The following is a 46021-nucleotide window of genomic DNA, read 5'->3' on the forward strand; positions in this document are numbered from 1 at the left end:
TGATGCCGGTGGCGCTCTACCGGTCGCTCGGGGTGCGCTCGCGCGGCTTCGGCATGGAGGCCGAGGTGACCGGCAAGCTGCTGCGTCGCCGGATCCGGCCGTACGAGGTGCCGATCAGCTACCGGGCCCGCGGCCGCGAAGAGGGCAAGAAGATCACCTGGAAGGACGGCGTCGAGGCGATCTGGATCCTCGGGCGCGAGCGCGCTCGCCGCCGCCCCGCCGTCTCAGCCGCCAACTGACCCCAGGAACGCGCTGATCGACCGCCGCAGGCCGTCGGCGTCCAGCCCGTGCCACCGGGCATGGTCGGCCGGATCTCCGTACCGTCGCAGGTCGGTCTGACCCACCCCCAGGGCGAGCAGCCGGTGCGGCACATCCGCCAGGGCCCGGCTGACGAGCGCGCTCGACGTTCCCGCCAGGTACGGCTCGACCAGCACCACGTCGGTGTTCGCCAGCGCCCGCAGCCCCGGCGTGTCGAGCGGCCGGGGTGTGTGGGTGTACGCCACTGTCACGTCCATTCCCTCGGTCGCCGCCAGGGTGGGGTCGAGCATCGGTCCGACCGCCACCACCAGGGGCGCATGCGTCGAGCCCTGCCGAAGCACCCGTAGCCGGGAGGCGTCCGGGTACGCCTCGGTGTTGCGCTGCTCGCAGAGCCGCAGGTAGACCGGATCGTCGGTGGTCGCGGCGTTGCGCAGCAGCGGCCCCACCTCGTCCGGGTGGCCGGGCACCCGGACGGTCCAGCCGTCACCGAGGGAGTCGAAGAGCGCCACGTCTCCGGGCGACTGATGGGTGCGACCCTCAGCCGACCCGTCGTACGACGCGCCGATGCTGACCAGGACGGCGCCCACGCCCTGGTGGTCCAGATCCAACTTGATCTGCTCGTACGCCCGGTCCACCAGGAACGTCGCGTACGAGTGCGCGATCGGACGCAGCCCGGTCAGGGCGAGCCCGCCGGCCACACCGATCATCAGTTGCTCCCGGATCCCGACGTTGAGCACCCGGTCCGGGTGGCGGTGGCCGGCGGAGGCGAACTGGCTCGCCGAGATGTCGGCCAGCACCAGCGCGGTACGCGGGTCCTCGTCGAGGAGCGCGGTGGCGGTGTCGATGAAGGCGGTGCGCATGTCGGTCATCCCCTGCTCTCGATGCGGGCGACCACCAGGTGCGGGTGTCGTGGTCGGTGTCCGGTCAGTGCCGCGTACAGGGCTTCGTGATCGCGGCCGTCGACGGTGTCGGCGGTCCAACCGTTGACGGTGAACCGGCCGGCGATGCCACCGGCCCACCCGTGACTGGCCGACGCGTTGTCGACCACGACAGCGGTGAGGCTGTCCAGGCCGGTCGCTCCGGCGTACGCGATCGCCTCGTGGTTGGATCCCTCGTCCAGTTCGGCGTCGCCGAGCAGCACGTACACCCGGGGTTTGCCCAGCCCCTGGGCGCGCAGGCCGAGCGCGGTGCCGACGGCCAGCCCGAGGCCGTGCCCGAGGGAGCCGGAGCCGATCTCGACCCCGGGCACCAGGAGCCGGTCCGGGTGGTGGCCGAGCCGGCTCTCCGGTCCGGCCAGGTCGTCGAGCCAGGCGTCCGGGATGAAGCCGTGCGCGGCCAGGACCGCGTAGTAGGCGGCCGGTCCGTGGCCCTTGGAGAGCAGGAACCGGTCCCGCTCCGGGTCGTCGGCGCTGTCGGGGGTGACCCGCAGCACCCGGTCGTAGAGCACCTGGAGCACGTCGACGGTGGAGTGCGCGCTCGGCGCGTGTTTCTCGTCGCCGGTCAGTCGCCGGATCAGCCCCGGCAGTCGGGCGCTGCTGTCGGTGGTCAGTGTGGTGGCCATGCCACTACTGTGTTAGTTGAAGTGGACTTCAACTCAAGGACCTGGGGATGCCGGATTCATTGACGATCGGTGAGCTGTCCGCCCGCTCCGGGGTGGCACCGTCGGCGCTGCGCTACTACGAGCGACTCGGGCTGATCCGCGCCGACCGCACCGGCGGCAACCAGCGCCGGTACGCCCGCGCCGAGCTGCGGCGGGTCGCCTTCATCCGGATCTCCCAGCAGGTCGGCGTCTCGCTCGACGAGATCCGGGAGGCACTCGACTCGCTCCCGGAGGCCCGCACGCCGAGCCCGCAGGACTGGGCGCGGCTGTCCGCGAGCTGGCGCAGCCGGCTGGACGAGCGGATCCGGCTGCTCAGCAGGCTCCGCGACGACCTGGACGGCTGCATCGGCTGCGGCTGCCTGTCCCTGCAGCGTTGCACGTTGAACAACCCGGAGGACGCGCTGGCCGGCGAGGGCCCGGGCGCCCGACTGGTGCTGCCCCGACCGACCGTCGACCCGACGCCGGCCGGCTCGCTCACCTGACAGCCGGGCCGGTGGGCTCGCTCAGCTTGCGGCCGACCTGGCCGGCTCGCTCAACTGACAGCGACCCGGTCAGCTCACTCAGCTGGCGGCCGACCCTCCGCCCGCCGGTCGGGTGAGCAACACCTTGCCGAAGTGGTCGTTCGACTCGACGAGCCGGTGCGCCTGCGCCGCCTCGGTCATCGGCAGCCGCCGGTCCACGATCGGCCGGATCCGGCCCGCCTCGACCAACGGCCACACCTCGTCCCGTACGCCCTGGACGATCTCCGCCTTCTCGGCGAGCGGACGGGACCGTAGCGACGTCGCGGCGATGCTGGCCCGCCTGGCCAGCAGCGCCCCGAGATCCAACTCGGCCTTGCGCCCGCCCTGCATTCCGATCACCACGAGCCGACCGCCGGTGGCCAGCGCGGAGACGTTCCGCCCCAGGTAGGACCCACCCATGATGTCGAGGACGACGTCGACACCGCGCCCGTCGGTGATCCGCCGGACCTCCTCGACGAAGTCCTGCTCGCGGTAGTCGATGACGTGCGCCGCGCCCAGCTCACGCAGCCGGGCGTGCTTGGCCTCCCGCGCGGTGGTCAACACCGTCACGCCCAGGGCCGCCCCGAACTGGACGGCGAAGGTGCCGATCCCGCTGCCGCCTCCGTGCACCAGCAGCGTGTCACCCGCGCCGAGCCGCGCCACCTGGACCAGGTTCGACCAGACCGTGCAGGCCACCTCGGGCAGCGCCGCCGCGTCGACCGGGTCGCAGGCCGGCACCGGCAGCAACTGACCGGCGGGGACCGCGACCCGCTCCGCGTACCCGCCGCCGGCCAGCAGCGCACAGACCTGCTGCCCGACCGCCCACCCGGCGACCTCCGCGCCAACCTCCGTGATCACCCCAGAGCATTCCAACCCGGGGTACGCGGGCACGCCCGGCGGCGGCGGGTAGTGTCCCTGCCGTTGCAGCAGGTCAGCACGGTTCACCCCGCTGGCCCGCACGTCCACGATCACCTCGTCCGGGCCCGGCTCCGGATCGGGCACCTCGGCCCACACCAGCGCGTCAGGTCCACCGGGCTCCGGAATCGTGATGGCTCGCATGGGCCCAGTCTTCCCGATCTTCGGTGGTGCCGCAGGCGCACCGTCGCCCGCCGTTCCCGTGGCGTGGTGCCGCCCCACACGCCGTGGCAGTAGCCCACAGTGGACGCGGCAGACCGCCTGGCCGGCGCACCGGGGAGGGACGCCGGGCCGCCCGGAGCGAGCCGTGGCAGACTATGCGTGGCCGTACGCCCACGGGTGACGGCCAAGGAGGGTTCGCCTAGTGGCCGATGGCGCTGGTCTTGAAAACCGGTAAGGCAGCGATGTCTTCGTGGGTTCGAATCCCACACCCTCCGCCATTCTTGATCCACCCGACTTCCAGAAAGTCGGGGTGTTACGTCCGCGCGAATGCCGCGATTTCCTGAATGTCGAGTGGATCTGGCGCGGGTCAGTCGAACCCGGCGGCACTGCGCCTGGTCCACGCCTCGTAGCTGAGCAGGATCACCAGGAACGCGGTGAGCAGGCCCAGAGCGGCCAGGCCGGGCAGGTAACGGCCGACGGGCAGTAGCAGCAGCGCCACAGCGGGGGCGAGAAACTGCTCGGGTCGTACGCACCGGACGCTGAGTGCCAGGAACGTCGCCCGGCCCGCGAGGTACAGGGCGGTTCCGCCGAACAGCGCGACAGCCGGGATCCAGTGCAGGGTTTCGTGCGTCTCTCCGTGCGCCATGCCGGCGAGCACCTCTTCGACCCCGAGCGCCACGTACACGGTTCCGGCCAGCAGCGGGAGGTGGGCGACGCTGTAGGCGTTGCCGGCCACGAAGCCCCGGTGCAGTCCGGAGTCCGTCGTCAGTGCGTTCCCGGCGCTCGACGCGCTGGGGATATACAACCAGTACAGGCACCCGGTGACGGTGAGCGTGAGCAGCGCGGCCAGCAGGGTCGGCCAGTGGATCATCTGAGTTCCGACGCCGGCGCCCACCGAGATCAGGGACTCTCCTAGAGCGATGATCACCACCAGGCCGTGCCGCTCCGCGAAGTGGCCGGGGCTGCGTACCGGCCACCCGCCCACCAGCAGGGCGAGCACCCCACCGCCCATGTCGATGATGAGCGCCGCCGCCCAGAGCAGGATCTGCGCGGTGCCGCCGAACACCGCGCCGAGGACGAGCGGGATCCAGGACAACGCTGTGGTGAGGGCGTAGAGCCGGACGGTTCTGAGCCGCCGGGGGTCGTCCACCGACACCCAGTAGAAGAGAGCGAACTGGGTCGACCGCACGACGAGGTACGCCAGCACCAGGATCAGCCGGGGTGTCCTCGTACCCCTGCCGGTGTCCCAGGCTTCGGGGAGGACCAACGCGATGAGGAAGACCGCTGCCATCGCCACGGCGATGCCGGCCCGGATCAACCCGACGTCGAGCCGGACGTAGTTGCCCAGCCAGGCGTAGACGAGCCAGGAGTTCCACAGCAGCATGAGGACGAGCAGGCCCTGCACCAGGGTCACCGACGAGGGTCGCTCGCTCATGAACGTGGTGACCCGGATGAGCCCGAAGACGAGCACCAGGTCGAAGAAGACCTCGAACAGCGTCGGTCGGTGAGTCTCCGCGGTGATCACCGGCCGGGACCGGAAGATCCGCCACATCAGATCATCTTGTCGGTTCGTTCCGGAGGGTTCCGGCGTCCGGCCTCGCGGTCACTCCGGCGGGTCGACGGTTGGCCGCTCCCGCTCCCGGCGGATCGTCTCCTCGGCCAGTCGCTCCACCGCGCCGGCGGTCGTCGGCGATGGCTCGTTCGTCCCGGCGGCGGAACGCGGTGAGGACGGCTACCGCGAAGTCCCGCCAGATGCCGGCCACGATGTCCCCCTGCGGAACGTTGCCCGAACTCAACCGTAGCTCTGCGAAACCACAGTCGGTCAGCGCGTGCTTCCGGTCGTCGGGAGGGCCGCGGCGGGGTAAGAAGGGGCTGGTATCTCCGCACATCGGAAGGACGCGTCCTCATGACCCTGGAACGACCGATCGCCCCGGACCCGTACGAGCTGCTGCCGACGCTGCCCTCGTTCACGCTGACCAGCGACGACGTGCAGAACGGCGAGCCGATGGACGCCCGGCACGCGCATGGCAGCACCGGGGGTGACAACGTCTCGCCGCAGCTGGCCTGGTCGGACTTTCCCGCCGAGACGAAGAGCTTCGCGGTGACCTGCTACGACCCGGACGCGCCGACGGGCAGCGGTTTCTGGCACTGGGTGCTGGTGAACGTGCCGGTCGACGTCACCCAGTTGCCCACCGGGGCGGGTGGCGCGGCGGGCACCGACCTCGGTGGGGCGTTCTCGGTCCGCAACGACTACGGCGAGCAGGGGTACGGCGGGGCGGCTCCGCCGGCCGGCGACCGCCCGCACCGGTACGTCTTCGCGGTGCACGCCCTCGACGTCGACCGCCTGGACCTCACCCCCGACGCCACCCCCGCCTACGTCGGCTTCAACCTCACGTTCCACACCCTCGCCCGAGCAGTAATCCGCCCCACATACCAAATCAAGGACTGACCCAGGCCCCTCTCAACTCCCGCGATCTTGCACTTTCTGTCCCGGCATTCCTGACACACCAGGCATAACAACGACAGAAAGTGCAAGATCGCGGGGCGGGGCGGGGCGGGGCGGGCGGGGCGGGGCGGCGTGGGGGGGTGGGGGGTGCGGTGGGGGTTCTGGGTCAGGCTGGGACGCGGGCTACGGCGAAGACGGACTGGCCGAACGGCGGGAGGACGAGCTGTTCGGCGGCCTTGGTGGCGGGCAGGACGAGGGTGTCGTACACCTTGACCATCGGGCCCTCCTTCGGCATCAGCCGGAAGACCTTGGTGGCCATGAAGTAGCCGATGAGCCCGAGCGCGTTGGCGTAGTGCATCTTCTCGATCGTCAGACCGGCCGCGGTCATCGCCGCCCCGAGCGTCTTCTTCGTGTAGCGGCGGACGTGTCCGGTGGCGATGTCGGCCGGGCCCATCGCGAACTGGAACGCGGGCACGATGATGATCACGGCGCCGCCGGGTCGGACCAGGTCGCGCATGCTCTGTAGCGCGCCCACGTGGTCCTCGATGTGCTCCAGGACGTTGTACGAGACGGCCGCGCTGTAGTCGCCCCGGTCGTTGTGCGGCAGCAGCATCTGCCGGACGTCGACGTTCGGGCGGTCGGCGAGGCGCTCCTTGAGCTGCACCAGGCGGTCCGGGTCGGCCTCGGTGGCGGTGAACCGTGGCAGCCGCTCGGACCATTCCAGCGCGTAGTCACCGAGACCGCTGCCGATCTCGATCGGGTCGTCGCCGAGGTACGGCACGGCCAGTTCGATGAACCAGCGACGGTGGTTGACAGCAGTTGCCAGGCCTTCCAGCACCTCGGACTGCACGCGCTGATCCCCAGTGATTTCTGCCATGCGTCGATTCCTCACGATATGAACTCGACCCCTGCCTGGACCGACAGAGTCAATCATCCGCTGGGACGGCGAAAGAATCGAGGCATCGGGGTGGCCGAATTGTGGTCGGGGGGTGGGTTCGTGATCGGCGGTCGGCGAACCCGGCACATAGTACGGCAGTACCCCGAAACATGTCACGGCGGTGCCATACGCTGACTACCCTATGAATTGTCATGACTACTCCTGAACCGGACGTGCCCAGCGGCAACCGCAGCCCGGCCGCCGCGCCGTCGGCGGAGGGTGCTTCCGGTGCCGATCGGCCTTCCCGGAGGGGGATGTGGGCCGATCTGACCGCCGTGCTGAGCTTCGTGGTGCTTGGCTTCTGGGTCACCTGTCGACTCTGGCTGGACCCCGGCAGTGATGTGCGGGACAACCAGTCCGATCAGTCGCAGTTCGAATGGATGATGGCCCACGGTGCGCGAGTAGTCACGCACTTTGCGTATCCGTTCCATTCCGATCAGATGAACGTGCCCGACGGCGTCAATCTGATGGCCAATACGTCCGTATTATCCATTTCATTGCCAATGACGCCGATCACCCTGCTGTTCGGGCCGCGAACGTCATTTCTGATCTTTCTCACCGCCGGCATGATTGCCACCGCCACGGCCTGGTATTTCCTGCTCTCCCGGGTTCTGATCGGCAGCCGGGGGCCGGCGTGGCTGGCCGCCGGCTTCTGCGCGTTCGCGCCGGCCATGGTGTCGCACGCCAATGGGCACCCGAACATCGTGTCGCAGTTCGTCGTCCCGTTGATCATTTGGCGCACGCTCCGACTCGGTGAACCGGGCCGCTGGCTGCGCAACGGGATCCTGCTCGCGCTGGTCATCGTCTGGCAGGCGTTCCTCAACCTGGAAATCCTGCTGATGACCGCGATCGGGCTCGGCGTGGTGGTCGGCGTGCTCGCCCTCGGCCGCGCGGATCTACGGTCGCGGGCTCGGCCCTTCCTCGCCGGGCTGGCCGTCGCCGCCGGGATCGCCGGGCTCCTGCTCGCGTACCCCCTGTACGTCCAGTTCTTCGGACCGGGTGCGTACTCCGGGCTGTCCCGCCTGATCCGCGGCTACTCCAGCGACGTGGCCTCGTTCGTCGCGTACTCCCGGGAGTCGTTGGCCGGTAGCGCGCGCACCGCCGCGGGCCTGGCCAAGAACCCGACCGAGGAGAACAGCTTCTTCGGGTGGGCCCTGGTGGTGCTGGTGATCGCCCTGGTCTGGTGGCTGCGCCGGTCGATCGTGGTGCTCGCGCTGGCCGCGCTCGGGTTGCTCTTCGCGCTGCTCTCGCTGGGGCGGGAGGTCCGCTTCGACAACCGGGGTACGGGTGTGCCGGGCCCCTGGGCAGCGCTGGAGAACCTGCCCATCCTGCACTCGGTGGTGCCGACACGCTGGGCGTTGGCGATCACCCCGATCATCGGGCTGCTGCTGGCCTACGGCGCCGAACGTGCCCGCGAGTTGGCCGCCGCGCACCCGGCCGCGAGGGGGCAGGTTCGCTTCGTCACCGCCACCGTGCTCACGATGGCCCTGTTGCCGATCGTCCCCACCCCGCTGCCCGTGGCCCGCCCCGACCCGGTCCCCAGCTTCGTGACCAGTGGGGCGTGGCGGCCGTACGTGGCCGGTGGGCGCAGCGTGGTGACCCTGCCGCTGCCGGACACCACCTACGCCGAGCCGCTGCGCTGGTCCGCGGCGACCCGGCTGGACATGCCGTTGGCCCGTGGTTACTTCCTCGGCCCGGACACGCGCCCGAACGCCGAACCGCCGAAGGTCGCGTTGTTCGGTGCGACTCCCCGACCGACCAGCAGTTTCTTCAGCACCATCCGGCGCACCGGTGCGGTGCCGCCGATCACGCCGCAGAGCCGGGTCCGAGCGGTCGACGACCTGCGCTACTGGCGGGCCGGGGTGGTCATCCTCGGGCCACACGAGCACGAGGCCGCGCTGCGCCGGGGCATGACCGAGCTGACCGGGATCCAACCGGTCTTCACCGGTGGCGTGTGGGTGTGGGATGTCCGGTCGTTGACCGACTGATACCGGCCCGGTCTGGTTCAGCGGACGCAGCAGCCCTGGCAGACCTTCGGGCGGGGCAGGGTGAAGGCGAGGCAGCAGGTGCGGCGCTGCACTGTCGGCTCACCTGTCGGCCCCGGCACCAGCTCGATCAGGTCGGCCAGGTCGAGTGCGCCGAGCAGGGTGTCGATGCTCTGCACGGTGGAGCCGGGCAGGGCGTCCGCAGCCCGCAGGATGCCGTGCGCGATGCCGGAGGCGACCGAGCCGAGCAGCGTCCGGGTGCCCACCCGGACCTCGGACTGGATCGCGGTGATGAGCGGTGCCAGGTGGGCGTCGAGCAGGGACGCGCGCAGCGCGGCCAGCAGCTCCGCCTCGTCGGCGACGACCCGCACCTCCGGCAGGCCGGTCAGTGCCAGCGGGTCGTTCGGCAGCACCGCCACCGTGGTGCCCCGGCGCAGGCCCATGGTGAGCAGCTGCCGATGGTCCTCGAAATGGATCAGCAGGTCGGCCGGGTCGAGCAGTGGCACCCGCCGGGCGGAGGCCCAGCCGAGCACGACCGGCAGGGCCGCCCAGTAGCTGTAGGACTTCCAGGCCAGCGCCGCGCAGGCGTGCGGGGTGCCGCCCCAGCGGACGGCCGCGCCGTTCAGCAGCTCGGGCAGTCGGCTGCCGTCGATCAGGGTGGTGGCGGGCGCCCAGCCGAGCTCGTCCTCGACCAGCAGGCCCCGGGCGAGACCGGGGAGGTCGTCGGTGCCGAACATGGCCCGGAGCGCAGCGGTGACGGGGGCGAGCGGCGTGGTGGCGGCCTCGCGCCGTGGCATCACCGCTGTCACCTGAGTCGTCCCCTGTCTGTGTGACCGAGGAGTACGCCCCGGCGGACGAACCAGTGCCGTCCTGAGCTAAGGCTAGCCTAACCAAGCCCGTGGCCGTAAGGGAAGCCTCACCTTGGTCACATCCCGGACGCCCAGGTCACCCCCGCATTCAGCGGGTGTAGTGCTTCGCCTACTACCCGGAGTCCGTGCTGGGAAACGCCGCCGCACAATCGATGGACATCGGTGAATTGTCAAGCGGTGTGTCGAAAACATGCCACTTGCGTGTGTGTCCAGGCACGGAACGTGAAACTTATAGCCCCGGCCACGAGGAAGCTGATGACTACCTCACCCCTCGAACGGGCTGCCGACTCCTTCGCGGCCGAACTTGCCCGGCAACGGACCGGGCGCGGGCTGTCCAAGAAGCAACTGGCCGTCCTGATGGGGTTCGACCCGTCCTACGTGAGCCACGTCGAGGGGCGTCGGCACCGCCCGACCGAGGACTTCGCCCGCCGCGCGGAGGCCGTCCTGGAGGCCAGCGGCGCGATCTGGCAGCGCTTCCGGGAGTACGACGACCTTCGGCACGCCCGGACAGGTCAACCGCACCGCGAGCCGTACCTGCCCGGCCAGTGGCTGCCACCCGGCACCGGGCTGGTCGTGGAACGGGAGCTGGCCACCCTCAGCCACGCCGACGACGGTTACCGGTGCGTCATCCACCGTGAGCTCTACAACGCCGGCACCGAGCCGGTCACCCGCTACCTGGTCCGGGTCGCCGTCGACCGCTACCCGAACGACCCGGGCCGCTCCAACCGGCACCACCGGGACCATCCCCTCACCTTCGCCGAGTTGCAGATACAGGCCCGACGAGACGACGGTGGCGGCGACCCGGAGCCGATGCACTGGCGAGCCAAGCACGATCGGGACGCGTTCAAGGAGATCTGGCTGCTCTTCGAGAACGGGGAGCGACGCTTCCCCCTCTACCCGGGAGACCGGGCCACCATCGAGTACGCGTACAGCGTCGGGCACGAGAAGTGGGGCCCCTGGTTCCAGCGGGCCGTCCGACTGCCCACCCGCCAGCTCGCCGTACGTCTGGATCTGCCCGCGGCCCTCGACCCGCAGGTCTGGGGCGTGGAGACCTCGCTCAGCGCGGAGGAGGGCCCGCTTCGGACGGCACCACACCGTCGCGACGAGGGCGATCGGGTGATCTACGACTGGCAGACCGACGACCCCCCGCTGAACGCCCGCTACCGGATGCAGTGGCGGTTCCGTGCCCGCCCGGACACCGAACCGGACATCGGCCCCGGCGGCGCCCGGGTCCGACCCAGCGACCGGATGCGCGGCCTCGGCATCGTGCAACGCGGAGACGACCTGCTCCGCCAACGGGCCCGCCCGTTCGACCTGCCCGGGGAGGACAATGTCGCCCGGGACGTGGTCGACCGGCTCGTCATGGCCCTGGCCCGGCTCGACGAGCTGCACCCGTTCAGCAAGGGCGTTGGTGTCGCCGCTCCGCAGTTCGGCATCGGCCGCGCGGCGGCCGTGGTGCGGCCCCCCGACCGGTCGGCGGAGCCGGTCGTGCTGCTCAACCCGCGGGTGGTCGACGCCGACCCGGAGACCGACGAGCAGTACGAGGGCTGTCTCTCCTTCTTCGACCACCGAGGTCTGGTGCCCCGGCCGCTACGCCTGGACGTGGAACACGCCCAGTGGGACGGCAGCCGGATCATCACGTCGTTCGAATTCGGCATGGCCCGGCTGGTCGCACACGAGATCGACCACCTGGAGGGCCGGCTCTACGTCGACCGGATGGCACCCGGCGTGCCCCTGGTGCCGGTGGAGGAGTACCGGGAGACCGGGCACCCCTGGCGCTACTGACCAGGAAGGGACCGGGGCGCGTGCCCCAGGGGGCAGGGGCACGCGCCCCGGTGTGGGGGGAGGAACGTCTAGAGGTCGCCGAAGGTGTCGTAGCGGATGTTCGGCGGCGGCACGTTGTCGGCGGCCAGCACCCGCAGGGTGGACCGGACCATCCGGGCGGCACCGGAGACGAAGCAGTCGTGCGTGGTCCACGGGCCGTACCGGGCCACCACCTCGGGGATCTCGCCCTGCTCGCCGTCGAAGTCCGGATCCTCACTGCACGCCGCGGTGACCGACAACCACGGGTGCGCGGCCACCAACTCCTGCAACCCGTCCAGCCCGTACAGGTCGGCCGCCTGCCGGGCACCGTAGAAGACGTGCACCCACCGGGTCCGGTTGAAGGTGGCCAACTCCTCCACCAGCGCCTTGATCGGCGCCAGCCCGACGCCGCCGGCCACGCAGAGGATGTCCCGCTCCGAGGCGCGGTCCAGGGTCATCGACCCCATCGGCGCCGCCACGCGGAGCAGGTCGCCCGGCCGTACCCGCCGCACCAACGCACCGGACAGCCAGCCGGCCCCCGGAGACCGCACATGGAACTCCAGCACGTTGTCGTCGTTCGGGGCGTTCGCCACCGAGTAGTTACGCCACACCCGTGGGTGGTAGCGGGGCGCCTCGAGGCTCACGTACTGCCCCGCCTGCCACCGCAGTGGGTACTGCAACGCCCGGCAGGTCAGCACGGCGGTGTCCGGGCCGTACCGCTCGTGGGTCAGCACCTCGGCGTGCCAGAACGGCGGGTCGTCGTCGGCCGCCGCGCCGGCCACCATCAGGGCGGCGATCGCCGCGTACGCCTCCCGCCACGCCTGGTCGTACTCCAGGTTCCAGCCGTCCCCCGCGGTGCTGCGCAGCGCGTCCAGCAGCGCGACACCCATCGTGGCGTAGTGCTGCTCGTCGACGTGGTACTTGCGGTGGTCGCGGCCCAACGCCCGGAGGAACTCGTCGAAGCTCTCCGGGTCGTCGACGGTGTGGATCGCCGCGATGATCGCTTCGAGTAGGCGGTCACCCTGGCCGGTCATCTGCACCGGGAAGAGCTGCCGCAGGGCGGGGTCGAGCAGGAACACTCGGGCGTAGAAGTGTTCGGTCAGCCGGACCCGGTCGTCCTCGACCAGGGTCCAACTCTCCTTCAGCAACCGCGCGAGGTTGTCCACGAACGCTCCTTCTCCAGACGGCAACGGATCGGGCGCTCATAGAATCTCCACGGAGAGTGTCTACTGGTCGCACAGAATGTGCGATCGGCTCATGGTGGCCGGTCGGCCATGTCAAGCCCACCGGACGTCGGGCAGAGTGGTGCGGTGACAGTTGAGCTGACCCGCCCGGTGTCCCGCCGACTGCTGGGCACCGAGACGCTGCTGGTCCTCGGCCTTTCCCTCGGCCAGTCCGCGATCTACGCGGTGGTCTCGATCATCGCGAAGTTGACCGCCGACGGTCCGCTCTCCAAGCAGACCGCCTCGCTCAACACCTCGGCGTCGGCCCGCCCCTGGCTGGACCTCACCTACCAGCTGCTCGGCATCGTGTTCGCGCTGCTGCCGGTGCTGCTCGCCGTACACCTGCTCAGTCGTGACCCCGGCGACCCGGCGCGGACCCTCGGCCTGGACGCCCGGCGGCCCGGTCAGGACGTGGCGCGCGGCGCCGGCCTGGCGGCGCTCATCGGCCTACCCGGGTTGGCGCTGTTCTGGGTGGCGGCCCACCTGGGTCTCAACGCCACGCTGGTGCCGGCCGCGCTGCCGGACCTCTGGTGGACGGTTCCGGTGCTGATCCTCGCCGCCGTGCAGAACGCCGTGCTGGAAGAGGTGATCGTGGTCGGCTACCTGGTCACCCGGCTGCGTCAGCTCCAGTGGCGGCTGGCCGCGATCATCGCGGCCAGCGCGCTGCTGCGCGGCTCCTACCACCTCTACCAGGGCTTCGGAGCGTTCGTCGGCAACGCGATCATGGGCGTGGTGTTCAGCCTCTTCTACCTGCGCACCCGGCGGGTGATGCCGCTGATCATCGCGCACACCCTGCTCGACGTGTTCGCCTTCGTCGGCTACGCGCTGCTGCCCCGGGAGTGGTTCGACTGGCTCTGAGCGGTCAGCGCCGCCCCGGTCGGTAGACGGCCACCGCTCGGGCCGCGAGCCGGTCGGCCGCAGCCGCGTCACCCAAGGCCGCCGCGAGCACCGCCGCGCCCGGCAGCAACCGGGCCACCAGCCGCAACGCCACCCAACCACCGGCCTGCGCCGTGAGCGGCGCGGCCAACCGCCAGGCCGCCTCCGCCGCGCGCGGCCAGGCACCCTCGACCGGGTCACCCGCGCTCTCGGCGGCGGCCAGGGCCGCCGCCGCGCTCGCCCGATCCGGGTGCACCTGGGTCAGCACCAGCAGGTCGACGGCCCGCTCCGGATGCCTCGGATCCTCGCCGTACGCCGCGGCCAGGTGCAGCACCAACTCCGAGTGCGTCCACAGCACCGCCGCCAACTCGGCCACCGGCGCGAAGAAGCCGGCCAGCGCTGCGGTCGCCCCACCCGCACCCGCCGAGCGGACGAACCGCCGGACCGCCAGCCGGGCCAGGCCGTCCGCCGAGGCGTCCGGATACCTGTCGCGCAACCCCGCGGCCCATTCGGCCGCGCCAGGCCCGAGCGCCCGTACCGCGGCCAGAGCCAACAGCTCCGGTGCGAAGCCAGGGTGGTCGAGCACGCGCGCGGCGACCGCGCGCAGCTCCGATTCCGGGGTACGCGCCAGAGCCAGCTCAGCCTGCGGCTCGGCGGGTTCCGCCGGGGTCAGCTGCTGCTCGGCGAGTGCCGTCTGCGGCCTGACCACGGGTTCGGGGGTGGGCTTCGTCGGCGGGATGCTCTTGGTCGGTGGGGTGCTCTTTCGTGGGGAGGCCGCGCGCCTGGTGGTCTTTGCGGCTCTGGCCGGGACCGTTGGCGTGCTGGCGCTCGCCTCGCCGGTGGCACTCGCGGCTGTGGCGGTCTGAGCGCCGGTAGCGGGCTGCGCTTCGGTGGTGCTCGCGGTCTTGGCGGGCTGCGCTTCGGTAGCGGGCTGCGCTTCGGTGGTGCTCGCGGCCTCGGTCGGGCTCGTAGCCTTGGTGCTCGCGGTCGTGGCGGTGCTCGCGGCCCTGGTAGGGCTCGCGGTCGTGGTGCTACTCCCCGCCTTGGCGGGTTTTGTGGCGCGTTTGCGGGACGCCGGTGTGGCCGGGGTCACCTCGGTGGCCGGCTCGGCCGCCTGCCGATGGTCAGCCCTGCGAACAGGGGCGGTCCGAGCCTTCGGCGGTGTCGGTGCGAGGCCGGTTGCTGGGCTCGGTTGGTCGCCGGTCGGCTGCTCCGAGTGCGCCGGCTGCTCCGCGCTGGTGTCGGTGGTCAGTTCGGCCGGCGCGCGCCGAGGCTGTCGAGGCAGGGGGCGATCCGGCTCGGGTGGTTGAAAGAGCACCGCCGGGGCGGCCTTGGCCCGTCGAGGACGCTGGCTCGCGGGAGCCGCAGCCGGCGACACCGCCAACTCGGGCCCCACCGTCTCGGTGGGTTCCTCGGCCACGACCGGCGGCGTGAACGTGGCCCGTGGAGAGCGCCGACGCGCTCGTTCAGCAGGCTCTCGACGGGTCGACTCGCTGGGCGGCTGCTCCTGCATATCGATGGAGCGTAGTCCGGATCACGCCGGCGCACAGCGGGGAAACACGGGGGCGGACGGGCCCCGGTGGGCGTACCCCGGAAGTCGTTTTGCTCCCGGTGGGTGGTGACCTGTATCCTCGGGCGCGGTGGTCTGAGGATCACCGGGGAGACTTCGCCTAGTCTGGTCTATGGCGCCGCACTGCTAATGCGGTTGGGGTCTTAAAGCCCCTCCCGGGTTCGAATCCCGGAGTCTCCGCGCGAAAGCCGGGTGTGTATGCTGGCTGAGCACGAGCGCCCGTAGCTCAATGGATAGAGCATCTGACTACGGATCAGAAGGTTAGGGGTTCGAGTCCCTTCGGGCGCACAGCGGTTGAACAGGGAAGATAGCCAGTTGGCTATCTTCCCTGTTGTCGTTTGCGCGTCACGTACGAGGCGAAGACATCGCCGAGTAGTCCGTTCTGCAGTCGGGCGCGCAGTCCGGTGATCTCGATGTGCCGTGAGGTTGGTGCTGCCAGGAGTGGTCGAGCCGTGTCGCAGCACGCCTGACCGATGACGCCCATCCTTCAGAAGGCTTCGCCCCCGTCGTCCGCGACCGGCAGGGTCTGCAGCTGCCCGACGACTTCGGCCGGCTCCGGAGTCACACTCCGGAGCCGGCGGAAGTCCTGCCGGGACAGGCCTTTGAGATCAGCCCAAGAATTGCCAGGTCTGATTCGCAGCGGGCGGGCTGGCGCACGCGAACTGAGCAGCCAACGCGCCGTTAGCGGTACTTGCCCCCGAGATTCCCAAGCACAGTCCGCTTCCGCGGTTCTGGAGTCGGAACCAGGTCTGCGTGCTGTCGGTCCACAGAACCTTCCAGTCCTGGTTGTAACCGGAGCCCGGGGCGGCGATGATCGCCGCCGCTCCGGAGGCAGTGCTGCCCCCGTTGATTCCCATGTTCCGGGTTGGGGCCGCGGAGTAATTCTGCAGACTGATCCAACTGCCATCGTTGACGATGTACCACCGCTGTATGCCGCTGCCAGCGTCGGACTGCTGAACGACGTTCGTCCCGACGGCAGAGCTGCCGTTCTGCGGCTGCAGCATCTTGAGGGATTTCCTGTTTTGCAGCTTGAAAGGGTTGGCAGCGGCGGTGAAGTCCGCACTCGATGGTGCCACGCCGGCCGTTGAACCAGCGCTGTCGGGTCCCGCATGGGCGGCGACCGGCATGATTACGGTTGCGATTGCGGTTGCTGCGGTCATGGTCGCAGCAATCGCAGCTTTACTGACACTTCTACGCATGGCTCTCTCCCCGTGTGTTACTACTCAGCTTGCTGTAAGTGATCCGATCGAGACCGCCAGACCGTGTAACGCCCGGCTGCCTTGGAGGACAAAGAAATCGCTCCGCGCTGGATGACGGTTCGGCAAAACAGAACCAGCCTGTTCAGCCGGACCGGACAAGCGGGCTCAACTAGAAGGTGGTGAAAGACCACGTCTGGTTGATTGCGTTTCCGCAGGCATAAATGGCGGCCCTCGCGCCGGCGGCGGTGCTGGCACCGTCGATTCCCAGACACATTGAGGTGTTCTTGCGGTTCCTGAGATAGAAGAACGTGTCGTCGATTTGCGATACGACCCAGTCTTGGTCGAGGCTCGAGGAGGGGTTGACGATGACCGCGGACGTATTGGAGGCGGTGCTGGCACCCGAGGTTCCCAAGTTCCGGACGACGCCGTAATTCTGAAGGGTGACGTAGCCGGAGTCGTTGACCAGGACCCAGCCCTGCAGAGAACTGCTGCTGGCGTTCTGCTGGCGGACGGCGGCGTTGTTGGCGGTGCTGCTGGCCTGCAGGAATTTGGAGGACTTCTTGTTTCTCACCCCAAAAGGAACTGCGGCCAGCGGCTTCGACGGGGACATGACCGATGAAATCGGTATCGCTGCCCGGTCATCGGCCTCTGCATGGGCGGCTGCCGGGCTAACGGCAACCGCCAGCGCTGCGGTCACCGCCGCCGAAACTGCCGTCCTCACTACTCTGTTACGCACAGTCACTCCTCCCCGTAGTCACTCGGTTGCCCCGAGCGATCGCTGAGGACGAGAGTGTCAGATGTCTTGCGTGGCGCGCAATAGGCATTCATGGATGCGTTGTTCTGATCATCAGAACGCTTGCTGAGTCGTCAAGATGGAAGGTCCGGCGGCGCAGCGGCTGCCGTTCGCCTGCCTCGCAGGCTTCACCGCAGGTGCGCGTCGGTCAGCATTTTCCCTGCTGATCGTCGCCGAGCACGCCTCCGATGCGCCGGTCTTGACGTGGTCGCCGCCGCACCGGCGCCCAGTTCACTTCGGCGCAAACTCTTCGCCGCGGGGCTTGATTGCAACCGCGAGGCTCGGCAAGATACGTCACTAGGTCGACACCCGGCGTACACAGAGCGTGCATCCAACCTGGAGTGTCGGGAGTGGAACGCCGCCTCCGCTGGCATTGCGGCGCACCCGAATGGTTGGGCCAGCGTGATAACGTGCCTCGATGAGTTCCACATCCAAGGACGCTGCGGCTGGGCATGTCGACCGAGTTGCCGACTACTACGACGACAACACCCGTCGCTTTCTGTTGGTTTCCGAAAGCCCAGGCAGCGACGCAATCCACCGCGGGGTGTGGATGCCCGGTGTCGCGACCGTGGCGGAGGCGGCGGACACTGTCAACCGCCTGATAATCGAGCGATTGCGTGGGCACGTGCCTGCCGAAAGCGCAAGATTGCTGGACCTTGGCTGCGGCGTCGGGGCGACTATGGTTCGTCTGGCCCGCGAGATGGACGGAACCATATCAGGTGTGACCATCAGTCGGGTGCAGGCCGAGATTGCTGCAAAACGGTTCGCTCGTGAAGGATTGACCGAACGCTGTCAAGCGATCTGTGCCGACTTTGCTGAGCTGCCCGCAGAGCCGCACTACGACGCCATGGTCGCCGTTGAGGCAGTCGTACACTCGCCATCTCTGGAGAAACTGATCCCGTCTCTGGTGGAGAGGCTACGTCCTGGAGGTCGACTTATCCTGTGCGACGACTGGATTACCGACAAAGATCGCGGTCTTGCCGCCCGTGATCGTTGTCTGGATCAGTTTCGCGCCGGCTGGCGGATCGGCAGTTTGCACACCATAGCTGAGCTGGCTGCCATGTCGGAGAGGGTTGGTCTCCGCATCGTGGAGGACTTGGATCTCACGTCGTATCTGCGCCTCGGTCGTCCTCGCGATCGCGTGATCAATCTAGTTGTGGGCGCCACGTCCGTGGTTCCACGGCTTCGCAACCGTCTTGTGGAGATGCCGTTCTGGGCCAACATGCTTGGCGGATCGGCGTTACAACATGGGTTGTCGCGACGCTGGCTGGAGTACCACCTGATCGTTCTTGAGAAGGCATAGACCCTCTCTTGCATCTCATGCGTGGAACTAGTTCCTTGAGCAGCGTGTCGTCACGCCCGGCGCGAGATGAGTACGCGTGCGGATGGCAGGCGCGACCGCGGCGACCAGAATTCCCTCCATGCGAACGCGAATCATGATCGCTCTGGCCGCAGTCGGCCTGGGTGGGCTCTTGGCCACCACCGGTTGCTCGTTCCAGGAGGACATCTGCGCTGGTGGTGAGTATCCGGCGATCGCGGTGGGCGGGCAGGGCGGCAGCGCCTGCTTCCCGGATGGGCAGGAGCCGACCCCGCCGTACGTCCGCTACCCGGAGGGCAAGATCCCGCAGCACGTCGACGACGAGTGGGACGTGTACTGGCGTACCCACGGCATCGACGAGAACAACAACATCATCGACACCTGAGCCGCCCACCCGGAGGATCGTCGTCCGGCAGGAGAGCGGCGGTTCTGGTCCCTGTGGTCGTTCCGCGGACAGCAGCCGGTCCCGCCGCAGGCCCGATCTTCTTGATCGAACCTGGGCGGGACCGGATTGCCTGTCTCGTGCTACCTCACTACCCGCCTGATCGGATGATCAGCCGAAGCAGTTGGGCACCGGCGGTGAGCTGGGGGTGCAGTTCGTGGGCCGGTTGCCGCTGATGGCGGTCTTCTGGTCCACGGTGACCTGGCCGCCGTCGTTGAAGATGCCGCCGGGTGCCAGGGTGGAGATGTTGTCGGTGACCTTGCTTTCGGTGAGGGTGAGTGTGGCGTTGTTGTAGATGCCGCCGCCCTGGGAGCTGGAGCCGATGGCCCGGTTCCGGTCGACGTGCGTGCGCCGCAGGACGACGGTGCCGCTGCCGTTGTAGATGCCACCGCCGCGTTCGATGGTGCTGTTCGTGCTGGCGACGTTCTCGCTGATGGAGCTCTCCTCGGCCACGAACTGGTTGATCTGGTTGAAGACGCCGCCGCCCCGTTGGCCGGCTTCGTTGTGGTGGACCTTGCCGTGCCTGAGGTGGAAGACGCCGTCGGAGAAGATGCCGCCGCCTTCGCTGCCGGCACGGTTGTCATTGACCTCGACGTTCTTGACTTCGGTGGTGGAGTTGATGCCGCCGCGGATGGCACCGCCCCGGAAGCCGGCGGTGTTGTTGTCCAGATGGACGTTCTCGAGCACTGCGGTGCTGCTGTTCGACAGCCCGCCACCGGCGCCACCGATGGGCAGGATGTTGACGACCCCGATCGTGTTGTTGTAGCTCAACCGGGTGTTCTGCACCGTGAGGTTGCCGTTGTTGAAGATGCCTCCGCCGTCGAACACCGCGCTGTTGTTGCTGATGGCGCTGCCGTCGTCCCTCTTGCCGTCCCGGTCCTTGCCGCCGTCCCGGTCCTTGTCGTGGCTGTTCCCGCCGAGGATTCTCGTGACGCCGAAGTTGGCGATACCACCACCCGGGCCGTTCGTGTGGTTGTAGACCACGTTGGTGTTCTCGATGGTGGCACTGCCGCCGACGTCGATCCGGATGCCGCCGCCGCCTTGGCCGAGCCCGCCGTCGGCCAGGCCGCCCTTGATGGTGGCGTCGCGTAGCGTCAGGTCGCCGCCGGTTCCGACCTCCAGGATCCGGAACGGTGTGGCGTTGGCCGCGCGGACGATCGTGGATCCGTTGCCGTCGATCACGACCTGCTGGGTGATGATCGGCAGGCCGACCGCGCCGAAGGGCACCGGTGGCTGGGGCGCGGACCTGTTGAGCGTGTAGGTGCACTTCTCGGCGAGCCGGAGCCTCGCCCCGGAGTTGGCGTTCGCGTGGACGATCGCCGCGATCAGCTCGTCGGAGTTGCAGGGTACGGACCGGAAGTCGTCGCCCCGGCCGTCCCGATGGTCGTCGTCCTTCTTGTGGTCCTTGCCGTCACGACCACCCTGGTCCTTGCCGTCGCGACCGCCCCGGTCCTGGCCGCCGTCGCCGCTGCCTCGGCTGCCGTCGGCGAGGACCTGGCTTCCGGCATTCGAGGGAGCGCCTGCGTTCTTTCCGGCCGCTCCGCTCACCCCCGCTGGGGTGAAGGCGGCCAGACCGACCACGCCGGTCAACCCGGCCACTCCGGCGACGAGCCAGCGCGCCCGCCGCCTCCTTGACAACGGGGCTTGAGCTGCCGCTACGTCGCTCATCTTCGGGTGTGGATAGTTGGACATCGAGCTACTTACCCCCTCTCCGGACACCAGGTTCCGCACGCCGCATCAGGTGCAGAGGGCGACAAATCGGTTGTCGCCGCCAAGGCGAAGGTAGTCGAATGATCTTCATGTCAAAGGTACTTATGCGAAAAAAGCCTACATTCGGCGTACGCGTCACCCGCGCCCCACGAGCACCTCCCGGCCCATCGCCCGGTCCACTCGTCTTCCGTGAGGTCGGTGCGTCCCGGACACCCCGACTTGATGGATGCGGAGTCGATCGGTCGACCAGGGGCAGCAGGCGGCCCGCGACAGCGTGGGGCGGCCGGCGACACAGGACACGCGCCGCCGCCACGTCGGCCAGGGCGCCCGGGTTGCCGGCGCTTGACGTGGGCCGGATCAGCGACAAGAATTTACAGGAATCGCTGTTAGCGTTAACAATCCGTCCCAGTGCTGCGGCGGCATCGTCATGTCGGTGCGGCGACGGTCGCGACGGCCTGACCCCTCGGTCAGCACTACCACTGCAGGGGAGAAATCTATGCGAACCAGGGCAAGATGGCTCGCGGCGACCGCCGCGCTCGGTGTCGTCCTCGCCGGGGTGCTGACCTCGACCGGCCCGGCCAGCGCCGAATCCAACGGCGGGGTGCGGGTGATGCCTCTCGGTGACTCCATCACCGAGGGCACGCAGGTGCCGGGCGGCTACCGCATCGGGCTCTGGCAGCGACTGGTCAGCGGGCGGTACACCGTGGACTTCGTCGGGTCGCAGTTCAACGGGCCTACCAGTCTGGGTGACCACGACCACCAGGGGCATCCCGGCTGGCGCATCGACCAGATCGACGCGAACATCGTCGGCTGGCTGAACACGCAACGGCCGCAGACAGTTCTGCTGCACATCGGCACCAACGACATCCTGCAGAACTACAACGTGAGCACCGCGCCGAACCGGCTCTCCACCCTGATCGACCGAATCACCACCACAGCTCCCAACGCTGAAGTGTTCGTCGCGCAGATCATCCCGCTCTCCAACAGCAACCAGAACGCGGCCGCCCGCACGTTCAACGCGGCGATCCCCGGCATCGTGCAGAGCAAGGTGAACGCCGGCAAGCGGGTACGCCTGGTCGACATGCACAGCGCACTCACCACCGCCGACCTGATCGACGGCGTCCACCCCACGGCCGGCGGTTACGACAAGATGGCCGCCCGCTGGTACAGCGCCCTGCAGTCGGTGCCTGGCAGCATCGGCGAGCCGGGCAGCGGCGGCGGGCAGCAGACCACCGCGATCGTTGGTGCCCTCTCCGGGCGCTGCGTCGACGTCCCCGGCTCTTCCACCACCAACGGCACCCAGGTGCAGTTGTGGGACTGTCACGGCCGCACCAACCAGCAGTGGACCCACACGAGCAGCAGGACGCTGACCGTGTACGGCAACAAGTGCCTCGACGCCGCCGGCTACGGCACCTCGCCGGGCACCCTGGTCACCATCTACGACTGCCACGGCGGAACGAACCAGCAGTGGAACGTCAACGCCAACGGCACCATCACCGGGGTGCAGTCCGGCCTCTGCCTCGACCCGTACAACGTGGGTACGGGCAACGGCACCAAGCTCGTCCTCTGGACCTGCACCGGCCAGACCAACCAGCAGTGGAGTCGCCGATAGCTCGTACGGTCGCGGCGGGTGGTCGGATCGCGGTGATCCGACCACCGTCGCCCGCGCTACGCCCTCACCGTCGCCCGCCGCAGGCGCCAGGTGTCGGTGAGTGTGATGCCGACCAGGACGCCGACGGTGACGAGTACGACGAGGACCGGGGCCAGCGTGGTCAACACGGGCGTGGCGCCGATCAGCAGTGCCAGCCAGGCCAGTCGTGACGGTGGAAGTTGGCCGAGCAGCACGTATTCGGAGCCCATCCGTCCGAGCACGAACAGCACCGGTCCGCCGACGATGAGGATGAGCCAGGTCGCAGGGGTGGTGCCGAGCGGTTCGTGGAGAACGAGGTCCACCCCGGCCGAGGTCGCGATGATTCCGGTTATCACAACGGCGTACACGTAGGGCGCGAGACGTACCGCCTGCCGTGGACTCTGGTGTGCGGACCGGTCGACGAGTGTGTTGCTCTGCAACGCGTAGACCTGCCAGAACAGCAGCGCGGTGACGATCGCGGCGAGGAATGCGACGGTCCGAGCGGGCGTGTACGCCGCTGTGGCGAATTGCAGCGTCGCCATCAGCGCCAGCTCCCCGAGAGCGAGAATGGCGATCTGCTGGTACCGCTCCCCGAAGTGGACGCTCAACTGGGCGTACTGGTCAAGTGGTACCCGGCCTCGTCCGGGCGTCGGATAGCGCAGCGCGGATGCCACGTAGTCGACAACGAGAGCGACGGCCCACAGGGCGGTGCGCCAGGCCGGATCGCTGAGCCCGCCGACGAGCCAGAGAACTCCGGAGACCACGAACCAGAACACGAACCGCTGGGCGCGGGCGTGCGCCCTGTGCCGGCGCAGCGCGACGACCAGCATGATCCCGCGTGCCAGGTGGAGGCCGACGTACGCGCTGGCGAAGAGCAGACCGCGCCCGCCGTAGGCAGCCGGTACGGCGACCGCCATGAGGACCACGCCGAATATCGTGCTGACGACCACGCCCCGGATCACCGGTAGTCGGGGGTCGTAGAACTCGGTGTCGATGGCGGTGCCCGCCCAGGTCCACCACGCGGCCAGCAGCAGGATGAGGCTCTGTCCCAGTCCGCCCCAGGTGGGTTTCGTGGCCAACTGCATCGAGAGTTGCGCGAACATGGCGACGTAGAAGACGTCGAAGAACAGCTCCAGTAGCGTCGCGCGAGCCGACGAGTCGGGGTTGCGTCGTGGCCCGGTTCGGTCCGTGCTCGTCATCGATCAGCCGTCCCCGCTGGCTTGCGACACACGGCGACCAACGAGCGAGCTGGCTCGGAGTTACCGGCGCCGGTGACCGCCCGCCCGCCGCGACGAGTCGGCAGCCCCGGACGTGGCCGACTGATGGACGGCATCGACCGGATTCGGTGGGCGGACGATAGGCTGCGGCCGGCGTCGGAGTGACCTAGGGGGACGGGTGATGGGCGGATCGGTTCGCGCGGTGGTCGCGGTCTGCGGGCATCCGGCGTGAGCGGCGGGCTCCGTCCCGGTGACCCGGCCCACCTCGGTGGGTACGAGGTGATCGACCGGCTCGGCGACGGGGGCATGGGCAGTGTCTTCCTGGCCCGCTCGCCGCAGGGGCGGCGGGTGGCGGTCAAGGTCGTCCGTGCGGACCTCTCGCACGACGAGGAGTTCCGGGGTCGGTTCCGTAGTGAGGTGACTCGCGCCCGCCAGGTCCCGCCGTTCTGCACGGCCGAGGTTCTGGACGCCGACCCGGACCATGACCCGCCCTACCTGGTGGTGGAGTACGTCGAGGGCCCCAGTCTGGCCCAGGTGGTCCGGGAGCAGGGCCCGCTGGGAGGGGCGCAGCTGCACGGCATCGCGGTCGGGGTGGCCACCGCGCTCACCGCCATCCACGGCGCCGGGGTGATCCACCGTGACCTCAAGCCGGCGAACGTCCTGGTCGCACCCGGCGGGATCAAGGTCATCGACTTCGGCATCGCCCGAGCCTTCGAGGCGACGAGCCAGCACACCCGGACCAACCAGATGGTCGGCACCGTCTCGTACATGGCTCCGGAGCGGTTCGACACCGCTTCCGGCCGTCCGGCGGGCCCGGCCGCTGACATCTTCGCCTGGGGGGCCCTGGTCGCCTACGCCGCGACCGGCCGCACCCCGTTCGGGGGCGACTCCCCTACCGCCACCGCGATGCGGATCCTCACCCAACCACCGGACCTGACCGGGCTCGGTGGGCCGTTGCGGGATCTGGTCGCCCGCGCGTTGGAGAAGGACCCGGCTGCCCGGCCCACGTCCCGGGAGTTGCTCGACGGGTTGTTGACCGCGGCGTCGCCGGTGGGTGTCGGCGGGCCGGCCCACCTTCCGGGCGCGACGCCGCCACGTGTGTCGTCCGCTGCCAGCGGTGCTGACCAGGGCGTGCCGTCGCCGGCATCAGGTCCGGCCAAGGCTGGTCGCGCGGGTTCACCCCGGCGTGGCTGGCTCACCGCGTTGGGGGCGACCGCCGCCGTGGTCGCCGTGCTGGTGCCCGCTTTCCTGTTCGGTCCGCATCTGTTGAGTGGACAGTCCAAAGAGGACGGTGCCGGCTCGACGCCGAGCGGTGGCCCGGCGACGAGCGGACCGGCCGCTACGGCGTCCACGCCCGCGTCGGGCAAGCCGTCCGCCTCACCGTCGGCGAGCGTTGACCCCTCGCAGGCCATGCTGGCCGGTCAGCGGCGAGTCCTGCTGCACGTGGTGGAGATCGACCGTGACCTGTCGCTGCCGTCTCACGGCGAGGTCGAGGTCGGCAACGGAACCGGCAAAGACGCGCTCTTCGTCCTCGAACCAGTCGGTGTCGACTACATGATCAAATCGGTCAACCCGGAGATCGCCCACCGGCCGTGCCTCGGGGTCAAGGTCGATTCGGAGGGGTACGCGGCCCTGGTCGGCGCCGACTGTCGGCCGAGCAAGGCGACGTTGTTCACGTTGTACCGCGATGGCGAGGACGACAAGGGGCGCCCCGCCTACGCCGTCACGAACGACGAGCACGGCCCGGTGCAGTGGAGCCCGACCAAGAAGGAGATCTTCGTCGAGTTTCTCGGTGACGCCCCGCTGAACACCACCTTCAGCCTGGTTGATCGAGGCGCGGTCTGACCAGGAGGTGCCCCCGCGGCGCAGCCCGCCCGGTCAGCCATGACTCGCATGGCGATCGGTCCTGACCGTCGCCGCGCCGTCGCTCCCGCCGGTCGTCAGCCTGAACTCACCGGCACCCACCAGCGAGTCACCGGCAATGGGCAGTCGTCGATGTTAACGCGCTCGCGGGGCCCCCTCAAGGGCCTGGCGGTGGTCCCGGGTGGGGATCTGGGGCGATGCCTGCGGGAATGCGGTTCCAAGTCGCTCCACCTCAAGATCCGCAGGTCGACAGCGGTAGATGTTCCCAGCACGTTACGTCTTGACGAACGGCATGTTATCGCTCACAGTCGATGCCTAAGGACGACGACACCTCGGCTTTCCGGGCAAGCCCTGCTTCGTCGACCTCGAATCAGGCGTGCGCTATTGCTCACCGGTGTCTTGTTAACGCTAACTCTCTGACGCCGGCGTGCTCGGCCACGCGTCGCGGTACGCCCACCCTCGGGCAGTCCGTTCGGCTCTTGGTCACTGGAGGAGGATCATGTCTGCCCTTGATAGGTCTCCATCGATCGCCATGCCTTCGCGGCGGCGACGTCGGTGGTTGCCCCGCATCCTCGCCGCCAGCGCGGCGGCGTTGATGGTCGGTGGTGCCGCCGTAACGGTGGTGTCGTCGCCCGCCGCCGCGGCGACGGTCGACACGAACGCGTGGTACGTGCTGGTCAACCGCAACAGCGGCAAGGCCCTGGACGTCTACAACCTGGCCACGAACGACGGGGCCCGGATCACCCAGTGGACCCGCAACAACGGCAACCAGCAGCAGTGGCAGTTCGTCGACTCCGGTGGTGGCTACTACCGGGTCAAGTCGCGGCTGTCCAACAAGGTGCTCGACGTCTCGGGCTTCTCGACCGCCAACGGCGGCAGCATCGTGCAGTGGACCGACAACAACAGCACCAACCAGCAGTTCCGGCTGGCCGACTCGGACAGCGGCTACGTCCGGTTGATCAACCGCAACAGCAACAAGGTGATGGAGGTGCAGGGCGCCTCGACCGCCGACGGTGGAAACATCGTGCAGTACGACGACTGGAACGGCACCAACCAGCAGTGGCAGTTCGTCCGCGTCGGCGGTGGGACCGACCCCACCACGCCGCCGCCGACCACCCCGCCGCCGGGCGGCACCTGCGACCTTCCGTCGACCTACCGCTGGTCGTCGACGGGTGCGCTGGCGCAGCCGAGGTCGGGTTGGGTGTCGCTGAAGGACTTCACCGTGGCCCCCTACAACGGCCAGCAGCTGGTCTACGCCACCACGCACGACTTCGGGTCGAGCTGGGGTTCGATGAACTTCAGCCTCTTCAGTAACTACAACCAGATGGGTTCGGCCACCCAGAACGCGATGAACTCCGGCACTGTCGCGCCGTCGTTGTTCTACTTCGCGCCGCGCAACATCTGGGTTCTCGCCTACCAGTGGGGTGGCCCGGCGTTCTCCTACCGGACCTCGACCAACCCGACCAACCCGAACGGCTGGTCGGCGCCGCAGACGCTGTTCAGCGGCAGCATCTCCAACTCCGGCACCGGCCCGATCGACCAGGCGGTCATCGGTGACGACCAGAACATGTACCTGTTCTTCGCCGGCGACAACGGCCGGATCTACCGGGCCAGCATGCCGATCGGGAACTTCCCGGGCAGCTTCGGCTCGAACTACCAGACGATCATGACCGACACCACGAACAACCTGTTCGAGGCCGTGCAGGTCTACAAGCTCCAGGGCCTGAACAAGTACCTCATGATCGTCGAGGCGATCGGCTCGACGGGCCGCTACTTCCGCTCGTTCACGGCCACCAGCCTGGGTGGTACGTGGACGCCGCAGGCCGCGTCCCAGAGCAACCCGTTCGCCGGCAAGGTCAACAGCGGTGCCACCTGGACCAACGACATCAGCCACGGTGAGCTGCTGCGCACCAACGCCGACCAGACGATGACCGTTGACGCCTGCAACCTGCAACTGCTCTACCAGGGTCGTTCCCCCAGCTCCGACGGCGTCGACTACGGCCTCCTGCCGTACCGGCCGGGTCTGCTGACCCTGCAGCGCTGACCCTGTTCGATCAAGCTCGACCGACCCGGAACGGGCGGGCTCGGCGTCACGCCGAGCCCGCCCGGCTCATGTCAACGCTGCGATCAGCTCGGGCTCATCGGATCGGTGTGCCGGTGACACAGGTGAGCACCTGACCCCCACCACGGGTCGCGCTCGATGTGGTTGTGGCGAAACCATGGGTTCGGAGCAGTGCCTCGGTCGCGGTGAGGTTCGCGGTGGCGTGCGCTTCGGTGGGTCGCTCGCCGAAGACGTAGAGCCGTCCTCCCGGCGCCAGCAGGCTGCGCATCCGGGCGATCTGCTGCGCTGCTTCGCCCAACCAGAAGAGGCTGACGTTCACCGCGAAGATCTTGGTGAAGTGGCCGGTCGGTAGGTCGGCCACCTCGAACCCTGCTCGACGGATCTCGGCTCTGCCAGCCTCGATGTGGCCCAGGTTCCGTTCGGTCGCGAGCCGCACCATCGTCTCGGCGCGGTCGATGGCGACGATCCGGCCGGTGGTGAGTCGACCGGCGACCAGGGAGACGGCTGCTCCCCGACCGCAGCCGATCTCCAGCACCTGGTCGTCGGGCGTGACAGCCATCGTCTGCACCGCCCAGCGCTGCCGATGGGCCGGCGTCACCCGGCTCGGTTCGTCCGCCGCGGGCGTCGTGTCACCGCTGGACGAACCCGGATCGCGGGTCGAAGGAGGGGACCTCACGAGGTCACTCGCCGGCGCCTTCTGCTCACACCTCTGATTCCACCCTGTCAGCGGAGTCGGTGCACCGTGTCCTCGGTCACCGCTCCGGAACGACAGCCGCGACAGCGGTCAGTGCCGGTGGTGAAGGTCCGGGGCGGTGGCTCCGACCGCCGCCCCGGACCGGGCGATGCGTCAGGCGACCCGGTAGGCCCGCTGGATCGTCTGGGTGACCGTGTTGCCGGCCGTGTCGGTGGCGGTCAGTCGCAGCGAGACGAAACCGGCCCGTCGTGGGTGACTGATCAGCGCGACGTTCCGGATCACCGGCAGGGCGACCCACGTCCGGCCGTCGTCGAACGACGCGGACACGCCGAGTGTGCGGTTCGGCGCTGCCTTCGAACCGGCCTGGCGGTCCAGCGCCACCGGGATCGTCATGATCCGGCCGGTCCGTGCCGTGTTGGTGGCGTCGAGCACGGGCGTCGGGCGGGCCGTGGTGAGCGGCAGCCGCTCCGGCGACGTGGTGCGCGCCGAGGTGAAGGTCCAGGCCACCGAGGCCGACGTCGACAGGGTGTCCGGTGCGCCCCGGGTGGCGGTCGCCTCCAGCCGGTAGGTGGCCTTTCCGGCGGGCACCGCGAAGTCGGCCCACGGGCTGTCCGACGTGCCGATCTCCTTACCGTCGCGCAGCAGCCGGAACCGTACCGGCTGGTCGTCGCGGCTCGCGGGGCGACCGCTCGCGTCGCCGAACAGAGGCACCGACGCGATCGAGATGGTGTCGCCGTCGCGGCCCGCGTACCCCAGGGGTGACAGGGTCGGTGCCTGTGCCACGGTGGGCCCGAAGGGTGCCGCGTTCCAGGTCTGGCTGTACGTACGGCCCGATCTGAAGGTCGAATCCTGCGTCGTGAGGTTGTCCCCCTCGACGAACGTGGACGTCCAGACGATGCCGCCGTCGGTGTTGTAGTACTCGGTGCCCGTGAACGGCAGGTCGACGGGCGTGTTCGACCCGATCGGGCCCGAGCCTCCGGGCGCCGAAGCGCGGTGGAAACGGGTGGCCGTCGCCGCCGTGGACTGGCTGCGGTAGGTCGTTCTGACCGTGGCGAGGTTCTTCGGTGACAGCTTCCTGGTCAGGCCGGTGAACATGTCGCCCTTGCCGACGTACGCCAGGTCGTAGGTGTAGGGGCTGTTGCGGAAGGTGCCGTCCCTGCCCGGTCGGGCGAGCCCGACGCCCAGCGTCGCGGTGAACTCGGGTGCCGCGACGGCGGGCCCGAGCCGGCCGAAGAAGACGTCGCCGAAGGACACGCCGCTGAGTTGGACGCCCGGGTAGCGCATGCCGTCGTCCCAGTTGGCGCTCACGTTGATCGAGGTCGGCGCGGCGTCGTGCTGCGGCACTGTCACCGCGACCGGTTTGGCGGTTCGGGCGTCGACCGCCTCGGTGACCGGGCCGCGTACGTCCAGGACCGGCTGCGCGAGCAGTGTCGACACCGTGCCCTCGTGGAGGGTGCTGTACAACGCGTACCGCCCCTTGGGCAGCCGCAGGACGCCACCGCCCGGTGTCGCGGGGAGGGTGCTGAACTCGCCGGTGGTCAGGTTCGCCGCCACCGTCGTGTACTCGGTGGCCGGTCTGCCGTCCCGTCCGGTGTGGTTGAGCCGTACGTCATAGCTCTCGATCTCACGGTTCAACACGAAGGGCGTCCGTACCCGCAGGTCGCCGGCACCGGTCGCGGTCAGCGCGCCCTGGTAGACGCCGTCCGGGGCGTCCACCCGGGTGTCCACCGTGATCGTCGCCTCGGCCCGACCTCCGGCCGGCACCACCAGCGTGGCCGGGCTGACGGTGAGCATGCCGGCCGGGGCCGGAGCGATGGCCAGCGTCAGGGTGACCGGCGCGGTGCCCGTGTTGCGGTAGCCGACGACCTGGGTGATCGGGCTGTCGTCGGCGTGCGGCCAGCGCTGCACCGGGAAGTCGATGGCGGCGATGTCGGTGGCGACCGGCTGGGCGACCGCGCGGGCGATGTCCACCCGGCCGGCGCCCTGCTCGTAGATGGTGTCCTGGCCGGTCGGCTTGGCCGAGTCCATCAGGGCGGCCTTGAGCTGCGGCCCGGTCCAGTCCGGGTGCTGGCCGGCGAGAATCGCGGCGGTGCCGGCGACGTGCGGGGTCGCCATCGACGTACCCGACATGGTGGCGTAGTCGCCGCCGGGGGCGGCCGCGACGATGTCGACGCCCGGAGCGCTGATCTCGGGCTTGATGTGGTTGTCGCCGACGCGCGGGCCCCGGCTGGAGAAGTAGGCCCGCTGATCGTCGGCGTCCACGGCGGCGACGGCGAGAGCGTCGTCGGCGGAGGCCGGCGAGGAGACCGACTTCGGCTTGCCCTCGTTGCCGGCCGCGACCACGAACAGAGTGCCGTACCGGTGACTCAGCTCCTGGACCGCGGTCTCCAACGGGTCGAGGCCGGGTGCGTCGTCGCCGCCCACGCTCAGGTTGACCACCCGGGTCTGCGGCGCGAGCCACTGCATCCCGGTGATGATGTCCGAGTCCTGGCATTCGGTGGTGGCGCAGACCTTGCCGACGAGCAGCTTCGCCCCCGGCGCGACCCCGCGGTACCGCCCGCCGGAGGCAGCGCCGCTGCCGACGATCGTCGATGCCACGTGGGTGCCGTGGCCAACCGAGTCACCGGGATCGTTGCCGCCGGTGAAGTCCCGGACCTCGGCGAGGTGGCCGGCGAAGTCGGGGTGGCTGGCGTCGATCCCGGTGTCCAGCACGCCGACGGTGACGCCGGTGCCGTCGAAACCCGCCTGCCACGCCGCCGGGGCACCGATCTGCGGCACGCTGCGATCGAGGGAAACCTTGCGCTTGCCATCCAGCCAGATGTGGGTGATTCCGGTGGTGAGGGTGCGCGCGGACGGCGTACCACCGGTGAGCGACGCCCAGAGCGTCACCCGGTCGTCCCGGTCCGCGCGGACCGCGAGCGCGTGCGCGGCCGGGAGATCGGCCCGCACCCGGCCGGCACCCCCGGTGGTCGCGGTCCGGGCCCGCGCCGCCATGTTCTCGGGGTACGCGACCAGCAGCGGCAGTTCGGCTGCCCGGTCGTCGTAGCCGAACTCGCCGAGCGTGCTGAGGTCGAACAGGCGTCGATCGAGCCGCCCGTCCCGCACCAGCGGCATCGCGTCCACCGGGATCACATACTGGTGACCGTCCTCCCGGCTGCTCAGGAACCGCATTCCGGCGCGACCCGGCCCGCGTTGGATCTGCGGGCGCCCGGCCGCGTCCAACGAAACCCGGTCACCGGTGATCAGCGTGAAGGTCCCGTGGGTGCCGGGGGCCGTGGCCGTCGGCGTCTCCTGCGCGTTCGCCGGTTGGGCGATCAGGCCCGCCGCAACCAGCGCGGTCGCGAGTACGCCGGCTGTCAGGGCGCGTCGTTGCCGTCGTCGCACATCGTCCTCTCCGCCACGGGCGTCTCCCGGGTCGGCACGATGACGCCTGACGAGGTCGCCAGGTTGATCACCCTGGTGTGACGGATGCCACAATCGCGCCCCGCGCCGACGTGACCGGTCCACCCTTGCGAGTTCCATGCGGCGGTGACCAGGGGACGAGGCAGGAGAGGGCACCGGTCGGATGCGTGACGCCGAAGAGTTCGACGCCCTTTACTCGGCCTGTGCGGGTCGGGTCGTGGGTCACGTGTACGCGCTCACCGGCAATCGCGCCGAGGCCGAGGACGCCGTCGCCGAGGCGTTCATGCGGGCCTGGCAGCGGTGGGCGACGGTGCGGGAGACGGACAGTCCGGAGGCGTGGGTCCGCCGGGTGGCCTCCCGGATCGCGGTGAGCAGTTGGCGCAAGGCGTTCAACCGGGTACGCGCACACCGCCGGGCCGCTGTCAACCAGGGCGTGCCCGGACTGAACGAGGACCACGTCGCGCTGTTGCAGGCGCTGCAACGGCTGAGTGCCAACGAGCGCCGGGCCGTCGTGCTGCACCATCTCAACGACCTCAGCGTGGTGGAGGTGGCAGCCGAGATGCAGGCCCCCGTCGGGACCGTGAAGACGTACCTCGCCCGAGGTCGGAGAGCGATGGCCGGGTTGCTGACCGATGCGCACCAGGAGGAGACCTCCCATGGCTGATCCGCGCGACGATCTCACCGCGATCGTGGACGAGGTCCGGCGAGTCACGACCCTGCCGGGAGCGCAGACGTTGCGGCAGCGCAGCGACCGGCGTCGGCGACGCCGGACGGCCGTCGGCGCGACGGGGCTGGCCGTGGTGGCCCTCGCCGCCGGCACCGCCCTGGTGCAGGCGCGCGACACCGTCGAGACGCCCGGCGTCGGCCCGGCCACCCAGGCCGCACCGCCGGTGGTCCCGTCCGCGACCACGTCGGCGGGACCGCAGGAGATCCTCGGTGGCCGGCGACAGGTCCAGATCGCGCTGCCCGGTATGCGCGGGGCCACGTTGGCGATCGACCGCGACGGCGATCAGGTCCGGGCCACCACCGAACAGGGCGTCGACGATCGGGCGCTGTGGGTGCTGCGCCCCGAGGGAGACAGGTACCGGATCCTCCTGGCCGCTGGTGCCGACGCGATCTGCATGACCGTCGTGCACGACGCCGCGCCGGGCAGCGTACGCGGTCGGCCGTGCGACGGTGCCGCCTCGACGCAGCTCTTCCGGATCGACCAGGTGCCGGACGGCAGTTACTCGATTTTCCAGGGCAAGCGCTACGTCCAGGTGGTCGACGGCACCAACGCCCTGGTCCCCGATCTGCCCGAGGGCCTGACCACCACGTACGAGTTCCTGGACCGCGGCCCCGCCCCGCGCTGAACCCGTCTGCGCGTACTCAGGGGGAGGGTGCGTGGCCGGGCCAGCCCGGCCGTCAGAGCCAGACCACGATCCCGGTCAGGTCGTTGAGGACCGCGGCCACGCCCGCCCGGATGGCCGACGCGCACCGGTCCGCGGTGAACGAGTTCGGGTCGTACGTCGAGGACATCCCGAGCCCCTCGCCCCGGAACGACGCGCCGTCCCAGTCGACAGCCGTGACGTTGTGGGTGGGCTCGGCGAGTTCCGCGCCGACCACGAGGAACTTCTCGTCCAGGTGGTTCGGGGTGACCAGCGCGAGCCCGTCGACGAGGTCGTTGCCCGCGCTGACGATGAGGTCCGGGCCCATCTCCATCGCCTTGGCGATGCTGGGAACGGTGTCGTGCGCACTGCCGACGACGATGGTCCTCAGGTCGACGTGCTCGTCGTCGGCCCATTCCTCGACCGCCGTCACGAGGGCCTTCGTCGGGTTGTCCGTACCGCTGGTCAACAGGACGACCCGGTAGTCCTTCGGCGGGTGGACGTCGGCCCACGAGCCGGGCCGTGGGGTGATCGTCGCCTCCGGCGCGGGCCTGGTGGAGGGGTCGACGAACCCCGGGCCGAGAGTGCCGAGGGCGCTGGGCGCCGGACGTGGCTCGGACCAGTCGCCGCTGGAGGTGCAGGCGGAAACCAGCGCGGCGGTCGCGGCCAGCATGGCGACGGCCCGAAGCGGGGGGCGCAAGGTGATCGTCCTCCGGGTGGTGGCGGAAAGTGCGCGTACTTCTTCGTATTCCTATCTCAATTCCGTTGACCGGTAATCGGTGGGCGGGCGTTCGGGGAAGTTGTTATCCGGCGGTTCGTCGGGGCGCGGGTTGGCGTTCACCCACGACATGCAACGTGCACTGGCCAACCGAGGGAGTCGAATGTCAGGCCGCATCCGCCGTACCGTTATCGTCGCCGCTGTCGGATTCGCCGCAGCGGTGGTTCCGTTTCTGGGCGCCGAACCGGCGTCCGCGCACGGCTTCTCGTCGACTGTGTACGCGAAAATCGCACCGGGAGATGAGGGTCACATCCGGACCGGTGTGGAGCTCGAATACGACCTCCTCGTCGTGTCCGCAGCGGATGCCGGCGACGACGACCCGCTCTTCCAGGCGGGAACCGCCGCGTTCGAGGCGGGCGACACCGCCGCCCAGGCCGCCGCGCTGAAGGGGCACGCGTCGGCGGTTCTCCGGTACGTCTCCGACCGGTTCGCGGTGAGTTCGCGGGGTGCGGCCTGCCGACCGGCCCAGGTGGGTGACGCGACGATCGGCGAGCGTGAGGGCGTGCCGTACGCGGACCTGCTGCTCGACTGGACCTGCCCGGAGCGGGCCGACGAGCACGTGGTGCGCAGCGGCCTTTTCCCGGACGGTGAGGGCTACGTCAAGGGCACCAAGACGATCGTCACGTACGAGATCGACGGCCGCTCGGGCAGCGCGGCGCTCGACGCGGCCAACCCGTCCTTCTCGACGGCGCAGACCTGGTACCAGCGGTTCGGGGAGTTCTTCCTTCTGGGCGCCGAGCATCTGCTGACCGGGATCGACCACATCCTGTTCCTGTTGGCGCTCATCGCCGGGTCCCGGCGGCTGCGGGAGATCGTGCTCGCGGCCACCAGCTTCACGCTGGCGCACTCGGTGACGTTCATGCTCGCCGCGCTCGGTCTGGTCGAGGTGCCGGCGGTGATCGTGGAGCCGATCATCGCGCTGTCGATCGCCGTCGTCGCCGGTTGGCACCTGTGGGGGATCTGGCGGCGTGGCGAGCACGCGGCTGACCTGGAGACGGCCGGGCGCGGTCACTTCAGCCTGGATCGGGCCGGCTGGATCCGCCTCGGCGTGGTGTTCTGCTTCGGCCTCGTGCACGGCCTCGGCTTCGCGGGCGCCCTGGGTATCGACGAGGCGTGGTCGTGGACCCTGCTGTGGTCGCTGCTGGTGTTCAACGTCGGCATCGAGGTCGTTCAGTTGACAATTATCGCTGTCGTCTTCCCGCTGCTGTTCGTGCTGCGCCGTCGTGCGCCGAAAGCCGGCCTCTGGGCGACCGGAGTCGTTTCTGCGGGCGTGTCCATTATGGGGTTGGTCTGGTTTGTGCAGCGCGTTTCTGGATCATGAGCAGGGCTAAGTAGTTCGTGAAGTGCAGTCTTTCGCAAGATCACGTTCATGGTCGGTTCATCGGACGGCGAAAGCGTGGAATTGCTTCCCCAGCGTCGGGTGAAGGCACAATCCATTTCTCTATTTGAAAAGGGAACAATGTCGATGACATTGAGCACCTCGACACGGGCCAGCGCGCTCGTGCGGCGGCGCCTGGTCGCCGGGGTCGCAGCCGGGTTCCTCGGTCTGGGCGCGGCCCTCGGCAGCGGCCTGACGGCCACCGCGAGCGCGGCCGAGTCCACCACGATCAGCAGCGTGATCCTCGGCGTCGGCGCCAACGAGACCCAGCGCATCGTGACCTGGTACTCCTCGGCCGACACCGCGCAGAAGATCCAGCTCGCCCCGACCGCCGAGATCGTCAACGGCGAGTTTCCGGCCGGCGCGGTCAGCTTCGACGCCGTCGGCGCGGCGAACACCTCCACCACCGGGTTCAACCGGCACGCCACGATCAGCAACCTGCGCGAGAACACGGCGTACTCGTACCGGGTCGGCGCCGAGGGCAGCTGGTCCCCGACGTACGCCTTCAAGACGCAGGACTTCGAGGGCGACTACGACTTCCTGTTCTTCGGTGACCCGCAGATCGGCTCCTCCGGCGACCGGCTCAAGGACCAGGCCGGCTGGGAGGACACCCTGAAGGTCGCCACCGCGGCCAACCCGAACGCGGAGCTGCTGGTCTCCGGCGGCGACCACGTCGAGTCCGCCAACGACGAGGGTCAGTGGACCTCGTTCATGGCCCCCGACCAGCTGCGTCAGTACCCCGTGGTCGCCACCATCGGTAACCACGACGTCGGCGGCAAGTCCTACGAGCAGCACCACTTCACCCCGAACACCGACCGCACGGCCCCGTACTACGACAACGGGAACCCGGCGGGCACCAAGTCCGGTGGTGACTACTGGTTCGTCTACAAGGACGTGCTGTTCATCGACATCAACAGCAACAGCTACAAGCTGCCGACCGACGGCAGCAACGCCGGCGACGCCGCGCACGTCTCGTACATCACCGACGTGGTGAACAAGCACGGCTCCGAGGCCAAGTGGAAGGTGCTGGTCTACCACCACTCCATCTACTCGCCGGCCAGCCACGCGACCGACACCGACAACAAGCAGCGCCGGGAAGACTTCACCACGGCCTTCTCGAACCTCGGCATCGACATGGTGCTGCAGGGTCACGACCACAGCTACTCGCGCAGCTACTCCATCAAGAACGGCCAGAAGGAGAACCCGGCCGAGAAGCCGGGTGCCGCAGACGTCTTCCCCGGCCCGGGCGGCGTCATCTACGTGACCGCCAACTCGGCCTCCGGCTCGAAGTACTACGACATCAAGAAGCCGGACGCCACCGGCACCGGCATCAAGGGCAACGGCCCGGACCCGCTGGACCCGAACAAGTACTGGTACAACTCGGTGCAGAACCAGGAGCACGTCCGCAGCTACGTCAAGGTGCAGGTGCGCGGCGACAAGCTGGTCCTGGCGAACGTGCGCAGTGGCACCTGCGCGGCACCGAACGCGTCGGTCGAGAACGGCTCCTCCTGCGTCAACACCCCCGAGGGGCAGCCGGTCGGCTCGATCGTCGACAACGTGACGGTGCACCCGTTCCACGGTGACGGTCAGGCCATCCAGGTCAACGTGCCGAACCCGGCTCCGGGCGAGTTCGGCTGGACGATCGACGGCTACAACGGTCTGGTCGACCTGGGCACCGCGCAGGAGCGCAACGGCACCTACTTCCAGGCCAACGGCAAGATCAACCCGATCCTCGTGTCGGACAGCCGCCGGTCGCTCGCCCCGTGGTCGATCTCGGCCAACGTCGGCGACTTCGCCGACGCCGACAAGACCTTCTCCGGTTCCTACCTCGGCTGGAACCCGTACGTGCTCGACGCCGGCGCGGGCGCCGAGGCCGGTGCCCCGGTCCTGTCGTCGCTCGACGACCAGGGCAAGGGCCTCTCGGTCTCCAGCGCGCTCGCCGCGGCCGCGCAGGGTCACCCGCGCGGCGGCGCCAAGCTCGGCGCTGACCTGGATCTGAAGATCCCGGACAGCATCGCGAAAGGCAGCTACCGCACCACCCTCACGATCACTGCGCTGAGCAGCTGACCGAACAGATCCAAGCGGCGGGGTAGGCACCTTCGGGGCCTACCCCGCCACCCATTGCGCCCCTCCCAAGATCACCTCAAGGAACTGACATGTACCCGTCCGTAACGCGCTGGAAGACACGCCTCCGTACGACAGCCCTGTCCCTGCTCGCCGTCGTCGCGGCGGTCGGTGTCGGTGCCGGTCCCGCCCTGGCGGCGGACGGCAACGTCGCCTGGACCGTCCGGACGGCCTCCAACGGCTACGGCGAGGCCAGGTCCAGCTACAGCTACAACGTCAACCCGGGCGGTGCCGTCGAGGACGCCATGGTCGTGGCCAACCGCGGCCCGGCACCGCTCACCCTCACCGTGTACGCGGCCGACGGCTTCACCACCGACGCCGGCCAGCTCGACCTGCTCACCAGGGACAAGAAGTCGATCGCGATCGGCGCCTGGGTGGAGCCGAACGCCGGCAGCGTCGTGATCCAGCCCGGAAAGACCGCCCAGGTCCCCTTCACGGTCGACGTTCCGCGGAACGCCACGCCCGGGGACTACGTCGGTGGCATCCTCACCACGCTGACCCAGGCCGACCAGGCTGAGGGGATCAACGTCGACCGCCGCCTCGGTATCCGGATCAAGTTGCGGGTGGGCGGCGAGCTGAAGCCGAACCTCGCGATCGAGAACCTCCACGTCGCGTACGCCGGCCCGACCAACCCGTTCAGCAAGGGTGACGCCACCATCACCTACCAGGTCCACAACGTCGGCAACGCGGCCCTGTCCGGCAAGCAGGCGGTGACCGTCTCGGGCCCGTTCGGCCTGCTGCGGGTGCGGGCCGAGGATGTCGCCGCGCCGCCGGAGCTGCTTCCGGGCGAGAGCTGGGACGTGTCGGTACCCGTGCACGGGGTGGCTCCCGCCATCTCGCTGGCCGCGACAGCGACCCTGACGCCCCTGCTCACCGACGCCTCGGGCTCCACCACCTCGCTCAAGCCGGTCCAGGTCACCGCGCACGGCTGGGCCCTGCCCTGGATGCTATTGCTGGTGCTCGTCGTGCTGATCGCCGTGCTCGTCGGGGCGTACCTGTACCGACGCCGCAGCCGGTCGCGGAGCAAGGCGCGTGAGGACGCCCGCGTACGCGACGCCGTCGAGCAGGCGCTCCGGGGCCCGGAGCCGCGGACCTCCTGATCACGGCACCGGTCACCTCGGCTGGCTCCGGCCGGCGGCGGTTCTCGCCCGCCGGGGCAGGGCGTGGGCGTTCGTCCTTGTGGGTGAACGACGCTCAGCTCCGGACCACGCCTGTTTCCCAGCCGGCATGCTGCGACGGTGACGCCGGCACGGAGAGGGAATCCACATGGTTGACGGGGATCTGCCAGAGCGGATGCAGGCAGCGGCCTTCGACGAGTTCGGCGGGCCGGAGGTGATCACCCTGCGGAAGCTGCCGATCCCGCAGGTCGCCGACGACGAGGTGCTGATCAAGGTGTTGAGCGCCGGTGTCGGGGTGTGGGACGCGTACGAGCGGCAGGGCATGTTGGTGCCGGAGGGCTCGGCGCTCCCGATCGTGCCCGGCTCCGACGGTGCCGGAACCGTCGTCGCGGCCGGCAGCAAGGTCACCGGTCTGGCCGCTGGCGACCTGGTCTACGTCTCCGCCAGCACCCGGCCGAAGGGCGGCCTCTACGCCGAGTACGCGTCGGTCAGGGCGGAGTACGTGGCGAAGGTGCCCGACGGTGTCCCCGCCGAGCACGCGGGCGCCATGCCCACCGACGCGCTGACCGCGCTGGCCGGGCTCGACGCGATCAGCCTGTCGGCCGGTGCCTGGCTGCTGATCTTCGGTGCGAGCGGCGGTCAGGGCCACCTGGCCGTGCAGTTGGCGAAGCGGCAGGGGCTGAACGTGATCGCCGTGGCGTCCGGGGCGGACGGCGTCGCGCTGGTGACCCGGCTCGGTGCCGACGTGTCCCTCGACGGCCACGGCGACATGACCGACGTGCTGGCCCGGATCCGGGACGCCGCCCCGGGCGGGGTGAACGCCATCCTGGCGATGGCCGGCGGCGCGACGCTGGACCAGCTCACCGAGGCGCTGGCCGACGGCGGGGTGATCGCGTTCGCCCACGGTGTGCGGCCGGAGCCGCAGGAACGGCCGGGCGTCATGGTCCGCGCGTACGACGGCGAGTCGAGCCCTCGACAGTTGCAGCGCCTCAACGAACTCATCGAGGCGGGGCCGTTCGTGGTGCACGTCGCGGAGAAGTTCCCGCTGGGCAAGGTGCGCGACGCGCACCAGCGCCTACAGACGTCGTACGCCGGCAAGCTCCTGCTGACGGTGGCCTGAGGCGTCAGGGCGTGCGCTGTTGCGGCACGCGTACCGAAGCCATGCCGGCCGCCGTCGCGGCCTGGATGCCCAGGTCGGTGTCCTCGAAGACCAGGCAGGACTCCGGGGGTACGCCGAGCTGCTGCGCCGCCAGCAGGAACGCCTCCGGGTCGGGCTTGGCCCGGGTGTAGTCGTCGGCGCAGACCAGCACGTCGAACCGGTCCAGCAGACCGAGCGCGTCCAGGGACGCGGTGACCGACGCGCGGGTGCTGCCGGAGACGACGGCGAACGGGACCCGCCGGTGCGCGTCGTGGATGTGCGCCAGCACCTCCGGCACGGCGGCGAGCTGCGGCAGCAACTCCTGGTAGTAGCTCTCCCGGCGCTCGACGACGGCCTCCACCGGCATGGTGAGACCCTGCTGCTCGTTCAGGGCGACGATGATGTCGGCGGTGGGCCGCCCACCCCAGGCGTAGAAGAGGTCCTCGGGGAACTCGCAGGCCCACTCCTCAAGGGCCCGCTGCCAGGCCAGGTAGTGCAGCGGCATCGAGTCGACGATGGTGCCGTCGCAGTCGAACAGGTACGCGGCGAACGGCCCGGGAGGCAGCGGCAGACTCACCCGGGAAGGGTACAGCTCACCCGCTCTCGACGGCTCTCAGCTGACTGAGCAGGTACGCGCGCTCCGGTTCGGTGCCGACCAGCGCCAACGCGCTGCGGTACGCGGCCGCGGCCTCGTCGTACCGGCCGAGCCGGCGCAGCAGATCGGCCCGCGCCGCCGGATAGGGGTGGTGGCCGCGCAGCCGAGGCTCGTCGGCCAACTCGTCGAGCAGCGCGAGCCCCGCCGCCGGCCCGTCCCGCATGGCGACCGCGGCAGCCCGGTTGAGCGCCACGATCGGTGAGGGCACCAGGCCGAGCAACACGTCGTAGAGGGCCACCACCTGCGGCCAGTCGGTGCTGGCCACGTCGGCGGCCTCGTCGTGCAGCGCGGCGATGGCGGCCTGCACGCCGTACGGGCCGGGCGCTCGGCCGGTCAGCGCGACCACCACCAGGCCCCGCCCCTCCTCGATCATCTGACCGTCCCAGCGTCCACGGTCCTGGTCGTCGAGAAGAATCATGGTGCCGTCCGGTCCGGTACGCGCGTCCCGGCGGGCGTGGACCAGCAGCATCAGACCGAGCAGCCCGGCGACCTCCCGCTCGGCCGGTAGCAACCGACGCAGGATCCGGCCCAGCCGGATGGCTTCCTCGGCCAGGTCGATCCGTTGCAGATCCGGGCCGGAGCTGGCCGCGTACCCCTCGGTGAAGACCGAGTAGACGGCCTGGAGCACCGTGGGCAGACGACCGGGCAGCTCGTCGGGTCCCGGCACCCGGAACGGGATACGCGCGTCGCGGATCTTCCGCTTGGCGCGGACGAGCCGTTGGGCCATGGTGGCGGGCGGCACCAGGAAGGCCCGCGCGACCTCGGTGGTCGTGAGGCCGGCCAGGAACCGCAGCGTGAGCGCGCCGCGATCCTGCGCCGCCAGCGCCGGATGCGCACAGGTGAAGAAGAGCGCCAACCGGTCGTCGGGCAGGTCGCGGTCCGCGTCGGCTGGCGGCGCGGGATCGGCCCGCTCCGCCTCCGCCTGCAGTACGGCGAGCCGGGTCGCCAGCACCCGGTCGCGCCGCAGCCGGTCCACCGCCCGACGCCGGGCCGTGGTGAGCAGCCAGGCGCCCGGCCGGCTCGGGACGCCGTCGGTCGGCCAGTGCGTCAGCGCCGCCTCGATGGCCTCGGAGGTGACCTCCTCGGCCAGGTCGAGGTCACCGAAGCGGCGCACGAGCGAGGCGAGCAGCCGGCCGCGTTCCTCCCGGAACACCGCCTCCACCGACGACCCGACGGCTGCCCCCTCACCCGGCACTGTCACTCCTGCATGTCGATCTCGAAGATCGGACGGACCTGGACCGAGCCGGTGCCGATGGCTCCGGGACTGCGGGCCGCCCACTCCAGCGCGGCGTCGAGGTCCGGCACGTCGATGACGTCGTACCCGCCGAGCAGTTCCCGGGTCTCGGCGAACGGCCCGTCGGTGATCGTGCGCTCGCCGTCCGGGTTGACCTGCACAGTGGTGCAGGTGGTCAGGTCCTGCAAGGGATGCCCGGAGACCCAGACCCCGGCGTCCTTCATCTCCCGGTCGTAGCGGATCCAGTCCTCGAAGCTGCACCCGTTGTCGACGACCTCCCCGTCGACCATGGGGCTCATGAACAGCAGCATGTACTTCACGTTTCGGCTCCTCTCGGTGCGGCGGGTCGCCGTACAGCATGACGACGAACGCGGGCCGGGGATATCGACACGGCGCATCAGCTTTTTCGTGGGCGTTCGTCGCGTCGGTCCATCCGTCGCTCGAACCAGGTCACCCCGATCAGGAGAGCGGTCAGCAGAGTGAGCGCCACCAGCGGCGGCAGGGACCGGCCGACCGGAAGCAGGGCCAGCGGCAGCAGCGCCGCGACGACCTGCGGCGGGTGCACCACGCCAACGGTCAGCCGGCGGAAGACCAACCTGCTGAGCAGGTAGAGGGCGGCACCACCGTAGAGCGCGGTCGCGGCCGACCAGCCGAGCCGGCCGGGGTGCCCCGACTCCTCGGTGAGCTGGGCGATCACCTCCTCGATGCCGAGCGCGACGTAGATCGCCCCGATGATCAGCGGAGAGTGCCCGAGTCCGTACGCGTCACCGGCGACGTCGCCGCGCCGCTCGCCCGGCACGTTGTTGACGGCCTCCCGAGCGGCGGGTGCCAACCGGTCGAAGTAGAGCCACCACAGGCACACGGTGCTGGCGAGACCGAGCAGCGCGGCGGCCAGCGCCGCGCTGACCGGTGCCATCGTCCGCGGCCCCGCACCGGCTGAGATCAACGACTCACCCAGAGCGATGATGAGCACCAGACCGAACCGCTCGGTGAAGTGGCCGACGCTGCGCACCTGCCACGGCCGGAAGGCGGACGCGACCCGGGCGCCACCGATGTCCACCAGCAGCGCGACCGTCCAGAGCGCGGTCTGGGCCGCGCCACCCAGCAACGCTCCACCGATCAGCGGGAACCACGCCAGCACCACCGGCGCGGTGAAGAACCGCAGCGTCGAACGGAGTGGCTCGTCCGTCGTGCTCACCCAGAACAGGATCACGAGCTGGACCGCCCGGCCGACCACGTAGGCCAGGGCGAGGGCGAGCGGCGCGTCGACGAGCCCCGGGCCCTGCGTCCACGCGTCCGGCAGCACCAGAGCGACCACGAAGATGGCCGCCATCGCCACCAGGGTGGCCGCGCGGACCAGGCCGACGTCCGCGCGCACCAGGTTTCCCACCCAGGTGTACGGCCCCCAGGAGTAGAGCAGCAACAGGAGCAGGAGCAGCCCCTGAGCAAGGGTGAGCGCGGTCGGTGACCCGGCCATGAACGTGATGACCCGGGTGAGGGCGAAGACGAAGACCAGATCGAAGAAGATCTCGAACATGGTGGTCCGGTGCGTTCCCGTAGCCGGTACCGGCCGAATGCCCGAAATCCCCCTCATCTCCGCATTGTGCGTCACGGGGCCGGGTGAGCCGGCCGGCCGCTCACCCGGTCCCTCCGCCGAGCACCGGACGTCCGACCTCAGGCCGAGGTCTGCGTCCGGCGTCGGCTCCGCTCGGCCCGCCGCCGCACCCGCTGGTACGCGCCGGTCAGCCCCATCGCCCGACGGACCTCGAGCACCGTCTGGCGTACCTCCTGGCGGGTTCGTTCCGTACCCTCGACGATCAGTCGGTCGACCAGGCCCCGGTCGGCTTCGATCTCGGCCCGCCGCTGCCGGATCGGCGCCAGGAACCCCTCCAGCGCGACGATCAGCCGTTCCTTGACCTCGACGTCGCCCACCCGCCCGGCCCGGTAACGCCGGGCCAGGTCGGCCACCTCGTCGCGGTCCGGATTGAAAACCTCGTGGTACGCGAAGACCGGGTTCCCTTCCACTGTGCCCGGCACGTCGGCCCGCACCCGGTTCGGATCGGTATACATGCCGAGCACCTTGCGACGCACCGTCGCCGTGTCGTCGGAGAGCGCGATCGAGTTGCCCCGGCTCTTGCTCATCTTGGCGGCGCCATCGGTCCCCACCAGGCTGGATGTGTCCGCAGCGATCAACTCGGGCACCGGGAAGACAGGGCCGTACAGGTGGTTGAACCGCCGGGCGATCTCCCTGGTCACTTCGACGTGCGCGGCGTTGTCCCGGCCGACCGGGACCACCTCCCCCTTCACGCAGAGGATGTCCGCGGCCTGGAGCACCGGATAACCCAGCAGCCCGTACGGCATCTCCTGCGTGCCGGCGTCGCGGGCCATGTCCTTGAGCGAGGGCACCCGTTCCAGCCGGGGGACCGTCACCAGGTTCTGGAGGAGGGTGTTGAGGTCGCCGACCTCGGGGATCGCCGACTGGAGGTAGAAGGTGGCGACGTCCGGGTCGACGCCGGCGGCGAGGATGTCGGTCACCATCTCGCGGGCGTTGCCGGCGACCTGGTCGATGTCCTCACGGCGGTTGCGGGTGGTGAGCATGTGCAGGTCGGCGATGATGAAGAAACTCTCGTAGCGTCGGTGCAGCCGTACCCGGTTGGCGATGCTGCCGACGTAGTGGCCGAGGTGCAGGCGGCCGGTGGGCCGGTCACCGGTGAGCATTCGTCGCGCACATCTGCCGCCCTGACCTGCCCTGATAGCTGTGCCACCGGGCGACGGACATGGTGGTGCCTCTCGTATCCGAAGGTGGGTCACGCGTGGGCGCGCGCCGAGCAGGGCTGGCTCAGCCCTGCTCGGTCAGCGGGATCGACTCAGCGAGTCGCCCGCCATCGCGCGCCGGCGCGAAACCGCAGACCACCGGCACGGAGGACGTTCAGAAGTTGCTCACGGCCATCGCCGGAGCCGGTCGGAATCTCGGACACCGCATCGAGGGAGCGGCCGTCGACCAGGTCGACCGCCTCGGATGCGCAGTTGCCCCTCCGGACCACGGCCTCAGATTACCCGCGGAATGGCGCCGGGAGGCGGGAGGTAGCTGTCGGCGTAGTAGGCGCCGACGCGTTCGCGGTACTCGTGGTCGGCCACTGCCGGATCGAACGGTGGCGCGTCCTTGATCTGCTGGCGGGTCCGGTCGACGTGCACGACGCGCTCCTGGTGATCCACCCGGTCGACCGTCCCGGCCGGCAGCAACACCTTCTGGCCGAAGATCCACGGCCCGGTGTCCACCACCAGGTGCCCGGCGTCCGCCTCGTCGCTCGTCTCGTCGATCGTGCCGATGCGGCCGTCGCTCGCCTGCACCTGATAACCCACCAGGTCGACGGGCGTACCCGGGCCGGGGGCGTCCGGGCCGTCGTGTTCACCCTCCTGGCCCTCCGCAGGGGTGACCGAGGGGGTGGTCTGCGTGTATCCGCCGGCCAGGGCGGACGGATCACGCCAGGCCCAGGGGTTGAAGATCGAGGTTTGCATCGGGCACCTCCAAAGGACGGTCCTCAGCTGTCCCCCTTCGCAGTGCCCATCCCGCTGACGCCGGAAACAGCCCGGCGCTCGACGCGGCGGCGCTCCTGCCCAGGCGCGGCAGGCCGTTCGCCGCGAAGAACTGGCCCGGCTGCGCGCCGAGGTCGCCGTCCGTCCCGGTCGCCGCCGGCCCCGTGAGCAGGTGCGCTGGCATACTCGGCTGCCATGGTGCTGTCGCGAGGGTGGAGTCTCTTCCTGGTCGGAGTCGGCGTCTGGACCTGGGTGATCTGGCCGAGGTTCGCGGTGGCCATCTGGCAGGACCCGCGGTCGTGGGCGTCCGGCACGGTGGCCGACGGCGCTGCCACCAGCTTCCTGTGGGTGCACGCGTTGCTGATCGCCGCGTCTCTGGCAATCGGCACCACCGCCGGCGTTCTCGGCGTCCGGGCCTGGCTCGCCGCCCGGCGGAGGGCGTCCTGATCGACGCTGCCCGGCGGCGGCCGTCCTGATCGCCGCTGCTCTTGCGGATTGGGCCGCTCGGCGCTGCCACTACGGACGGTCGCCGAGCCCTTCTGCTGACGGAACGGGTCTGACCTGGGGAAACTGCTCAGACGAGCGAATGTGACGCGCGCCGCTACCCGTGGATTTGACGATCAAACCCGCAGACGCGTAACTTTCTCTCTGCCAGCGCGGAACGGGGCAAACGGGGCGAAAGTCCTAGAGCGCCGAAACGGGATGGCAACCGGGTCAAGCAGGGGTTCGCTTCTGGGAGACACGGTCCGGGCGGGGCTCGCCGGATCGGCCGCGAGGCGGATTTGGTGCGGCGAAGCCGACCGGGTAAGGTTCACGACCGGCAGGGCACCGGGCGAGACTGCGGGAAACCGCAGCGGCCGGTCTGCCGAATCCGACGACCTGACGCAGCGGTTCGCTGCTGCGTGAGTGCGCCGGCGCTGACCCGTACGAAGCATGACAGACCGGGACACACGGTTTGACACAGCGCAGACGGTGAGGTAACGTAGTAAAAGTGCCCGGCGCGAGAGCGACGGGGACACGGTACGAAAAGCCCCGGTTGGGGTTCCACTGAGGTGGGGCTTCTGGTCGGTGTGTGGTTGTTCTTTGAGAACTCAACAGGGTGCTTGTAAAGCCAGTGCCAATTATGATTTATACCCCGGACTGGTCAGTTTTTGCTGGCTGGTTGGGATTCCTTTGGCAACATTTGTTTGTTGCCGGGATAGCTGTTCAACTCATTTT

The 46021-nt window shown here is 69.6% G+C and carries 39 protein-coding genes and 3 tRNA genes (1 of these 42 running past the window's edge); 21 read left to right on the forward strand and 21 right to left on the reverse strand.

The genetic code is table 11. From position 1 onward, the window contains the following. Nucleotides 1-239, forward strand: partial view of a glycosyltransferase family 2 protein gene (locus tag AB0877_RS18855; RefSeq protein ID WP_091397575.1) — the 3' end only. The gene continues 469 nt to the left of window position 1, outside the view; the window shows 239 of its 708 coding nt (coding positions 470-708); the start codon falls outside the window, past its left edge; the stop codon is at nucleotides 237-239. On the opposite strand, the gene AB0877_RS18860 is transcribed toward AB0877_RS18855, so the two are convergent. After that, on the reverse strand, nucleotides 225-1118 hold the full coding sequence (locus AB0877_RS18860; protein ID WP_366610204.1) for a transketolase: 894 nt from the start codon (nucleotides 1116-1118) through the stop codon (nucleotides 225-227). The two genes, AB0877_RS18855 and AB0877_RS18860, sit on opposite strands and share 15 nt — an antisense overlap. Nucleotides 1119-1123: 5 nt before the next feature. Beyond that, nucleotides 1124-1819 carry a transketolase gene (locus tag AB0877_RS18865; RefSeq protein WP_366610205.1) on the reverse strand — a complete coding sequence of 232 codons (696 nt, stop codon included), beginning with the start codon at nucleotides 1817-1819 and terminating at the stop codon, nucleotides 1124-1126. Nucleotides 1820-1866: 47 nt separating this feature from the next. On the opposite strand from AB0877_RS18865, the gene soxR reads away from it, so the two are divergent. Beyond that, a complete protein-coding gene (gene soxR / locus AB0877_RS18870; protein ID WP_366610206.1) occupies nucleotides 1867-2340 on the forward strand; it encodes a redox-sensitive transcriptional activator SoxR in 474 nt (157 codons plus the stop codon). A 78-nt stretch (nucleotides 2341-2418) separates the two neighbouring features. Here the strand turns inward: soxR and AB0877_RS18875 are convergent, their stop codons facing one another. Next, a complete protein-coding gene (locus AB0877_RS18875; RefSeq protein WP_366610207.1) occupies nucleotides 2419-3417 on the reverse strand; it encodes an NAD(P)H-quinone oxidoreductase in 999 nt (332 codons plus the stop codon). 206 nt (nucleotides 3418-3623) lie between these two features. Between AB0877_RS18875 and AB0877_RS18880 the strand changes: the two genes are divergently transcribed. Next, nucleotides 3624-3713, forward strand: a tRNA-Ser gene (locus tag AB0877_RS18880). An 89-nt stretch (nucleotides 3714-3802) separates the two neighbouring features. Here AB0877_RS18880 and AB0877_RS18885 read toward each other — a convergent pair. Then, on the reverse strand, nucleotides 3803-4987 hold the full coding sequence (locus AB0877_RS18885; protein WP_366610209.1) for a low temperature requirement protein A: 1185 nt from the start codon (nucleotides 4985-4987) through the stop codon (nucleotides 3803-3805). Nucleotides 4988-5341: 354 nt separating this feature from the next. On the opposite strand from AB0877_RS18885, the gene AB0877_RS18890 reads away from it, so the two are divergent. After that, on the forward strand, nucleotides 5342-5884 hold the full coding sequence (locus AB0877_RS18890; protein WP_366610211.1) for a YbhB/YbcL family Raf kinase inhibitor-like protein: 543 nt from the start codon (nucleotides 5342-5344) through the stop codon (nucleotides 5882-5884). Between the two features lie 163 nt (nucleotides 5885-6047). Here AB0877_RS18890 and AB0877_RS18895 read toward each other — a convergent pair whose 3' ends face one another. After that, nucleotides 6048-6758, reverse strand: a complete 711-nt coding sequence (locus AB0877_RS18895; protein WP_366610213.1) for a class I SAM-dependent methyltransferase — start codon at nucleotides 6756-6758, stop codon at nucleotides 6048-6050. Between the two features lie 314 nt (nucleotides 6759-7072). Between AB0877_RS18895 and AB0877_RS18900 the strand changes: the two genes are divergently transcribed. Further along, nucleotides 7073-8806 carry a hypothetical protein gene (locus tag AB0877_RS18900; RefSeq protein WP_366610288.1) on the forward strand — a complete coding sequence of 578 codons (1734 nt, stop codon included), beginning with the start codon at nucleotides 7073-7075 and terminating at the stop codon, nucleotides 8804-8806. A gap of 17 nt (nucleotides 8807-8823) precedes the next feature. On the opposite strand, the gene AB0877_RS18905 is transcribed toward AB0877_RS18900, so the two are convergent. Further along, the gene (locus AB0877_RS18905) at nucleotides 8824-9600 is read right to left on the reverse strand and encodes a hypothetical protein (protein ID WP_366610215.1); all 777 of its coding nucleotides are present in this window, start codon (nucleotides 9598-9600) and stop codon (nucleotides 8824-8826) included. Nucleotides 9601-9927: 327 nt separating this feature from the next. Between AB0877_RS18905 and AB0877_RS18910 the strand changes: the two genes are divergently transcribed. Next, nucleotides 9928-11457, forward strand: coding sequence for a peptide deformylase (locus AB0877_RS18910; RefSeq protein WP_366610217.1), 1530 nt, complete (start codon nucleotides 9928-9930; stop codon nucleotides 11455-11457). 68 nt (nucleotides 11458-11525) lie between these two features. On the opposite strand, the gene AB0877_RS18915 is transcribed toward AB0877_RS18910, so the two are convergent. Then, entirely contained in the window at nucleotides 11526-12641 is a 1116-nt protein-coding gene (locus AB0877_RS18915; RefSeq protein ID WP_366610218.1) for a globin domain-containing protein, read from the reverse strand. Nucleotides 12642-12785: 144 nt separating this feature from the next. Here AB0877_RS18915 and AB0877_RS18920 point away from each other — a divergent pair, with 144 nt between their 5' ends. Continuing rightward, nucleotides 12786-13556, forward strand: a complete 771-nt coding sequence (locus AB0877_RS18920) for a CPBP family intramembrane glutamic endopeptidase (protein WP_366610220.1) — start codon at nucleotides 12786-12788, stop codon at nucleotides 13554-13556. Nucleotides 13557-13560: 4 nt separating this feature from the next. On the opposite strand, the gene AB0877_RS18925 is transcribed toward AB0877_RS18920, so the two are convergent. Beyond that, nucleotides 13561-14283 (reverse strand): hypothetical protein, encoded by a 723-nt coding sequence (locus AB0877_RS18925; protein WP_366610221.1) that lies wholly within the window; start codon nucleotides 14281-14283, stop codon nucleotides 13561-13563. A gap of 950 nt (nucleotides 14284-15233) precedes the next feature. On the opposite strand from AB0877_RS18925, the gene AB0877_RS18930 reads away from it, so the two are divergent. Both AB0877_RS18930 and AB0877_RS18935 read left to right on the forward strand, forming a co-directional pair. Further along, a tRNA-Ser gene (locus AB0877_RS18930) sits at nucleotides 15234-15324 on the forward strand. Between the two features lie 35 nt (nucleotides 15325-15359). After that, nucleotides 15360-15432: transfer RNA gene (locus tag AB0877_RS18935), tRNA-Arg, on the forward strand. 320 nt (nucleotides 15433-15752) lie between these two features. On the opposite strand, the gene AB0877_RS18940 is transcribed toward AB0877_RS18935, so the two are convergent. Together AB0877_RS18940 and AB0877_RS18945 are read right to left on the reverse strand one after the other, a co-directional pair. Continuing rightward, nucleotides 15753-16343 (reverse strand): RICIN domain-containing protein, encoded by a 591-nt coding sequence (locus tag AB0877_RS18940; protein WP_366610222.1) that lies wholly within the window; start codon nucleotides 16341-16343, stop codon nucleotides 15753-15755. Between the two features lie 169 nt (nucleotides 16344-16512). Then, nucleotides 16513-17040, reverse strand: coding sequence for an RICIN domain-containing protein (locus tag AB0877_RS18945; protein ID WP_366610224.1), 528 nt, complete (start codon nucleotides 17038-17040; stop codon nucleotides 16513-16515). A 514-nt stretch (nucleotides 17041-17554) separates the two neighbouring features. Here AB0877_RS18945 and AB0877_RS18950 point away from each other — a divergent pair. Next, nucleotides 17555-18439: a class I SAM-dependent methyltransferase gene (locus AB0877_RS18950; RefSeq protein ID WP_366610225.1), complete on the forward strand. Its 885-nt coding sequence runs from the start codon at nucleotides 17555-17557 to the stop codon at nucleotides 18437-18439. A gap of 118 nt (nucleotides 18440-18557) precedes the next feature. After that, the gene (locus AB0877_RS18955) at nucleotides 18558-18839 is read left to right on the forward strand and encodes a hypothetical protein (protein WP_366610227.1); all 282 of its coding nucleotides are present in this window, start codon (nucleotides 18558-18560) and stop codon (nucleotides 18837-18839) included. 168 nt (nucleotides 18840-19007) lie between these two features. Here the strand turns inward: AB0877_RS18955 and AB0877_RS18960 are convergent, their stop codons facing one another. Further along, nucleotides 19008-20588, reverse strand: coding sequence for a hypothetical protein (locus AB0877_RS18960; RefSeq protein ID WP_366610228.1), 1581 nt, complete (start codon nucleotides 20586-20588; stop codon nucleotides 19008-19010). 514 nt (nucleotides 20589-21102) lie between these two features. Here AB0877_RS18960 and AB0877_RS18965 point away from each other — a divergent pair. Then, nucleotides 21103-22218: a ricin-type beta-trefoil lectin domain protein gene (locus tag AB0877_RS18965; RefSeq protein ID WP_366610230.1), complete on the forward strand. Its 1116-nt coding sequence runs from the start codon at nucleotides 21103-21105 to the stop codon at nucleotides 22216-22218. A gap of 56 nt (nucleotides 22219-22274) precedes the next feature. Here AB0877_RS18965 and AB0877_RS18970 read toward each other — a convergent pair whose 3' ends face one another. Continuing rightward, nucleotides 22275-23435, reverse strand: coding sequence for a low temperature requirement protein A (locus AB0877_RS18970; protein WP_366610232.1), 1161 nt, complete (start codon nucleotides 23433-23435; stop codon nucleotides 22275-22277). 246 nt (nucleotides 23436-23681) lie between these two features. Here AB0877_RS18970 and AB0877_RS18975 point away from each other — a divergent pair, with 246 nt between their 5' ends. Together AB0877_RS18975 and AB0877_RS18980 are read left to right on the forward strand one after the other, a co-directional pair. Then, nucleotides 23682-25298: a protein kinase gene (locus AB0877_RS18975; protein WP_366610234.1), complete on the forward strand. Its 1617-nt coding sequence runs from the start codon at nucleotides 23682-23684 to the stop codon at nucleotides 25296-25298. A 550-nt stretch (nucleotides 25299-25848) separates the two neighbouring features. Beyond that, complete coding sequence (locus AB0877_RS18980) at nucleotides 25849-27360, forward strand: non-reducing end alpha-L-arabinofuranosidase family hydrolase (RefSeq protein ID WP_366610236.1); 1512 nt, start codon at nucleotides 25849-25851, stop codon at nucleotides 27358-27360. A 94-nt stretch (nucleotides 27361-27454) separates the two neighbouring features. Here AB0877_RS18980 and AB0877_RS18985 read toward each other — a convergent pair whose 3' ends face one another. Both AB0877_RS18985 and AB0877_RS18990 read right to left on the reverse strand, forming a co-directional pair. Continuing rightward, complete coding sequence (locus AB0877_RS18985) at nucleotides 27455-27937, reverse strand: class I SAM-dependent methyltransferase (protein WP_366610237.1); 483 nt, start codon at nucleotides 27935-27937, stop codon at nucleotides 27455-27457. A 288-nt stretch (nucleotides 27938-28225) separates the two neighbouring features. Beyond that, nucleotides 28226-31456, reverse strand: coding sequence for a S8 family serine peptidase (locus tag AB0877_RS18990; RefSeq protein ID WP_366610239.1), 3231 nt, complete (start codon nucleotides 31454-31456; stop codon nucleotides 28226-28228). 181 nt (nucleotides 31457-31637) lie between these two features. Between AB0877_RS18990 and AB0877_RS18995 the strand changes: the two genes are divergently transcribed. After that, complete coding sequence (locus AB0877_RS18995; RefSeq protein WP_366610240.1) at nucleotides 31638-32138, forward strand: sigma-70 family RNA polymerase sigma factor; 501 nt, start codon at nucleotides 31638-31640, stop codon at nucleotides 32136-32138. Then, nucleotides 32131-32826, forward strand: coding sequence for an RICIN domain-containing protein (locus AB0877_RS19000; protein WP_366610242.1), 696 nt, complete (start codon nucleotides 32131-32133; stop codon nucleotides 32824-32826). Before AB0877_RS18995 ends, AB0877_RS19000 begins: the two co-directional genes overlap by 8 nt. Before the next feature lie 52 nt (nucleotides 32827-32878). On the opposite strand, the gene AB0877_RS19005 is transcribed toward AB0877_RS19000, so the two are convergent. Next, nucleotides 32879-33541 (reverse strand): hypothetical protein, encoded by a 663-nt coding sequence (locus AB0877_RS19005; protein WP_366610243.1) that lies wholly within the window; start codon nucleotides 33539-33541, stop codon nucleotides 32879-32881. A 340-nt stretch (nucleotides 33542-33881) separates the two neighbouring features. Between AB0877_RS19005 and AB0877_RS19010 the strand changes: the two genes are divergently transcribed. The 4 genes from AB0877_RS19010 to AB0877_RS19025 all read left to right on the forward strand — a co-directional run bounded on the left by AB0877_RS19010 (nucleotide 33882) and on the right by AB0877_RS19025 (nucleotide 39359). Next, the gene (locus AB0877_RS19010) at nucleotides 33882-34940 is read left to right on the forward strand and encodes a HupE/UreJ family protein (protein ID WP_366610244.1); all 1059 of its coding nucleotides are present in this window, start codon (nucleotides 33882-33884) and stop codon (nucleotides 34938-34940) included. Between the two features lie 144 nt (nucleotides 34941-35084). Further along, a complete protein-coding gene (locus AB0877_RS19015) occupies nucleotides 35085-37064 on the forward strand; it encodes a metallophosphoesterase family protein (RefSeq protein WP_366610245.1) in 1980 nt (659 codons plus the stop codon). A gap of 89 nt (nucleotides 37065-37153) precedes the next feature. Continuing rightward, complete coding sequence (locus AB0877_RS19020; RefSeq protein WP_366610246.1) at nucleotides 37154-38221, forward strand: DUF916 domain-containing protein; 1068 nt, start codon at nucleotides 37154-37156, stop codon at nucleotides 38219-38221. Between the two features lie 166 nt (nucleotides 38222-38387). Then, on the forward strand, nucleotides 38388-39359 hold the full coding sequence (locus AB0877_RS19025; protein WP_366610248.1) for an NADP-dependent oxidoreductase: 972 nt from the start codon (nucleotides 38388-38390) through the stop codon (nucleotides 39357-39359). Between the two features lie 4 nt (nucleotides 39360-39363). Here the strand turns inward: AB0877_RS19025 and AB0877_RS19030 are convergent, their stop codons facing one another. The 6 genes from AB0877_RS19030 to AB0877_RS19055 form a co-directional block, all read right to left on the reverse strand. After that, nucleotides 39364-39954 (reverse strand): HAD-IA family hydrolase, encoded by a 591-nt coding sequence (locus AB0877_RS19030; protein ID WP_366610250.1) that lies wholly within the window; start codon nucleotides 39952-39954, stop codon nucleotides 39364-39366. 16 nt (nucleotides 39955-39970) lie between these two features. Next, the gene (locus AB0877_RS19035; protein ID WP_366610252.1) at nucleotides 39971-41227 is read right to left on the reverse strand and encodes a sigma-70 family RNA polymerase sigma factor; all 1257 of its coding nucleotides are present in this window, start codon (nucleotides 41225-41227) and stop codon (nucleotides 39971-39973) included. Nucleotides 41228-41229: 2 nt separating this feature from the next. After that, complete coding sequence (locus AB0877_RS19040) at nucleotides 41230-41577, reverse strand: YciI family protein (protein WP_366610290.1); 348 nt, start codon at nucleotides 41575-41577, stop codon at nucleotides 41230-41232. A gap of 86 nt (nucleotides 41578-41663) precedes the next feature. Beyond that, complete coding sequence (locus AB0877_RS19045) at nucleotides 41664-42860, reverse strand: low temperature requirement protein A (RefSeq protein ID WP_366610253.1); 1197 nt, start codon at nucleotides 42858-42860, stop codon at nucleotides 41664-41666. A gap of 80 nt (nucleotides 42861-42940) precedes the next feature. Beyond that, nucleotides 42941-43984, reverse strand: coding sequence for a tryptophan--tRNA ligase (trpS, locus tag AB0877_RS19050; RefSeq protein WP_366610255.1), 1044 nt, complete (start codon nucleotides 43982-43984; stop codon nucleotides 42941-42943). Nucleotides 43985-44314: 330 nt separating this feature from the next. Then, nucleotides 44315-44785, reverse strand: a complete 471-nt coding sequence (locus AB0877_RS19055; protein ID WP_366610257.1) for a PRC-barrel domain-containing protein — start codon at nucleotides 44783-44785, stop codon at nucleotides 44315-44317. A 213-nt stretch (nucleotides 44786-44998) separates the two neighbouring features. Between AB0877_RS19055 and AB0877_RS19060 the strand changes: the two genes are divergently transcribed. Continuing rightward, nucleotides 44999-45250, forward strand: coding sequence for a hypothetical protein (locus AB0877_RS19060; RefSeq protein ID WP_366610259.1), 252 nt, complete (start codon nucleotides 44999-45001; stop codon nucleotides 45248-45250). Nucleotides 45251-46021 lie beyond the last annotated feature (771 nt).

The organism is Micromonospora sp. NPDC047644, assembly GCF_040704315.1.
Lineage (GTDB): Bacteria > Actinomycetota > Actinomycetes > Mycobacteriales > Micromonosporaceae > Micromonospora.

Bases quoted from the DNA above. Each gene is read 5' to 3' on its own strand.
- AB0877_RS18905 (WP_366610215.1), bottom strand. From the start codon at position 9,600: ATGCCACGGCGCGAGGCCGCCACCACGCCGCTCGCCCCCGTCACCGCT.
- AB0877_RS18985 (WP_366610237.1), bottom strand. From the start codon at position 27,937: ATGGCTGTCACGCCCGACGACCAGGTGCTGGAGATCGGCTGCGGTCGG.
- AB0877_RS19000 (WP_366610242.1), top strand. From the start codon at position 32,131: ATGGCTGATCCGCGCGACGATCTCACCGCGATCGTGGACGAGGTCCGG.
- AB0877_RS18875 (WP_366610207.1), bottom strand. From the start codon at position 3,417: ATGCGAGCCATCACGATTCCGGAGCCCGGTGGACCTGACGCGCTGGTG.
- AB0877_RS19060 (WP_366610259.1), top strand. From the start codon at position 44,999: ATGGTGCTGTCGCGAGGGTGGAGTCTCTTCCTGGTCGGAGTCGGCGTC.
- AB0877_RS18970 (WP_366610232.1), bottom strand. From the start codon at position 23,435: ATGACGAGCACGGACCGAACCGGGCCACGACGCAACCCCGACTCGTCG.
- AB0877_RS18865 (WP_366610205.1), bottom strand. From the start codon at position 1,819: ATGGCCACCACACTGACCACCGACAGCAGCGCCCGACTGCCGGGGCTG.
- AB0877_RS19020 (WP_366610246.1), top strand. From the start codon at position 37,154: ATGTACCCGTCCGTAACGCGCTGGAAGACACGCCTCCGTACGACAGCC.
- AB0877_RS18980 (WP_366610236.1), top strand. From the start codon at position 25,849: ATGCCTTCGCGGCGGCGACGTCGGTGGTTGCCCCGCATCCTCGCCGCC.
- AB0877_RS18940 (WP_366610222.1), bottom strand. From the start codon at position 16,343: ATGCGTAGAAGTGTCAGTAAAGCTGCGATTGCTGCGACCATGACCGCA.
- AB0877_RS18960 (WP_366610228.1), bottom strand. From the start codon at position 20,588: ATGTCCAACTATCCACACCCGAAGATGAGCGACGTAGCGGCAGCTCAA.
- soxR (WP_366610206.1), top strand. From the start codon at position 1,867: ATGCCGGATTCATTGACGATCGGTGAGCTGTCCGCCCGCTCCGGGGTG.
- trpS (WP_366610255.1), bottom strand. From the start codon at position 43,984: ATGCTCACCGGTGACCGGCCCACCGGCCGCCTGCACCTCGGCCACTAC.
- AB0877_RS18910 (WP_366610217.1), top strand. From the start codon at position 9,928: ATGACTACCTCACCCCTCGAACGGGCTGCCGACTCCTTCGCGGCCGAA.
- AB0877_RS19015 (WP_366610245.1), top strand. From the start codon at position 35,085: ATGACATTGAGCACCTCGACACGGGCCAGCGCGCTCGTGCGGCGGCGC.
- AB0877_RS19045 (WP_366610253.1), bottom strand. From the start codon at position 42,860: ATGAGGGGGATTTCGGGCATTCGGCCGGTACCGGCTACGGGAACGCAC.
- AB0877_RS18950 (WP_366610225.1), top strand. From the start codon at position 17,555: ATGAGTTCCACATCCAAGGACGCTGCGGCTGGGCATGTCGACCGAGTT.
- AB0877_RS18965 (WP_366610230.1), top strand. From the start codon at position 21,103: ATGCGAACCAGGGCAAGATGGCTCGCGGCGACCGCCGCGCTCGGTGTC.
- AB0877_RS19025 (WP_366610248.1), top strand. From the start codon at position 38,388: ATGGTTGACGGGGATCTGCCAGAGCGGATGCAGGCAGCGGCCTTCGAC.
- AB0877_RS18900 (WP_366610288.1), top strand. From the start codon at position 7,073: ATGTGGGCCGATCTGACCGCCGTGCTGAGCTTCGTGGTGCTTGGCTTC.
- AB0877_RS18895 (WP_366610213.1), bottom strand. From the start codon at position 6,758: ATGGCAGAAATCACTGGGGATCAGCGCGTGCAGTCCGAGGTGCTGGAA.
- AB0877_RS18885 (WP_366610209.1), bottom strand. From the start codon at position 4,987: ATGTGGCGGATCTTCCGGTCCCGGCCGGTGATCACCGCGGAGACTCAC.
- AB0877_RS19055 (WP_366610257.1), bottom strand. From the start codon at position 44,785: ATGCAAACCTCGATCTTCAACCCCTGGGCCTGGCGTGATCCGTCCGCC.
- AB0877_RS18890 (WP_366610211.1), top strand. From the start codon at position 5,342: ATGACCCTGGAACGACCGATCGCCCCGGACCCGTACGAGCTGCTGCCG.
- AB0877_RS18860 (WP_366610204.1), bottom strand. From the start codon at position 1,118: ATGCGCACCGCCTTCATCGACACCGCCACCGCGCTCCTCGACGAGGAC.
- AB0877_RS18995 (WP_366610240.1), top strand. From the start codon at position 31,638: ATGCGTGACGCCGAAGAGTTCGACGCCCTTTACTCGGCCTGTGCGGGT.
- AB0877_RS19040 (WP_366610290.1), bottom strand. From the start codon at position 41,577: ATGCTGCTGTTCATGAGCCCCATGGTCGACGGGGAGGTCGTCGACAAC.
- AB0877_RS18955 (WP_366610227.1), top strand. From the start codon at position 18,558: ATGCGAACGCGAATCATGATCGCTCTGGCCGCAGTCGGCCTGGGTGGG.